This window comes from Paenibacillus terrisolis (genome assembly GCF_056171975.1).
On sequence record NZ_JBKFGG010000020.1, the window covers coordinates 1 to 57671 of the forward strand.

Genomic DNA, 57671 nt, shown 5'->3' on the forward strand with positions numbered 1-57671 from the left:
GTCACCGGTACGCTTTGAACAACTGTACTATGAAAGGGTTGCTTAAATTGAGCAGTGTCCACTTTTTTGACAGAAGAGCAAAACCTAACTGCAAACATACTTGCCGACTATAATAAGGGTATAAAATGGCGCTATTTTCGAGATTTGACGTCATATGAGGAGAATAAGGCCATAAAATGGTGTTATTTTCAGAAGATCGGGCATTTTAGTGCGAGTTGGAGCTCCTGTAGTCGAAATAGCGGTAAAAAATACCCTTATTCAGCTCGATTTTATGAAACTGGGGAGAATAGCGGTAAGGAGTGCCCTTAATGTTTTGTGATGGCGCGCTGGGTTGCTCTTATCGGCACACAATGGTCCGGTAGGCAACATCAAGTCATTAACAAGTACTTCATAGTACTTCACATAAACTATAATAACCGGAAGTGCGGCGTAACCCAACCACACATACACTCGCCAAGCTTCGAGAAGAGAGAGGGGACCAAGAGCATTGAAACACATGAAATGGGCCGGCCTGTTGCTGGCGGTATTGATGGCAGGCACTTTATTGTCGGGCTGTGGATCGTCTAAAGAGACGCTGAACATCTACAGCTGGGCGGATAACTTCGACGAGGACGTTTTGGCGGATTTCGAGCAGCAGTACGATGTGAAAATCAACTATGACGTGTTCGCCAACAATGAGGATCTCTTGGCCAAAATCAAAGCGGGCGGCGGCGGTTACGACGTAATTCAGCCTTCCGATTATATGGTTGCCACGATGATCAAGCAGGACCTGCTGGCTCCGCTGAATATGGCGAATATTCCGAACTTCGCCAATGTGGCGGATACGTTCAAGAATCCGTCTTTTGACCCGGGCAATAAATATTCCATCGTTTATACTTCCGGCGTAACCGGAATTGCGTACAACAAGAAATATATCAAAGACGATATCGACAGTTGGGACGATCTCTGGAATCCCGCCTATAAGGGCAAAGTGATCCTGCTGGACGATAATCGCGAAGTGATCGGCATGGCGTTGAAAAAAGCCGGCTATTCCAACAGTTCGACCGATGAAGGCGAAATTACCGCAGCTGTAGACGATTTGAAGAATTTGCTGCCGAACGTGCTTGCTTTCGATACGGACAACATCAAGCAAAAGATGATTCAGGAAGAAGGCTGGATCGGCACCGTATGGTCCGGGGACGCCTCGTACATCGCCAAAGACAATCCGGACGTAGCTTATGTGGTTCCGAAGGAAGGCGGCACGATCTGGGCGGACAACTACGCGATTCCTAAGGGCTCGAAACATCAGGAACTGGCCGAGAAGTTCATCAACTACATGCTGGATCCGAAAGTCAGCGCCAAAAACTACGAATCGATCGGGTACAGCGACCCGAACACGAAAGCTATGGAATTCCACAGCGATGAGTACAAAAACGACAAGATGATCAACTTGTCCCAAGACGAATTGTCCCGGACGGAATGGCTCGGCGACGTGGGCGACAAGCTGCAATTGTACGACCGTTTCTGGACGGAGCTCAAGAGCGGACGGGAGTAAATTTCAAGCGAAATGTCCCGGATGATCTATAAGATTCATTACGCAAACAGCGATGCGAGTTTACCTTGGTATAAGCCGGGGTACCGCATCGCTGTTTTTTCTGCCCGGAAATAGCATGATTTTTAGTATACAGGGTAATAATTGGGTTGGGGTAATTATAAAAGGGGTGACAACCAAGATGAAACGAAAAACATGGAAATGGGTAAGCCTATTGGCAGCGACAGCTCTGTTATTCCTGAACATAGCGGCGATCGGCCCGGCATCGGCCGGCGCAGCCGCAGATGCTGCGGTGGAGCGCACAGCGCCGGCGGCGACGGATAAGGTTAGCGTCAGCTTAAAGGGCAAGCCGCTCAGGCAGCAGGGAATCAAAGGCGAGGAAGGCGTGTTGGTGCCGCTGGACTTGATCCGCAAAGGATTGAAGCTGCCAGTCAAATATGACCGCGGGCAAGGAGTCTACACCATCAAGCGGGGCAATGTCACCGTTCAGCTGCAACCTACCAACATTGGCGCCAAAGCCATCGTCGACGGCAGTACGCAGGTGCTTCCTTACGAGTGGAAGGAGGTTGACGGGAAACCGTATGTATCGATCAAAGTCCTGACCGATCATCTGGGCTATACGATGCAGCAGGGGACAAATACGGTGAACCTGGTACCGCATAAACTGAATGATATCAAGATCACGACCCAGACGATTTCCAAATCAATCCCCGAAGCTACCATTAAGGTGGAATACCCACAGGTAAGCGGGCTTAAAAATAAAGCGGCTGAGCGGAAAATCAACACCGAGCTGAAAGCCAAGGCCGACGCGTTTGTCGCGAACTCCGAAAAAGAGGCGAAGTCCAATCAGCCTTCCCCAAGCGGAAACAAGTACGAGTTCATCGGCAATTACACGGTGACCTATAATCGCGACGGCATCCTGAGCCTTCTTGAGCAAACCTACGCCTATACCGGAGGAGCCCACGGCATCAGCGTACGCGAAGGGCTGACCTACCGCCTCAGCGACGGCAAGCTGCTGACGCTGGATGAACTGCTGCGCGCCAACCCGAACTACCGCTTAGTCGTCGACCCGGAGATCGCCAAGCAGCTTGAACAGACGGAAGGCTACTTTGGAAACTTCAAGACGATTGGTTCGAATCCGTCCTATTACGTGAAGGACGAGGGCGTCTATATTTTCTTCCAGCTGTATGACTATCTGCCGTACGCGTTTGGCTTCCCGGAATATTATTTCCCGTTTGCGAAGCTGCTGCCGCCCGGCGCGAACCCGTTCGATTTTGGGCGATAAACCGAATATAACCGCTTAACGGCAATGGCCGGCTTGAGCTTAGCATTATCGCCGCCCCGAGGAGGGTAGTTCCTGTCATGGACGCTCCCTTGGGGCGGCTTTTTGATCCGGGCGAGCCCGGCAGAAGCCGGTAGAACCCGGAATCGGCGAACGTAGGCGGCCGGGCTTACCCGATTTCGACCGGAACCAGCTTGAATCCGGTGACGTCGGCCAGCCCGCGATTGGTGATCCGAAGCTCCGGAATGACCGGCAGAGCGATCAGCGAAAACGTCATGAACGGCGCGTTCAGCATGCAGCCCAGGCTTTGCCAGGCGGCTTCCAGGCTTTTGACCTGAGCGACGACCGTATCCAGCGGCTGATCGGACATCAGTCCGGCGATCGCCATCGGCACCGCGGCCAGGACCTGACCGTTTTCCACGGCGATCATGCCACCGCCCAGCTTCGCCAGCTCGTTGGCGGCAAAAGCCATGTCTTCGGGGCTCGCGCCCATCACGAGCAGGTTGTGGCTGTCATGCGCCACGGTGGAGGCCACAGCCCCGCGCCGAAGTCCGAAGCCGCGGGCGAACGCCAGCGATATCTCGCCGGACCCCCGGTGGCGGTCGATGCAGGCGAGGCGGACGATGTCCCGATCCGGATCAGGCTGGATGCTGCCGCCGTTAACCGCCAGCTTCGCCGTCGATTTGGCGGTGCGGGCGCTGTTTTCGATCACGTCGATCACGTTGACCAGCGTCTCTGTTCCCGTGCTTCGGCTCGGCAGCAGAAAGTCGCCGGGCACAAGCGCCCGCGCCAGATTCATCGATTGGCGGGCCCGCTCGGGATACCGGTATGCCGGAAACCGGCCGATGATCTCCCCGTTTTCATAGACCACACGTCCATCCGCAATGACGGTCGAAGGCTCCATGCGCTGCAGATCGTCGATCAGCAGAATGTCCGCGCATTTTCCCGGGGCAATGCCGCCAAGATCCCCTTCCAGCTTGAAATAACGCGCCGTATTAATCGTCCCCATCTGAATGGCGGTAACCGGCGATACGCCTTCTTCGATGGCCCGGCGCACCACATGATTCATGTGGCCTTTTTCAACCAGGGTTTGCGGATAAGCGTCGTCCGTCACGAGCAGGATATTATCCGTGCCCACATGATCTTCAGTCACGACCTTGATGACTTCCTTAACATCCTGCCAGGCGGAGCCTTCGCGGATCATAAGGTACATTCCCAAGCGGAGCTTGAGAAGTCCCTGCTCTCTGGTTACCGTTTCATGGTCGGAGGTCACTCCCGAAGCGATATATGCCTGAAGCATCGGCTCGTCATCGCTGGGAAAATGGCCGGTGACGGTTTTACCGGCTTTTATCGTGGCGGCGATTTCACCGTGCATTTTGGGATCGCCGTAAACGACGCCGGGGAAGTTCATGACTTCTCCGAGACCTTCTACGCCCTCCCAGGTCATGCCGCTTTCAATGTCGTCCACATTCAGCGCCGCACCGGCGTCTTCCAGATCGTCGGTGGCCGGAACGCAGGACGGGTAGGTGGTGTACACCTTAAGCGGCAGCCCGCGCCCCTCCTCGTGCATCCAGCGCACGCCTTCGTTTCCGAATACATTGGCGATTTCATGCGGATCCATAAATACGCCGGTCGTGCCTTTGGCGAGCGCTGCTTTGGCAAACTCGGTTACCGACAGCATGGTGCTTTCCACATGCATGTGACCGTCGAGCAGCCCTGGGGCAATGTATCTGCCGGAAGCGTCGATGACGGTCGTTTCGTCGCCGATGGCCCTACCGACATCCCCGACAAAAGCAATCCGCCCCTGGGTCACGGCGACGTCCATATGCGGCAGCAGTTCGCCGGTGTACACGTTGACCAACGTACCGTTTTTGACGACCAGGTCAGCCTTTTTTGCCCCGGTTGCAACCTCGGCCAGGGCCCGGCTGACTTCGTATAGTTTTTTTCTCCCCGTATGGTTCATCTCAAACTCGCTCCTTTACATCCGAATATTAGTACTATGATAACAAAACAAGACATACTTTGGGGAGTTTTTGCGAAGATAATCCGGCTGTTGTTTCAACGGTACCTTTACAAGCCTGAATCCGTGTGCTATACACTAATTAGCCAGCTAATTAAATGGAGGTGGAATTTGCCTATGTCGAATCACGAAATTCGTGAACAACTGCTTCGGGTAGCTGCCCAGATCCGCCGAAACAACGCCGAAATGCTGCGGTCCGTAGATCTATACGTCGGGCAGGATCAACTGCTGTGCCAGCTTTGGAAAGAGGATGGGGTAACCCAGTCTCAGCTGTCTGAAAGACTTGGTTGTGAACCGCCGACGGTCACGAATATGATCAACAAACTGGAGAGCAGAGGCATCGTATCCCGCAAGCGCGATGAAGCGGATGGCCGGGTATCTAAAGTGTATGTGACTCCGGAGGGACGGAGTCTGCTTGAGCCCGTCGGGGAAATCTGGAGACGGCAGACGGAAAAACTGCTTGAGGGGCTTTCGTCCGAAGAGGTTTCCGTTATGGAAAAATTGCTGCAGCGAATGGAGAAAAACCTTTCCTGAGCTTTTTTTTCATCCTAATAGTTAGCTGGCTAATCAAATCCGTTAAGGAGTTGATAGGTGTTGAGTAACTCGAATATTCGTGTGGGCATAATCGGAGGTTCCGTCAACAACGGATGGGCGAAAGGGACGCATGTTCCGGCTGTGAAGCAGCTTCCTGGGCCGGAGCTTTCGGGAAGACAGATAAAGCGGCCTCAAGTCCATTGAATTCAGGACGGAGGCCGCTTTGTTCTTGGCATAGTTTAGAGACAGTTGTTTGTTCCGTCTCCAAAAACCCTCTATCGGATTTATGAAATTGCCCCTGTCGGACCGATTTTCTCGATGACTTTGTCGATCAGGCCGTATTCTTTTGCCTCGGCGGCGCTCATGAAATTATCGCGATCGGTATCTTTTTCGATTTGTTCAAACGATTTGCCGGTGCGTTCCGATAAAATTTGATTCAGCTTGTCGCGCATTTTCAGGATGCGGCGCGCGCGGATTTCGATATCCGTGGCTTGACCTTCGGCTCCGCCCAATGGCTGGTGAATCATAATCTCGCTATTTGGCAGCGCGTAACGCTTACCCGGTGCTCCGGCATTCAGCAGGAACGCGCCCATGGAAGCGGCCAGGCCCACGCAGATGGTGGAAACATCGGATTTGATGAACTGCATCGTATCGTAAATCGCCATGCCGGCCGTGATCGATCCGCCGGGGCTGTTGATGTATAGTGAAATGTCTTTCGTAGGGTCTTCGGCATCCAGGAACAGCATCTGAGCGATGATGGAGTTGGCGACAACGTCATTGACTTGGGAACCCAGGAAAATGATCCGGTCTTTGAGAAGTCTCGAGTAAATGTCGTAAGCCCGCTCGCCGCGGTTACTTTGTTCTACAACCATAGGAATATAACTCACTGATAAAACCTCCTTAGATTCCATAAGTATATTTTGGACCTGCTCAATCGGTTCGGTCAATTTCATAATTGACGGAAACAGGCGGGAATAACCCCATCATAAACAATTTGCGCGAGAAAGTCAAAGAAAGTCAAACTCAGGATATAAAAAAAGCCGGATCACTTGATTCCAGGCGTTTGTTCGATGCTGCAAATGAAATTATATGGCGCGCCCGCGAGGAATCGAACCTCGATCTCAGGCTCCGGAGGCCTACGTCATATCCATTGGACCACGGGCGCAAAGTAAATTAGCGTAACAAAAATGATTATATGTCATGAGGGGAAATAATGCAAGTGGAAGTTATTTACTTTGCTTCGGCATTGCGTACGGCGAATCTTTGAGGAATGTCCATGTGATAGTTTGGGAGGCAAAATGACGATCCAACTATGGTGTTCAACTGTGATGAACTAACTGTAATGAACTGAACTAACGACGATGACCCAACGATGATGAACTAACTATGATGAACTAACTATGATGAACTAACTATGATGAACCAAACATATGGTGGGTTTCGGCTCCTGACGCTGTGAACTATGGTGAGCAAAACGCTGCAACTAAATGCATTGGCAAGGGGGATGCTTCCCCTGTATGAGACTCTGCGAGACTATGCCTAGTCTTGAGCTAATTAAAAAGGCTAACGGACTGAGGATACGTTATTTTGGCGGAATCGCACCGAAAAAAATTCTAACGGACTCAAATGCGCTTATTTGCCGGAAAACCCCCACAGCGCCGACTCAGACCCCCAATTAACGTCACCTGAGTCCGTTAGCGCGAAAATAGTTAAGAAAACGAGCGAATAGCGTCTACTGGGTTCGTTAGAAGGGCAAGTTACTCTTTGAGGAACAATGCAGAGAATCGCAAAAGACATCATGCGGCTCAACGCTGCAAAGAGCATCGCAAAGAACACCATGCGATGCAGCGCGATGCCGTACCCGTAGACGCTGTACTCAAAAGCTAAGAAGCACAGGTGAACAAAGTGTATGCATCGGCGTAAACTGCTGCGAGACTCGCAGTAAACTGAAGCCTGAGTTAACCGCAAGGCCACGCTTCTGTTGGCCTTGTAAGCTTGAGTCTTTCGCAGTAAACGGCAGCCGAACCAAATGAAACTTTTACGTAAGCCACAGCGTTAGCCGCGGCGTGAGCCTTGGTCCAAACGGCGGCATGAGCATCGACGAGAATCGTGGTGTGAAATTTGATGTGACCGCGAAGTGAGTCCGGTGTAAACTGTGCAGCAATCTGCATTGTATCAGTATAGTGATTTGTATTATGATTCTAAAGTAACTTTAATCTACAGAAATTCGCAGCGCGGTTGACAGTATGAAGCGTTTGAGTATGGTAATAAACATGGGAATGAGCTGAAGGATGCGTAAAACGATGCGTTTGTAATGTACAAGCGGAGCGTGAGCGCACGAAAAAAAGCATTGCCATGAAAACGCTTCTATGGTAATTTAATAAACATAAAAACGTTTTTATCGCAAAGGACGAACTGTTATGACCAAGGTAACCATCAAAGACGTTGCCAGAGAAGCCGGAGTTTCGATTTCCACGGTTTCCAATGCGCTCAACGATGTTGACGTATTGAATCCGGAGACGAAAGCGCATGTGCTTCAGGTTGCTAGGCGTTTGAATTACACACCGAATTTGAACGGCAAGCTTCTGAAATCGGGCAAGACGAAAATGCTGGGCTTTTTTACCACAAGCGTGTCGGGGCCTTATTTCTATATTCTGGTTGAATCGATGGCAAGGGAATGCGACCGGATGGGGTACGGACTGAACGTTTTCGTGACCAAGGATAAGCAAGTCATTATGAGCAATATTTTGGGGCGCCGCGTGGACGGTGTCATTATATACGAAGAGCTGAAGATCGACGAAAACGATATCGGCGCCATGGAGAAAGATAAAATCAAGGCGGTGTTTCTCGACCGTGTTTTCCAGGGCGAATCGATGGGGAGTGTCATTTTTGATTCTCGTGTAGCGGGGTACGAAGCGGCCAAATACTTGATCAGCCTGGGCCATAAAAAAATCGCCTATATTTCCGGCGTAAGCACGATGTTCGACAGCGAGGAACGGAAGGCGGGATACCGGGCCGCACTTGAGGAGTATCAAATTCCGTTCGACGAATCGCTGGTGCTGCAGGGTTATTTTGAGGAAGAGGGCACTTACAACGCGGTGAAATCCTTTTTGAAAATGTCTCCCGAAAAAGTGCCGACCGCTTTCCTGGCGGGGAACGACCTTAGCGCGATCGGTTGTATCCGGGCTCTAAAATCGGAAGGTTTCGAGGTTCCAACCGACATCAGCGTAATGGGCTTTGACGATATCGATATCGCCAAATATTTTTCACCGCCTCTGACAACGGTGCGAAACCAGATCGCGAGGCAAGGAATTCTGGTTATCGACCATTTGGTGAACATGATCCAAAAGAAAGAAAAAGGCAAAGTTCAAAAATTGGCTGGAGAGCTGGTCGTAAGGGGCTCGAGTCAAGTAAGGATGGATAGGAATGATTCTGTCTGAACGACAGGTCATTCCCGGTCCTTAGCATATACAGATACATAAAAGGGGGATTTTTTTGCAAAAAAATAAAAACGTTTTTACGAAAATGGTCGTTTTTTCGGAAAGTTTTTAGAAAGTGCATAGAGAGGAGCGAAAACATGGCGAAATTATCCGCGCCATCCGAAAATGCGTTAACCCCAAGTATTTCAAGCACTAAGAAGCCTATGGGCCAAAGAATCAAAGAGTTTGTCATCGACTTCGGCAGACAATGGGAGCTTCAATCCATGATTTTGCCTGGAATCGTTTTTATGATTATTTTTAGCTACATACCGATTTACGGGTTAACGATCGCATTCAAAAATTACACCGTTATCGATACGCTCAGCTCTGCTCCTTGGGTAGGTCTGGATAACTTCAAAATCATCATGTCCGACAAATATTTTTGGGACTCCGTGATAAACACCCTGGGGATCAGCTTTTTGAAATTGCTTATCGGGTTCGTGATTCCGATTATTCTGGCGATCATGATCTACGAATTGAATATGGGGCGCTTCAAAAAGATCGTTCAAACCGTTTCTTATTTGCCTCACTTTTTGTCCTGGATCGTTCTCGGCGGGATGCTGATTACCTGGTTCTCTACGACCGGACTGTTCAATCAGCTGCTGCTGGATTTGGGACTGATTTCGAAGGCGCAGAACATTTTACTGGATCCGGGGAAATATTGGTGGATCGCGACTTTTGCCGATATTTGGAAAGAAGCCGGCTGGGGCACGATTTTGTATCTGGCGATCATGTCCAAAATCGATCCGACGTATTACGAAGCGGCGAAAATCGACGGCGCAAGCCGGATCAGACAAATCTGGAATATTACGCTTCCTAACATGAAGATGATTATAAGTTTAAATTTGATCCTAACTGTAAGCGGTTTACTCGGCTCCAACCTGGATCAGGCGCTGGTCTTGATGAATTCGCAAAACCGCGAAAGAGCGGAGGTCATCAACTCCTATGTGTATCGTATGGGGATGACTCAAGGGGACTTCTCTTACGCAACGGCCGTTGGTTTGGGCGTTTCTATCGTATCCGTCATTCTGCTCGTTGCGGCCAACAAAGCAACCAGCAAATTAAACGATAACCAATCGGTGCTATAGAAGGGGGCATTTAAGTGAACCGGAAGGTCGTTAAGGGAGATCTCGACAGCCGCATTTTTGATACGGTGAATGTTATCTTGCTATTGATTTGCACCATCATTATCGTGATTCCGCTTTGGAACGTCATTATTTCGTCCTTCAGCTCGGGCAAATCGCTCGCGGCGGGCGGCTCTATATTTTGGCCGGGAGAGTTTTCGCTGGAAAATTACCAGGCCGTGTTCCGGGATTCAAGCATTTGGCAGTCTTTCATTATTTCCGTAACCAAAACCGTTCTTGGTGTATTAACGCACGTCTTTTTCTGCGCGATGATCGGGTACGGCCTCAGTAAGCAGCATGTTCGGGGCCGCAAGCTGTATGTGACGATGGGCGTTATCACCATGTTTTTCTCGGGCGGGATGATTCCGACTTATTTGCTCATTAAATCGCTGGGACTTTTGAACAGCTTCTGGGTTTATATTATTCCGGCTCTATTGAGCTACTATGATGTCGTTATTCTCATGAATTTCTTCAGAAACGTACCGGATTCTCTGGAGGAGTCGGCCAAAATCGACGGCGCCGGCGACTGGAAAGTTTTCCTGAGAATCTTCATTCCGCTATCCATGCCGGCCATGGCGACCATCGCGCTGTTCAACGGCGTCGGCCAATGGAACGATTTTATGACCACCAAGCTGTATGTGACCAACCAGGCCCTGTATCCGCTGCAAATGAAGCTGTACGAAATCATCGTTCAGTCGCAAACGCAGGCGATGCAGAACATCGGGGGCTCGGTCGTCATCGAAACGACCACACGAGGGGTTCAACTCGCAACAATTGTCATTACAACCCTGCCGATTGTTGTGATGTATCCAATACTTCAAAGGTACTTTATCTCGGGCATGATGCTGGGGGCGGTGAAAGAGTAAAGAACACTTTGAAATGAAGCGTCAAGCGCAATTATGAAATCGATTTCATTTTAAAAGGGGAGGTTAACAAAATGAACAAAAGATTCGCAAAGAAAGGACTCACATTTTGTGCTGCTCTCATGGCGGCGATCCTGGCCATTACCGTAACGGGCTGCGGTGGCTCAGGGGGGAACTCCGCCAGCGGGAAAGCCGGCGACTTGCCTTCGATTTCGGACCGTTACACGCCGGATCCGGAGACGGCGGCTTGGAAGCTGGATAAGAAGGAAGAAACCACCGATCTGACCTGGTACGTGAACGCCGACTGGTGGAACGCCGATTTTGGCAATGACGTCGTAACGAAGAAAATCAAAGAGGATCTGAACATCAACATCAAGTTCATTAAAGGCGACGACACGAAGTTGAATACGTTTTTCGCCGGCGGGGATATGCCTGACCTAATCACGATTTTCGACGCGAACTCCCCAATCGTGCAAAAAGCCCCTAACTGGGCGCTGCCGCTTAATGATCTTGCCGAGAAATACGATCCCTATTTCAATAAAGTAGCCGCCAAGGACACCATGAACTGGTTCCAATTGAAGGACGGCAAGACTTACGGCTATCCGGACTACTCGAATACTCAGGCCGATTATGACAGCGGCAACATTCCGGCGAAAACGGCGTTCATCATCCGTAAAGACGTGTACGAAGCGCTCGGCAGTCCGAAAATCGGCACTCCTGACGAATTCAAAAGCGTTATGGAGCAAATCAAAACCAAGTTCCCTGAGCTGATTCCGTTTGGCTTCAACTCGATCGGAACGGGCACCGGTTCTTTGGGCGATGTGCTGCAGGATTTCCTCGGCGTACCGCTGGAAGACGAAAACGGCGGGTTCTACAACCGCAACCTGGACGATGATTATTTGACTTGGCTGAAAACACTGAACGCCGTTTACAGAAGCGGAGACATCAGCGACGACAGCTTCGCCGACGACGGTCCGGCATTTGAAGAAAAAGTGAAATCCGGCAAGTACGCTACGATGCTTCTTGACGGAACGCCGCAGCAAGGCGGCAACCTGCAAATCTTCATGAGCGGAAACCCAGGCAAAGAGTATATTGCCATCGACGGGCCGCAAAGCACGGTCGGGAACCAGCCGACCTTGAACCAATCCGGGATCACGGGCTGGATGATCAGCTACATTACGAAGAAATGCAAAGATCCGGCCAAAGCGATCCAAGCATTCACCTATTTGCTGAGTGAAGAAGGTCAAATGCTGATCAACTACGGTATTGAAGGACAAACGTATAAAGTCAACAGCGACGGCACCGTTGAATTCCTGCCTGAAGCCAAAGACTTGAAAACGAACAATCCGGATAAATTCAAAAAAGATTACCGCATGGGCGAGTTCATCTTCTTCGGGCATGACCGCGATAAAGCCAAGAGCAGCGACGCGTTCCCGGACAGCATCAAACAAATGCAGGAATGGGGCAAAGGTAAGCTGAAACCGCACTTTATCCTTGAAAATATCAACCCTGACGCAGGCACTCCGGAAGCGCGTTCCCTGACCGCCATCAACACGCAATGGAACACGTCGATGGTCAGCTTGATCCGCGCGAAGAGCGACGACGAATTCAACAGCACTTTGGAAGCCTACAAATCGTTCCTGAAAGACAACAATTGGGATGCGATCGTGAAGATCCGTACCGATAAAATGAAACAAAACAAAGAGAAATTGGGCATTCAATAAGCACCGACCAAGACGGAGTGGAGGGAGACACATGCTTAAGCTTTTCATCTATGAATCCAGCGGGGAGCAAGAACTGTTCGTCAGCAAGACGCCTCAGCAGCTCGCGCCGGCCGAGGCCGGGATGGCGGCTGCCGAGATCGTCATTGACGACAGCCAAGCTTACCAGGAAATCGACGGGTTCGGCGCGTCGTTTACCGATTCAAGCGCATACCTGATCCATCAGGTCTTGGATTCCGGGCAAAGAGCCGATCTGATGAAAAAATTGTTCGATTCGGAAAACGGCATCGGATTGTCCGTGCTGCGAAACCCGATGGGCGCTTCGGATTATGCCAGAACAATCTACAGCTATGACGATGTTCCGGAAGGGGATGCCGACCCGGAATTGGCCCGGTTTTCGATCGCTCATGACGAGCAGGATATCGTCCCGCTGCTGCAGGAGGCGCTCGGAATCAATCCCGACATCAAGCTCATGGCTTCGCCGTGGAGTGCGCCGGGCTGGATGAAGACGAGCGGATCGATGATCGGCGGGGAGCTGAAAAAGGAATACTACCCGGTTTATGCGGAGTATTTTGTCCGTTACGTTCAAGCCTTCGCGAAAAAAGGCCTGCCGATTTACGCCGTTACGCCGCAAAACGAACCGCTCTATGTACCCGGCCACTATCCGGGTATGCAGATGCTGCCGGAAGCGGCTGCGGATTTCATCAAAAACCACTTAAAGCCCAGCTTTGTACGGGCGGAAATTCCGGCGAAAATCCTGTGTTACGACCATAACTGGGACCGGCCGGACTATCCGCATACGGTGTTCGAGCAAGCGGGCGACGCCGTGGACGGAGTGGCCTGGCACTGGTACGGCGGCGAACCTTCCGCGCAAGGCGCGGTAAAAACGGCTTTCCCGGCGAAGGAAGTTCATTTCAGCGAAGGGTCGGGCGGAGAATGGATTCCCGCTTTTGAACCGGCCTTCTCCAATGTCATGCGCCAGGGCATCGAAATTATGCGGAACCATAGCAAATCGTTGGTGCTCTGGAACATGGCGCTCGATGAGAAAAACGGACCGACGGTGCCGGGTTTTGGCAAAAGCACCTGTCGCGGGATCGTGACGGTCAATCAGGAAACGGGCGAACTTACGTACACCCTGGACTACTACGCGCTGGCACATTTCAGCAAGCTCGTCCGTCCGAAAGCGGTGCGTATCGCGTCCTCTTCGAATCCCGAAGGCGTCCGTTCGGTCGCCTTCAAGAATACGGACGGCTCCATTGCGGTCGTGCTGTTCAACGACAGCGAGTCGGCGGGGAACGTGTCGCTGCGGCTCAAGGATACGGAGGAGGTCCTCAGCTTCCGGCTCGGATCGAAACACGCCGTCTCCGTTTTAATCAAAGAATAGGACTTTGTTAGTATAATATCCGATCCGGTTCATTTTTCGATATTGGCTTTGCTTTGATTAAAGACGCCGAAAGGCGTCTTTTTTAATGTTTTCTTAATTGAAATCGGTTAATAGGTCAACATGGAGGAGGACTAACCTTGACGGAGTACTGAAATGCCTGCAATGATGCAGGCTTTTCTTATCCTGGGAGCTCAAAACTTCAGAATACCTGCGAATATACAGTTATTTTTCTTTTTTTCGGCTCCGATTGGGGGAAAGCAGAAGAATAACTGTATTATTGCAGTTTCTTTGGATCAATGAGAGCGAAGTGCGAAAAAGACTGCATTTTTGCAGGCAATTTTATGCAGGTATTTTAAAGTCTGCCGCGTCTCTGAAAATCTAGCTGGAGGCAGCCGAGGTTTCATTGCCGATTCAAAGCGAGTAATCGTACATGCAAACGCACATACAATCCCACGTGCAAACGCACCTGCAATTGTCATGCTATCGCACGTTCAATCGTGCCTGTAATCATCGTGTCAAACGTGAATTTTTTCTCAATCTCTCACATGAAATGTGAAATTTAGCGGTGTGGCGCGGCTTTCTTTGATGCGAGGGTATAAGAGCCCGGAAGAATGAGAATTATACGGACGTCAGGCTTGCAACAGCCACAAAAATTGGTTAAAATATCAGTGGGACTTAAAAAGTTAACCCGGGACATTTTAAGGCCAAGGAGAAGGAGAGAGAAGACGAAGCTTGCAGGAGTGGAAAGTATGCGCAGGATTTTAGAGATTCAAAAGCAGCTTCTTCCTGATCTCATGGAAATTCTCAAAAAAAGGTACACCATACTTCATCAGATCATGTTATCTGACGTGATTGGCCGCAGAACTCTGGCAACTTCACTGGACATGACGGAACGTGTGTTGCGTGCCGAAACGGATCTCCTGAAGGCTCAAGGCCTGATTGAAATCGAGAATATAGGCATGAGAATCAGTGATGCGGGCAAAAAACTGCTGGAGACCATGGAGCCGGTGGTGAAAGAGATCTTCGGCTTGGCCAATTTGGAAGAAAAGATCCGTCAAGCTTACGGGCTGAGCAAGGTCGTAGTGGTGCCCGGAGATTGCGAAACCTCCCCGGTTGCCAAGCGGGAGCTTGGACGTGCGGGAGCGAGAGCGCTCCTCGGAGCCATGAACCCCGACGACGTGGTTGCGGTCACCGGAGGAACGACGCTGGCCGAGGTTGCGGATCAACTTAATCCGACGTCAAATGTATCGATGAAGCAGAGCTGGTTCGTGCCGGCACGGGGCGGCTTGGGTGAAAGCCTGGAAATTCAGGCGAATACCATTGCTTCCGGAATGGCGAAGAAGGTCGGAGCGGGCTACCGCCTGTTGCATGTACCCGATTTGCTGGGTAAAGAAGCTTATGAGTCGCTTGTCCATGATCCGAATATCCACGACATCGTGGATATGATCCGCCAGGCCCGAATCGTGATTCACGGGATCGGGGACGCAATGGAAATGGCGCGCCGACGCAAGCTGGAACCGACTATGGTTGCGGAATTGCAGAGAGATGGCGCACTCGCGGAGTCATTTGGTTATTATTTTAATGCCGATGGCGTCGTCGTCCACAAAATGCTCACCTTGGGTCTGCGTCTCGAAGACATCAAGAGAACCGACATCGTGATCGGGATCGCGGGCGGCAAGAGCAAAGCCAAAGCCATTCATGCGGTGCTTAGGTTCGGGCATGAGGACATCCTCGTTACCGATGAAGCCGCAGCCGAAGAAATCGTCGGCAATTTGGATTAGGCGATCGCAGCAGCAGAACATTTTTAAGATTCAGTACCGTTTACTCATGACGGGCTTACTTGGCTTGTCTTGAATAATAAAAAAACAAACACTGGGAGGATCTATCAATGAGTGTAAAAGTAGGTATTAACGGTTTTGGACGTATTGGACGCCTGGCTTTCCGTCGTATTCAAAACGTGGAAGGCATCGAAGTAGTAGCAATCAATGACCTGACAGATGCTAAAATGTTGGCTCATTTGTTGAAATATGATACGACTCAAGGCCGCTTCGACGGCGAAGTTGAAGTTCATGACGGCTTCTTCAAAGTTAACGGCAAAGAAGTTAAAGTTCTGGCTAACCGCAATCCTGAAGAATTGCCTTGGGGCGAACTTGGCGTTGACATCGTTCTGGAATGCACAGGCTTCTTCACAACGAAAGAAAAAGCCGAGCTTCACCTTAAAGGCGGCGCTAAGAAAGTTGTTATCTCCGCTCCAGCTACTGGCGACATGAAAACTGTTGTTTACAATGTTAACCATGAAATCCTTGACGGTTCCGAAACCGTAATCTCCGGCGCATCTTGCACAACGAACTGCCTGGCTCCTATGGCTAAAACTCTGCAAGACAAATTCGGCATCGTTGAAGGCTTGATGACTACAATCCATGCTTACACCGGCGACCAAAACACTTTGGATGCTCCTCATGCTAAAGGCGACTTCCGTCGTGCTCGCGCAGCAGCAGCAAACATCGTTCCTAACACTACTGGCGCAGCAAAAGCAATCGGCCTGGTTATCCCTGAACTGAAAGGCAAACTCGACGGCGCAGCTCAACGCGTTCCAGTACCAACCGGTTCCCTGACTGAGCTCGTAACTGTTCTTGAAAAAACCGTTACGGTTGACGAAGTTAACGCCGCTATGAAAGCCGCTTCCGATCCGCAAACTTTCGGTTACACCGAAGACGAAATCGTATCTTCCGATGTCGTAGGCATTACTTTCGGTTCCCTGTTCGACGCAACTCAAACCAAAGTGATGACCGTTGGCGACAAACAACTCGTTAAAACCGTTGCTTGGTACGACAACGAAATGTCCTACACTGCACAACTTGTGCGCTCTTTGGAATACTTCGCGAAAAAATCCAAGTAATCGCTTGGCCAATCAGATATAAACCCAAAGAGGAGCGACCTTCGAGGAACTCCTCTTTGGTTCTTGTATTACGACATTCACACACACCCATATAGAGATATAGATATAAACGCTTAGGAGAGAAATCAAGAATCACAGCCGTATCCGCGCCGTAATCCCGAAAGAGTCAGGGAATGCGCATGCGCATACCTTTAGGAGGAACGTTGGAGATGAACAAAAAAAGTGTACGTGATGTGGAAGTAACCGGCAAACGCGTATTTGTCCGCGTTGACTTCAATGTACCGATGCAAGACGGCAAAATTACCGATGACACCCGGATTCGCGAAACGCTGCCAACGATCAAATATTTGATCGAACATGGCGCGAAAGTGATTTTGGCGAGCCACTTGGGACGTCCAAAAGGCGAAGTCAACGAATCCATGCGTTTAACGCAAGCCGCAGAACGTCTGGGCGAACTGCTGGGCAAACCGGTAGCTAAAGCCGATGAAGCTGTGGGCGAAGCAGCAAAAGCAAAAGTAGCCGCTCTGAACAACGGCGACGTGCTCGTGCTTGAAAACGTACGTTTTTACCCTGGCGAAGAAAAGAACGATCCGGAACTCGCAAAACAATTTGCCGAACTGGCCGATCTGTTCGTGAACGACGCTTTTGGCGCAGCTCACCGTGCGCATGCTTCGACGGAAGGCATCGCTCATTATTTGCCTGCCGTATCCGGCCTTTTGATGGAAAAAGAACTGTCCGTTCTCGGCAAGGCTTTGTCGAACCCGGACCGTCCTTTCACCGCAATCATCGGCGGATCCAAAGTAAAAGACAAAATCGACGTTATCGACAACCTGTTGAACATCGCCGACAACGTTCTGATCGGCGGCGGACTGGCCTATACCTTCTTCAAAGCGCAAGGGTATGAAATCGGCAATTCGCTGCTCGACGACACGAAACTCGAAGCTTCCCTGGGCTTTATCGAAAAAGCGAAAAAACTCGGCAAAAACTTCGTGCTTCCTGTAGACATCATCGTTGCCGACGCTTTTAGCGAAGATGCAAACGTTAAAGCGGTTGACATCGACAGCATTCCGGAAGGCTGGCAAGGCCTTGATATCGGACCGAAGTCCCGCGCTCTTTATGCCGACATCATCAAAAATTCCAAACTGGTTGTTTGGAACGGACCGATGGGCGTATTTGAAATGGACAAATTCGCGGACGGTACTAAAGAAGTCGCTCAAGCTTGCGCAACTACCTCCGGTTACACAATCATCGGCGGCGGCGACTCCGCTGCGGCTGCTGAGAAGTTCAACCTGGCTTCCGAAATGAATCATATCTCCACGGGCGGCGGCGCTTCGCTGGAATTCATGGAAGGCAAGGCTCTTCCAGGCGTTGTAGCATTGAATGACAAGTAAAATTATTAAATTGAAAGTTTAAAAAGTCGGGTTTTCAGCACCGAGTTGACAGCATGATTTACATCGTGATCAAAAGATGACTTTTTGAACTACCTCTAAGAAATAAAGGAGTGTGCTCCATGAGAACACCGATCATTGCAGGGAACTGGAAGATGTTCAAAACCGTTCCCGAAGCAAAAGCTTTCTTCGAAGCGGTTAAAGGCAAAGCAGAGGTTGCAGGCGTTGAGAGCGTGATTTGCGCTCCGTTCACCAACCTTCCGGCTTTGGTCGAAGCTGCCAAAGGCACATCGATCAAAATCGGCGCGCAAAACCTGCACTTTGAAGACGAAGGAGCATTCACCGGCGAAATCAGCGGGGGGATGCTGAAAGAACTTGGCGTCGACTATGTCATCATCGGTCATTCCGAACGCCGCGCTTATTTTGGCGAAACCGACGAAATCGTAAACAAGAAAGTTCATGCCGCGTTCAAACATGGTCTGACTCCAATCCCTTGCGTAGGCGAGAAATTGGAAGAACGTGAAGCCGGTCAAACGAAAGACGTCGTCAAAGTGCAAACTGAAGCCGCTCTGAAAGGTTTGTCCGCAGAGCAAGCCGCTCAGGTCGTTATCGCTTACGAACCAATTTGGGCGATCGGCACCGGCAAGTCCTCCACTTCGCAAGATGCGAATGAAGTCATCAGCTACATCCGCAGCCTGGTAACAGGATTGTACGGCGCAGACGTAGCCGGCAAAGTCCGCATCCAATACGGCGGCAGCGTGAAACCGGAAAACGTTCAAGAATACATGGGACAAAGCGACATCGACGGCGCGCTCGTCGGAGGCGCAAGCCTTCAACCGGCTTCTTACATCCAATTGGTTGAGGGGGCAAAGTAAGATGAGTACTCCAAGACCAGTTGCTTTGATCATCATGGACGGTTTCGGACTCCGGAACACAGTGGAAGGGAATGCGGTCGCGCAAGCGAACAAACCCAACTATGACCGTTATCTGAAAGAGTATCCGAACACGACGCTGCTTGCTTCCGGTGAAGCCGTAGGTCTGCCGGACGGACAAATGGGCAACTCTGAAGTTGGGCACTTGAACATCGGCGCCGGCCGGGTCGTATACCAAGACCTTACCCGCATTACCAAATCGATTCGCGAAGGCGACTTTTTCGATAACGAAACGCTCGTAGGCGCGGTTCGCAGCGCAAAATCGAAAGGCAAAAAGCTGCATCTGTACGGCTTGTTGTCCGATGGCGGCGTACACAGCCACATCAACCACCTGTTCGCGATGCTGGATCTTGCGAAAAAAGAAGGCATGAATGACGTTTACATCCACGCATTCCTGGATGGACGCGACGTGGCTCCCGATAGCGCAAGAGGATTCCTAGAGCAGCTGATCGACAAGATCGAAGAAGTTGGCGTAGGCAAAATCGCTACGGTTCAAGGCCGCTACTATGCGATGGACCGCGACAAACGCTGGGAACGCGTAGAGAAATCCTACCGTGCGATGGTGTATGGAGAGGGACCCAAATATACCGATCCGATCCAAGCCGTATCCGAATCCTACGAAAAATCGGTATTTGACGAATTCGTCATGCCGACCGTCATCGTAGACGGACATGATCAACCGGTTGGACTTGTGGAATCCGGCGATTCCGTCGTGTTCCTGAACTTCCGTCCGGACCGCGCGATTCAGCTGTCCAACGTGTTCACGAACAAGGACTTCCAAGGCTTCGACCGCGGACCTAAATTCCCGACTGACTTGTACTTCGTTTGCTTGACGTTGTTTGCCGAATCGGTGGACGGTTATGTCGCTTACAAACCGAAAAACCTGGACAACACATTTGGCGAAGTGCTGGTTCAAAATAACAAGAAACAACTCCGTATTGCGGAAACCGAAAAATATCCGCACGTAACGTTCTTCTTCAGCGGCGGCCGCGACGTTCAGCTTCCGGGCGAAAAACGCGTGCTGATCAACTCGCCGAAGGTTGCTACTTATGATCTACAGCCTGAAATGAGCGCTTATGAAGTAGCCGAGGCTTGTGTGAAGGAAATCGAATCGGATGAATTTGACGCGATTATCCTGAACTTCGCGAACCCTGATATGGTTGGCCACTCCGGTCTGCTGGAGCCAACGATCAAAGCGGTTGAAGTTACCGACGAAGTCGTAGGCAAAGTGGTTAACGCCGTAACGGCCAAAGGCGGGGTTGTCGTGATCCTGGCCGACCACGGAAATGCGGATATGGTCTTCGACGAAGAAGGTCGTCCGATTACTTCCCATACGACGAACCCGGTTCCGTTCATCGTAACCGACGAGAATGTAGTGCTGCGCGACAGCGGTGTTCTTGCCGACGTGGCTCCAACGCTCCTCGATCTGATGGGACTGCCAAAACCGTCGGAAATGACCGGTACTTCGATGATCGCCAGCCGCAAGTAAGGAAGTTAGGCGTAAGGCACAGTAACAAGCAACACCAAACATAGGCTTCAAAACATTAAAATAGAGCTCGAAAAGGAGAATTTACCAAATGACTATTATTTCTGACGTATACGCTCGCGAAGTCCTCGACTCCCGCGGTAATCCAACAGTTGAAGTTGAAGTTTATCTGGAATCCGGCGCAATCGGCCGCGCTATCGTTCCTTCCGGCGCATCCACAGGTATTCACGAAGCCGTTGAGCTTCGTGATGACGACAAGTCCCGTTACTTGGGCAAAGGGGTTCTGAAAGCCGTTGAGAACGTCAACGAAATCATCGCTCCTGAAGTGATCGGCATGGACGCACTGGACCAACTCGGCATCGACAAAATGATGATCGCTTTGGACGGTACTCCTAACAAAGGCAAACTCGGCGCTAACGCAATTCTTGCTGTTTCGATGGCTGTAGCCCGCGCAGCGGCTGACGCTTTGGACCTGCCGCTGTACGTTTACCTCGGCGGATTCAACGCGAAACAACTTCCAGTTCCGATGATGAACATCGTTAACGGCGGCGCACATGCCGACAACAACGTTGACGTACAAGAATTCATGATCCTGCCAGTAGGCGCTCCTAGCTTCAAAGAAGCGCTCCGCACGGGCGCTGAAATTTTCCACAACCTGAAATCCGTACTGAAAGCTAAAGGCTTGAACACAGCTGTTGGCGACGAAGGCGGTTTTGCTCCTAACTTCACTTCCAACGAAGACGCATTGTCCTCGATCATGGAAGCTATTACGAAAGCCGGTTACAAACCAGGCGTTGACGTATTCCTCGGTATGGACGTAGCTTCCACTGAGTTCTACAAAGACGGCAAATACCATCTGGAAGGCGAAGGCAAATCCTTCACTTCCGCTGAATTCGTTGACCTGCTCGCTTCTTGGGTAGACAAATATCCGATCATCACGATCGAAGACGGCTGCTCCGAAGACGACTGGGAAGGTTGGAAATTGCTCACTGACAAACTGGGTAACAAGATCCAACTCGTTGGCGACGATCTGTTCGTAACCAACACCGAACGTCTGGAAAGAGGGATCAACGAAGGTATCGGTAACTCCATCTTGATCAAAGTAAACCAAATCGGTACGTTGACTGAAACTTTTGACGCTATCGAAATGGCAAAACGCGCTGGTTACACAGCTGTTGTCTCCCACCGTTCCGGTGAATCCGAAGACAGCACGATCGCCGATATCGCGGTTGCTACGAATGCCGGCCAAATCAAAACCGGTGCTCCTTCCCGTACGGACCGTATCGCGAAATACAACCAATTGCTTCGTATCGAAGACCAATTGGGTGAACTGGCTCAATACAACGGCTTGAAATCCTTCTACAACCTGAAACACTAAGATTTCACAGCTATACCGAAACAATAAGCTGCAGCTGCAAAAAGACCCGTCCGAGAAATCGGTGCGGGTCTTTTTTATGTGGCTGTGAATGTGGATAATTGGACGGCGGGTCGCGAAGGGCTTAAGTGGCGGAAGGACCGGAGATATGGTGGGGCCTGGGGGAACGCTCCTTTCAGGGCTTCTTCAAACCGGAAGTGTTCGTCGAAAACCGGGCGGTCAACGGCAACTAAATAGGGGCAAAAAGTACCGCTATTTCCGAAAATGAAGGGGGATCTGGCAAAATAGAGGTACGAAATGGCGTTATATCCGGGAGAAGGCTCCGAAACGGTCGATTATCGAAGAAGAAAACTGGAATAGCGGTAAAAAAGGTCCCTAATTTGAGATCAGGCTCGAAATTGACTCAAATCGCGGTAAAATATATCCCTATTTTTGTCGGATTGAAGCTGGGTCATCTGCAGAACCTGATGACAAAAGAAACATTAGACTGTAACCTCCCTAAATGGCGAGGAACCCTTGGTCTGTGTGTCAGGAAGGAAGTTTGTTCATGGCCTTGAGCACTTCTTGCTTCAGTTTTGCAATTGGCCCATCCTCTTCCGAGGCTTATCGTTAGCGCACATTGACAGAGGGATGCAGATTCATATATAGTGTACGTAAACGTTTACGCAAGCCATGAGTTGAAAGTGTTAATCTTGAACGTCGAACCGAAAGAGAAGGAAGAATCGCCCATGAGCTCAACCATCAAAGACGTTGCCAAGGCGGCCAAGGTATCGGTGGCTACCGTTTCGCGCGTCCTGAACAATTTGCCCGGCTATTCCGAGGATACGAAGCGGAAGGTGATGACCGCTGTTGAAGAACTTGGATACCAGCCGAATGCAATTGCGCGCGGACTTATCAACAAACGGACGCAGACGATCGGCGTGCTTTTTCCCAGCGTGTCCAGTTCTTTTTCCTCTGCGATTCTGCACGGGCTGGAGGAAGTGGCGCATGAACGGAACTACAGCGTAGTGGTCTGCAATACGGCTGAGGATGGCAAACGGACAATGAAGTATTTGCAGATGCTGCGGGAGAAGCAGGTGGACGGGATTATTTTTTCCAGCGGCGTGCTGGAGCCGGAATATTACGAAGCGCTGCAAGCGATGGAGACGCCCGTCGTGCTGGTGGCAACCCGTTCCGATTTTGAGCGGATTCCGTTCGTGAAGGTGGATGACCTGCAGGCGTCCTATGACGCGGTAAAATACTTGATCGACCGGGGGCATCGCCATATTGCGATGATCGGGGGATCGGAAAACGATCCGATTGCGGGCAAGCCGAGAATCGAAGGCTACAAGCGGGCCCTGGCCGATCACGGCCTCCCGATTAGGGAGGAGCTCGTGCTGGACGGCCGCTTCAATTTTGAAGGCGGATGCCGGGCAACGGAGCGACTGCTGGATGAAGCGCCGGAGGTCACGGCGGTTTTTGCCGCCGGAGACGAAATGGCGATTGCCGTCATTTCGGCCGCCGCCGCGCGAGGAGTCAGTGTGCCGGAGCAACTGTCCGTCATCGGCTACGACAACCTGAAGCTGGCCGAGATGAGCAATCCTCCGCTGACCACGGTCGCACAGCCGCTGGAGGACATGGGCAGGCTCGCTTTGCTGAAGCTGATCGCCATGCTGCACCAAGACGGGGCGGTCGCCGGCGAGTTGGTTCCGCACCGGATTATCGAACGGAGGACGGTCAAAAGGCTGCGCTGAAAGGCGCAGCCACGCTGACGGCAAGGAGCGAAGCTGATTGCACAAAGCCACGCTGATGGTACAAAGAGCCATGCTGACGAGAGCCACGCCGAGGGTACAAAGCCACGCTGACGGGCACAGAGCCACGTTAAGGCTGGAGGACGATGTCAGCCTCGTGTAGCAAACAATATAGCGTTCAAGCCGTCAACAAACAGTCTGGCTCTCATCATGCTGACAGCACAGCCTGTCCTCCAGGCCGCCAGCAAACGAATTCGCGTTGAAGTCGAGTCAGAGAGCCAAGCCGATGGACTTCGGCATAGATCCAACGTAAACGTTTACGCAAATCGAAAATCGGGTAAATCATTTTAAGTTCGGGCCATATTAATCATACATTCATTGACTCTAGGGGAGGAAGAAACTCGAATGGACAAAAAATGGTGGAAAGAAAGCGTCGTTTATCAAATTTATCCACGGAGTTTTATGGACAGCAACGGAGACGGGATCGGCGATTTGCGAGGGATTATCTCCAAGCTGGATTATTTGAGGACGCTGGGGGTCGATGTCGTGTGGCTGTGCCCGGTGTACGAGTCGCCTAATGACGACAACGGCTACGATATCAGTAATTATCAGAGCATCATGCAAGAGTTCGGAACTTTGGAGGATTGGGAGAATTTACTGAACGGCCTCCATGAGCGTGGGATGAAGCTCATCATGGATCTGGTCGTCAATCACAGCTCGGATGAGCACCACTGGTTCGTGGAATCCCGGAAGTCCAAGGACAATCCATACCGCGATTACTACATCTGGCGCCCGGGGAAGGACGGGGAAGCGCCGAACGATTGGGGATCTTTTTTCAGCGGATCGGTTTGGCAGTATGATGAACGGACCGATGAATATTTTCTGCACCTTTTCTCCAAAAAGCAGCCCGACATGAACTGGGAGAATCCGAAGGTCCGCCGGGAAGTATATGATATGATGACCTGGTGGCTCGACAAAGGCATCGACGGCTTCCGGATGGACGTGATCAACGTAATCTCCAAGGTGCCCGGACTTCCCGACTCGACGGACGGAAATGGGGGCGGCGGCGAGCACTACATAAACGGACCTCGCGTGCATGAGTTTTTGCAGGAAATGAACCGGGAAGTCTTGTCAAAATACGATATTATGACGGTCGGAGAAACCATCGGCGTGAGCCCGGAAGATGCGGTCGAATTTGCTGGCGCGGACCGTGGAGAGTTGAATATGGTGTTCCAATTCGAGCTGATGGGCATCGATTCCGGCCCGAGCGGCAGCAAATGGGATATTCAGCCCTGGAAGCTGACCGAGTTCAAACGGATCATGAGCAAATGGCAGACTGAGCTCCACGGCAAGGCGTGGAACAGCATTTATTTGAACAATCACGACCAGCCGCGGCTGCTGTCCAGATTCGGCCATGACGGAGAGCATCATCGCGTTTCCGGGAAAATGCTCGCCACCTTGCTCCATACACTGCAAGGCACCCCGTATATTTACCAAGGGGAAGAGATCGGGATGACAAACGTCCGCTTTGCTTCCATCGATGACTACCGGGATATCGAAACGCTGAATATGTACCGGGAATACACGGAGCAAGGGCATGGCGAAGCCGAGATCATGAACTCCATCTACATTAAGGGCAGAGACAATGCCAGAACGCCGATGCAGTGGAACGGCCATCAGCCGAACGCGGGCTTTACGACAGGCAATCCATGGCTGGCCGTTAATCCGAATTATCCGGAAATCAATGTGGAGGACGCCCTGACTGACGAGGACTCGATTTTCCATTACTATCAAAAGCTGATCCGGCTCCGCAAACAGCACGGAATCATCGTATATGGCGATTACAAGCTTCTGAACGAGAACGACGAGCAGGTATACGCGTATCTACGGACCTTGGGAGAGGAACGCCTGCTGGTTATTTTGAATTTCTATGGCGAGACTGCCCGGTTCGAGCTTGATGAAGGCGTCCGGTTCAGTGAGCATGAACTGTTGATCGGCAATTATGAGGTGCCGGTGGATGCGGATATCCGCGACATCGCCTTGCGTCCGTACGAAGCGCGGGTCTACCTCTTGCGATAAAATTAGAGGGAGGCACGGAATTTACCATCAATGGAACTGAAGAAGAGCCTGTTCTAAACCGGTTGTTATTCGGAACAGGCTGTGGTACAATGATAATGCTGTTTTTGTATCTATATGTTCTATTGCTTGGAATAGATTTAAGGATTTCCCACTTAGGAGGTGGATTGAATGGATATCTTTTTGAAAGTATTGCTCGTTATTTTCTCTATCGGTTTGATTGCGGTCGTATTGCTGCAGAAAGGGAAGAGCGCGGGTCTTTCCGGTGCCATCTCCGGGGGTGCGGAACATCTTTTCGGCAAAACCAAAGCGCGCGGCATGGAGCTTGTTCTGGAACGGGTTACCATTGGCATGGCGGTTGGATTCTTCGTACTGTCCATCATCGTCGCGGTCGTACTCGAATAGCCTAATACTTAAATGAAGCCCTCGTTTCCAATTGGAGACGGGGGCTTTTTTCATGGCTTATTTTGGCGGAAAGCCTTGAGAAACGGATGTGGAGCACCAAATTCGTGTATACTAGACTATATGATGAAGAGAGGAAGTTCATGGAAACAGGAGTGTAAAAAATTGCTAAATTGCTAAAATACGTACCGGCAAAAAGGACAAGCCGGGTCTGGGGTGAAACCATTTGAGTTTGATTACCGAAGCGGGGCTGCTGGCTTTTATGCGGGAAACCGCCTATAAACCAATGACGTACCAAGAGCTCGAGGAGCATTTCGGCATTGATGATGCCGCCGATTTCAAGGATTTTCTGAAGCTGCTGAACCGACTGGAGCAGGAAGGACAAATTATTCTGACGCGAACGCTAAGATACGGCGTACCGGAACGGATGGATCTGGTCCGCGGACGGCTTCAGGCACACGCCAAGGGATTCGCGTTCCTGATTCCGGAGGATAAGGAACATCCGGACGTTTACATTCATGCTAACGATCTCAAGAGCGCGATGAACGGGGATATCGTATTTGTCCGCGTCAGCTCCAAAAGCGCGGGAGGCGGCAAGCTGGAAGGGGAGGTCGTGCGGATCGTCAACCGGGCTGTGACCCAAGTGGTTGGCGTATTCCAGAATCATGAGACGTACGGATTTGTGGCGCCGGATGACAAACGGATTAATCGGGATATTTTTATACCGAAGGAAGCTTTTGGAGGTGCCGCCCACGGGGAGAAGGTTGTCGCTCGGATCGTGGAGTATCCGGAGGGGCGGGCCGCCGCGGTAGGCGAAGTCATTGAAATTCTGGGACATAAGGACGACCCGGGCGTCGATATTTTATCCATCATTCGCAAGCATCAGTTGCCGGAGGCTTTTCCGGAAGAGGTCATGGCAGAAGCGCTCGAAGCGCCTGAAGTTATCGAAGAGGCGGAGATTGCCCGGCAGGGGCGGCGCGATTTACGCAATAAAGTGATCGTCACGATCGACGGCGAGGACGCCAAGGATCTGGATGACGCGGTGCATGTGGAGCAAATGCCGAATGGCAATATACGGCTTGGCGTGCATATCGCCGATGTCGGGTACTATGTCCGCGAGAAGTCGAAGCTCGACCAGGAGGCTTATAACCGCGGGTGCTCCGTTTATTTGGTCGACCGGGTTATTCCGATGCTGCCGCACCGGCTGTCCAACGGGATTTGCTCGCTGAATCCGAAGGTAGACCGCTTTACGCTTTCCTGCGAAATGGAATTCAACGAACAGATGAAGGTCGTGAAGCACGATATTTTTACCAGCGTGATTCGGACCAAGGAGCGTATGACGTATACCAATGTGCGGAAAATTTTGCAGGAGGAAGATCCCGAGGTCACGGAACGTTATGCCGATTTGGTGGATACGTTTAAGCTGATGCGCGAGTTGGCTCTGAGGCTGCGTGGAAATCGGATGCGGCGCGGAGCGGTCGATTTTGATTTCCAGGAATCGAAGGTCATCGTGGACGAAAACGGCAAGCCGGTCGATATCGTGAAGCGCGAGCGGTCGATTGCCGAGCAGATCATCGAAGAGTTCATGCTGGCGGCGAATGAGACGGTGGCGGAGCATTTTCACTGGCTTAAGGTCCCGTTTATTTACCGGATTCACGAGGATCCCGATCAGGAAAAGCTGATGAATTTCATGGCTTTTGTCGCGAACTTTGGCTATGCGGTAAAGGGCGGCAAGGGCAACAAAGTACATCCGCGCGCGCTGCAGACGCTGCTTGAGGATATTCAGGGCACCAAGGAGCAGACAGTCATCAGCACAATGATGCTGCGTTCGATGAAGCAGGCGAAATACGACGCGGAGAGCACCGGGCATTTCGGACTGGCTGCGGAGTTTTACACGCATTTCACGTCGCCGATCCGGCGTTATCCCGATTTGGTCATTCACCGGGTGATCCGCGAGGTGATCGAGGGGGGCGGGGCGCTGAGTGAAGCGCGGCAGGAGTATCTGGCCAGCCGGATGCAGGAAATCGCTCAGCAGTCGTCCGAGCGGGAACGGGTCGCCGTTGAGGCGGAACGCGATACGGAGCAGCTCAAAAAAGCGGAATTCATGCTCGATAAAGTCGGCGAGGAGTTCCCCGGCATCATCAGCAGCGTAACGAGCTTTGGCATGTTCATTGAGCTCGACAATACGGTGGAGGGCCTGATCCGGCTCAGCGCGATGACGGACGATTACTACCATTTCCACGAGCAGCATATGGCGCTGATCGGCGAGCGGACGTCGAAAATCTACCGTATCGGCGACGAGGTCAAAATCCGCGTGGCCCGCGTGAACATGGACGACCATACGATCGATTTTGAGATGGTCGATATGAAGCCGCGGCAGCGTGGAGACGCCGGGTTGTTCGGCGGAGGCGGCCGCGGAGGACGCGGCGCCGGCGAGGGCGGTCGTGGCGGTGCCGGCGGCGGGCGCAAGTCCGGCGGCAAGGGCGGCTGGGCCGCGGCAGCCGGTGGTAAAGGCGCCGGCAAAGGCGTGGCCAAAGCCGGGAAGCACGGCAAGCACGCCGGCGGTAAAGGCGGTGGAAAGCCGGGCGGGCACGGCGGCAAGGGCAAGAGCAAGGGCGGCGCGGACGCCGTTGGCATTAGTATTGGAGGCGGCGTGCCTGGAGACGTCGCCGGGTATGGCGCCGGCGCGGGCGATGCCGCGAACGACGGGGCGCGCGGGCGCGAAGGTGGCGGTGCTGGCGCGCCGGCAAGCTTTGGCTTCGGCTCCGGCAAGGGAGGCTACGCCTCCGGGACGGTGGCCGTCGCCCGCGATGCCGGTGGCGGGTACCGCACCGGCGAAGGCGGGGGCTCGCGGCGGAAGAAGACGTCCGCGAGCGGGGTTTTCGTCGGCGGCCGCGGGAGCGCCGACGGGGACGCGCCGCCGCCATCCGCCCGCAAAAAGCGGGGCGGCGGCAAGGGCAAGAGCGGCGGCGGGACCGCCACCGCCGCGTTTGTCCGCAAGAAGAAAAAATAAGCGAAAAAGGTATGGTCCGCTTCTGCGGGGGCCATACCTTTTTTTCGTAATGTGACGCTTCTTTGCGGTGAGGCTCATAGCCGAAGGGCTGAAGCACGAAGGCCTGGGGCTCTAATAGCCGAAACTCCAGAACCAGGAAAGCCTGAAGCTTTGAAGCTCCAAGGGCCGGAAGCCCGGACACTGGAAGCTCGGAACCCCTCGAACCCTAAAAGCCTGATACTTCAAAGTTCCAAAAGCTCGAACCCCGGAGCCAACGCCACATCATGCCAACGACTGATGTTGTATTTCATACAACAATTGTGCGTGGATCAGAAGCTGTATAAGGAATTGTTGCACTATGTACAACATTTTTAGCTGCATCGGTGGTTTTAAGCTAATTTCGCATCAAAATGATGCACTTTGTACAACATTATGGTCAGCAACTACCCAGAATGGACAAAATTGTTGTATATTATGCAACATTTACTCGTGTGGACGTCAGGCTGATCCTAATTAGTTTGAGTGAGCGCCCAGTTAATCATATTTATGCCACGAGTGAGAGTAAGCCCCATGTTGATTGCAATTTTGCGCCAGTAAACCTCATTGATCGAATTTTGTTCGATTGGCCATCAGATTGATCCTAATTAGCTTCCAGTAAGCGCAAGGGTGATCGCATTTTTTTCGAGTGCGCCTCAGTTTGATAGCAATCTTGCTCGAGTAAGCATCAGTTCGATCCTAATTTGTTTGAGTGAAGCTAGATTGATCGCATTTTTGCACGAGTGAGCGTTAAGTCGATCCCAATTTGTTCGAGTAGCATTAGGCAGACCCCTAATTTGTTCCTGTGAGCGCCAGGCTGATCGTATTTCTGCACGAATGAGTATCAAGTCAATCCCAATTTGTTTAGGTAATTTGTTTAAGTAATAGGCGGGGTAATCCCAATTAACTCACGTACGCGAAGTTTTGGTCCACCGGATATCTCAGTTGCTCGCCGCTACTCTTTCTGAAGCCGCGCCGGGGCCTTCCAGCTGGGCCAGGCGTTTGAGCAGCTTTTTCAGCATGACCGAGGCTTTGACCCGGAGCGGGAGGGTGTCGTTTACGCGAACATCGTAGGCTCCGGCGATGATGGTCTGCTTCAGCTCCGCCACGGTGTCGCAGGGAGCGTGGAGCTCGTTGAACACGCTGCCGTATTGCAGGCATTGGTGGGTATCGCTGCCGCCGGTCACCCGCTTGCCGAGCTCGGCGGCAAAACGCTCCACGTCGGCGCGGTTGGCGTCGATGCTGTATTCGTACATGTCCTTGGCGTTAAGGTCAAAAGCGTCGAGACGCCGAAGCTGCGCCCGGTCCAAATGGTGGAGCGGGGTCGATTCGCGGAAAGGATGCGCGCCGATTTTTAGCAGCGGGTAGTTCTCGGCCAAATTCATCAACTCGGCGAAGGGGATGAAGGAGCCTTTTTCCGTGTACTCCTCCAGCTCCCGTCGGACATCCAAAATATGCTCTTTGCGTCCGATCAGCAGAATATGGCCGGTTTCGCTAACGTCCACCTCCATGCCGGGAAAAATGCGGAGACGGCCGACTTCGTAATACTCCCCATTGTATGGGAACATCCGGTCCAGGTTTTCATAGACGTCCGCAAAGTTGCGCGTATTGAAATGTTCGGTTAATGCGAGGGCATCCAGGCCGTTCGTCACGGCTTCCGCGATCATTTCTTCGTAATAGGCCGGCGAGAAATCGGTGGCCTTGGATAACTTGGCATGGGTATGCAGGTCGATTCGCATGAAAACAACTCCTTGGTTAGCGTTATAGTTAAGGCTTGCCCCGGTACCGGCAGTTGGGCCAATAGGCAGAGACCGGCGGGCAGTGAGCCATATATTCGTTTGATTCACAGCTTTCAGCAAGGCGTTACAGTCCGGTCCTATTTTCAGCCCCACCAGAACAAGGCAGCAACGTAAATGGCCGATCCGCTCAAAAAGAGAAAATCGCGCCGCTGCAGCTTAAGATGCGACAGCTTGAGCTTTTTGGAAGCGGGATGGTTCATGCCGTAGGAAAAGCCGCGCGTTTCAAGCGCCTCCACGGTGGTGCGGGAACGTTTGGCCGTAGCCAGCATCAATGGGAAAAAAGCGTACACGAGCAGCTTCAAATAATACGCGCCAAGCCGCCAATACAAAATTCCGCGCCGTTCCGGCGCTTTGCCGCGCAGCCGGTAGGACAGCAGCACGTTGCGGAATTCCTCGAACAGCACCGGTAAAATACGGTACCCGTACGACAAACTGAATGAAAACGCCGCGGGCATGCCAAGCGCCAAAAGACCGTCGCTGATTTTTTCCGGGTCCATGCCCGAGAAAACGGTGATGCTGGCCAGCGACACGACCGAGAGTTTAAGCGTGAGCTTGAGCAGGGGAAGGGCCGAGGAGATATCGCCGCCAAAAAACAGCGAGATCATAAACAGCCAACCCACCTGTCCAATCAGACCGAGGCATAGCACGAAAATGATGAAAGGTGTCACCCGGGACAGCACGGTCGTGACGATCATGAACAGGCACATGCCGGCCAAAATGACGTAGCTGCCGATAAACCAAGGCACTACGGCAAAAAAGAGGTACCAAATCAGCAGTCCCCGCGGATCCAGACGGGATAAGGAGGCGTGGCCGCTGCCGTAAGCCGTGTTCATCAGCTCCAGCTGAATCCGGTCGAGCGAGATTTTGTTAATCCAGTTGCGGACGAGCTGCATGCGGAGGATTCTCCTTTCCGGTGATTATGCAGTGCAGACGGTCTGCCAGTTCGACCGGAGAGCTGCACGGTGGATGGAGTTCAAGAGCGGCGGACAGCTCCATGCTCTGGGTAAGGGCCAGTCCGGCGCGCCGGATGATGTCCGGACTGGCGAATACCTCCGCCGCCGTGCCGTCGGCCAGGACCTCACCTTCGTGCATGACGATCACGCGCGTGGCCCATTGGTTCACGAGCTGCATGTCATGCGTGGCGATGATTACCGTGCGGACATGCCGCTCGAGCTCATCCAGCGTGCCAAGCAGCTCCTGCCGCGTGGCCAGGTCAAGGTTGGCCGTCGGCTCATCGAGCAGCATGACCGCGGGTTGAATCGCCGCCCCGATGGCCAGCGACACGCGGCGCTGCTGTCCGCCGCTGAGCAGACGGGCGTCGCGTTCCTGCAGTTCCTCCAGCCGGAAGCTGTGCAGCATGCTGGCGATGGTTTGCTCGGCGTCAGGATAGCCGCGTCTTCGTAGGCAATAGGCAATTTCTTTCCGTACGCTGTCCTCGATAAACATATCCTCCGGGTTCTGGAAGACAAAAGCAACATTCCGCGACAGCTCTTCAATAGAGGCGCTGCGCGTATCCTGTCCCAGGACGGTGACTAAACCTGACAACGGCCTAACAATTCCGGCGATGAGCTTCAGCAGGGAAGACTTCCCCGCGCCATTATTGCCGACTAACGCGATGCGCTCGCCTTCATATAGGCTGAGGCCGATGCCGTGCAGCACTGTTTGTTCCGCTTTGCGGATGGTGCGGTAGCTTAGAGAAGCGCTGCTGAATGCGATCACAGCCGTGCTGCGGTCGTGGAGCTCCGATTCGCCCTCAGCGGCGGATTGTTCCCCATCCTCAGCATGGGCTAGTTCTCGTTTGTCTGTTATCTCTATGTGTACGGTCGTATCCGTATCGGTATCCGTCGACATCTCCGAGAGGAGCCGGGAAAAGTAAGGAACTGCCGCTTCGGTCGTGATCGGATAGATTGGATAGGTGGAGTGCGCCGAAGCTTCACCGGCCTGCCCGGCGGATCGCATTACTCCGTCAACTTCGTCGACCCCATTTTCGGCGCTCCGCATCACTCCGTCATTCCGGTATCCGATGGATTCCGTCACGGAGCTGCCTCGAACGGCTTCATCCAGCCGTTTCGCCTGCTGCAGGTAAGCAGCCAACTGCGTGACTTCTGGCGGTTGGATGCCCAGCCGTTTCGCCTGCAAGTAAGCAGCCGTCTGCGTAACCTCGGGCGGCTGAATGCCCAGCCGCTCCAGATCCTCCAAGCTGTTTAGCGCGGCCGACACCGGCCGTTTCCACAGCACCCGGCCTTGATCCATTAAGCAAACCTCATGGCAATAGTCGGCGATGAATTCGGTATGATGCTCGATGACGATGATCGTTTTGCCGTGATGCTGATTGAGCTGCCGCAGCACTTCATAGACTTGGCGGGCATGGCTCGGATCGAGCTGGGACACCGGTTCGTCGACGATCAGGATGTCCGGTCCGAGCGAGAGGGCGCCGGCTAAGGCAAGCAGGTGCTTTTGACCGCCGCTGAGCTCCCAAATATAGCGATGCTGCAAAGCCGTAAGCCCGCAAAACTCCAGGGCCTGCAAGGCCCTTTCACGGTAATCGGCCAGCCCGTAGTTGAGCGGCGCAAAACAGGCCTCATCCAGTACGGTGGGCCGCACGAGCTGGTTGTCGAAGTCCTGATATACGTAGCCAACCATGCGCGACAGCTCGGCGACGGTTTTTTGCGCGGCCCAAACGCTGTTGATCCGCACTTCCCCTTCAAAATCGCCGGAGTAATAATGGGGAATAAGTCCGTTGATTAGCTTGCACAGGGTCGATTTGCCGCAGCCGTTGCCGCCGATGACGGCGGTAAAGCTCCCTTTTTCAATCGTCAGGGAAGCCTGGTTCAGCACCGGAAGCTCTGAGCCCGGATAGGTAAAAGTTACGTTCGAGATTTCAACCGCCAGGGTCTGGGATGCGGAGGGTTGGGCTGGCATTTGATCACCGTACCCGGTCTGCTTGTAGGCAACTGTCAGGCTCCCCGAAGGCTTAGGCATACGGCAGATTCTCCGATTCCCCGCTGTTTTGAACGCTGTTCGCCCGTCTCGTCCGCATGACGATCAGAACAATGATGGCGATGACCGCGGCCGCCGCAATGCTCAGCCAGATCGCGCCAGAGCCCAAACGGTCGGCGAGCCCGCTGTCCCATTCGCCGATGTTCCAGTCCGTTTCGGACAACGATTCCGCGCCAAAAGCGATCAGCGCCAGCGCGATGCCGGTCACAACCAGCTTTGGCGTAACGATGCCTGCCGACTCGTACTTGGTGCTTTTTTCACGTGGTTTGATGCCAAGGAGAGGTTCGATTTTTCCGTATAATCGAGGCACAAGATAAAGGGTAGGCAGCAGGGCGAACAGGATGCCGGAAAAGAGCACGTCGTTCAGGAAGCTGGCCCCTTCAACGATCACAACGCTTTGCGCCAGTCCGGGAACGGCTTCAAATTCTTCCACGCCGATCCAAACTTTGCCGATATCGACTAGGCTGCTGCACAGCTGATGGATGATTACGCCCGTAATGGCGGCGGTGCCGACTTGCAGGCGGTTTTGCGGGTTGCTGACCATCCGGCCGGCGACGTACATGGCGAACGAGAAGGTCAGGAATTTTTCCAGTTCGCCCAGGCCGCCGAATTGACCCAGCATGAGCTCGCCGAAAATGACTTCGCCCAGCGCCGCCCCAATCGCCGCATACAGCGGATGGAACAGCATGCAAAGCGTAAGCGGGATAAACGCGAAATACTCGACGGATAATTCGATCGGGCCGATCCGGAACTCGGGGATGAGCTCGGTAAACATGTTGGATAAGCCGTACAGGGACATGGATAACACGAAAATCATCATTTTTTGCGAAGACGTCAGGGTATAGAGGGTCTTGCGGTTCATGAAGGAAAGCCTCCTTAAAATTTGGGATGTGAGAGGTTGTGATTCATGCGCGCAGTTCAAGTGTAGTGGCCGAGTATTAAAGGAAGCGGAGTTGTATGTCAACGGATTGTAATATTTTTTACATAGTGAAAATAGTGTAATAAAATTTACATAACAAATCCCTGCTAGGATGGAGTCAGCATCGCTCAAAAAGACCGAAGGAGTCGAAAAGGATGACGTTAACCCGAAGCAAGGTTTTTTCAAATAAATCGGAGTTCTCCCCGGGCCAGCTGAAAATCGCCGATTTCATCGAGCGGCATCCGGACGAAGTGCTGTTCATGACGGAGCAGGAGGTTGCCGACCGGATCGGAACCAGCATTGCGACCGTATCGCGATTTTGGCGAGCGGCCGGGTACAAGAACGGAAAGGAATTCAGGCTGGAGCTGCGGCTGATCACCGACACCACCCCGGCAAACAAGCTGGAGACGACCATTTCCCGTTTGGATCCGTCCAGTCTGCCGCTGATAATGCTGGAGCAAGCTACCGTGCATTTGCGGGAAACGGCTCAGCAGACGAACCCGCAAGAGCTGAAGCTTGCGGCTTCGCTGATGGCCGGGGCACGCCGGATTTACCTCTATGCCCCAGGACCTTCGACTGCGCTTGGGGAGCTGCTCTTTTACCGCTTGTCCCGCTTCGGCATGTCGGTGCGCATGATGGCGGGAAGCGGTCATGAGCTGCTGGAATCGCTGGCGCATCTGCAGCGGGAGGACGCGGTGCTCGTCTTTAGTTTCACCCGCCTGCTTCCTGAAACCGAGGTGATCCTCGACTGCGTGAAGCGGATCGGCTGTTCGGCGGTCATGATTACCGACCGGGACGAATTCAGGTACGGCGCGCCGGTGGATGCTGCTTTTTACGTCAGTCGTGGCGACATGGGGGAATTTCACTCCATGGTGACGCCGCTGCTGCTGATTGAAGAGATGATTTTGAGCATCGGGCTTTTGAATAAGGATAAGGTGCTCTCCAAGCTGGAATACCTGGGGGATCTGCGGGCGAGGTATGCGGATAAGCTGCCGCGCGGGAAGGCTTGAGCATGGGGAGGCAAGCTTTTGGAAGTTGAGCCTTGGGTACGGATCTTGCGTTTGATTTCAATGGAAAATCGGAGGTATCTGCGTTAACCCGGGGCTTTCATATTGCGTAACGTGAAGCGTGTGGCGCTCGTCGATCGTTGCGAGAAATACACCCTGTAATTTCAAGTTTCGTTGTTTGAGCTGGTTCAGCACCCATTCTTCCTGCAGGCCAAGCTTGTCTAAGAGGTCCTTGTCGATTTTCCCTTCCTTAATGAGAGGATAGGACAGCGACTGCGAGGCCTGCTCCATGACGCTAAGCTTGCCGCTCCCTTCGAGAACGGCGAGATTGACGGTGCTCAGATCAAACACCTGATTTTCTCTCAGCAATTGCAGCAGACTGTCGACGGAATATTGGGCTTTTTTCAAGTTGGCGTGAACGATTTTGCCCTGATGCACAACGACGAGGGGCTCGAGGGTAATCAGCTTGCCGAATCGGCGAAACCGGATGGTGCCGTAGGAGAACAGCTTTTGCAGGACGCCGATCGCGATAATGGCAAACAAAATGGGAATGTGATGCACGTCAGGCTCGGCGATATCGGCCCCTACGACGGAACCAAGCGTCAGTACGACCAGAAAATCGAACACCGGCATTTCGCCGATCGATTTTTGGCCCATGAACAAGGTGACCGCTAGCAGGATGGGGTAGATTGTGACGATGCGAAGCGCCACCAAGCCCAGTGCCGGGAGCATTTCCAAGCAGATTCCGCCTTTCTTGGTCTCATTGGAGAGTTCCTTTTCTGGTTTTCGTTTCACCGGAGCGGGTTATTAAAGATTGCTCGTTTCTATTGTTGATGGAATCAGGAGAAATTATCCATGGCGGAAGCGCCGGATTTCGCCGTCCGCCTTGCTTTTGACCGCCCAAGTTGGTACAATAAATGTCTGGTAAACTGCCCCGTGGGGCTTCTTGAGGAGGATGAACATGGGTAAGAAAAATGATGGCAAAGTGCTTGCGCAGAACAAAAAAGCTTCCCATGATTATTTTATCGAGGATACCTACGAAGCCGGCATGATTTTGACGGGGACGGAGATTAAGTCCGTTCGCAATGCCAGAGTGAACATCGGGGATGCTTTTGCGACGATTCGAAACGGCGAGATTCACATTCACAACATGCACATCAGTCCGTTCGAGCAAGGCAACCGCAGCAATCCGCTTGATCCGACGCGGACACGCAAGCTGCTGATGCACAAGGTGCAGATCAACAAGCTGCTGGGCTTGTCCAAACAAGAAGGCTATTCTATCGTGCCGCTGAAGATCTACATCCGAAACGGCTACGCGAAGCTGCTGCTTGGCCTCGGCAAAGGGAAGAAGCAGTACGACAAGCGCGATACGGCGGCTAAAAAAGACGCTCAGCGCGACATCCAGCGCGCGCTTCGCGAGAAGCAGAAGGTAGCCAGATAAGCTTTCGCCAGAGCTTGGCTGCGGCAGAAGCCGATGGCTTTTTTTCCATCAAGTCCATAAGCATCAGGCTCTTCAAACGTGTTATACTATGTTCTGTAGCAAACGATCCGGCCGCAGCGAAGCGGCATGATGAAACATCGCGGATCGGCCCTTGCTTGACGAACCATCCATCCACAGCACCTTTTTAATTCGGGGGCGTTTATGGATTCGACGGGGGTAGATCGAGCATGGGTAGCGGGTAGTGGGGACGCGTCCGCTTTATCAACGCTAAAGCCAATTAAACGGCAAACAAAACAACAACTTAGCTTTCGCAGCTTAATAACCTGTGAGCTAGCTCTACCCTTGCATCGCCCATGTGCCAGGACTAGGGCCCAACTTTAGTGGGATACGCCGCTTGGTCTCCGCCTGGGGTCAACGGAAGAAGATAATCAGGCTGACCTGAAGGGAATCCGGTGACAGGGAGTCTCTAGGGTGACATCAAATCTGTCACTACACCCGTAGAAACCTATGTGGCGTTGCCTTCGGACAGGGGTTCGACTCCCCTCGCCTCCATATGTTAAATTCACAAAACGAAAAGGAATTTTGCCGCTTAAATAGTGGCAGGTTCCTTTTTGTGTTACCTATACAGAATGATCTTGAATTCGCATCGGATATTGGATTCAAATATACCAATATACCATCAGATGTGTTTTGAAGACGCGTTGACGGTATTTTCCGATTTAGAGAAAGACGAGCTTTATCATTCCGTGATATGGGATTTATAATTCACATGATCCTTTTTTCTCGCTCTTAAAAAATTCACCAGGGGAAGCAGGTATAAATAACATGCTGCTAGAATGCAGCTTGTCGGTGCGGAAACAGTGGCAATTGGCACCGCCCCTGCAATCGACCAAGGGATGAGCGGTGCTACCACTACTGCTGTATCCGCCAACGTGTTGGCTAGCTTCTTTTGGTCTGTAAACGTTTCCTTGCATAGTTGATGGGTTAGCATGATGGTTAGGGTCTGGTTGCAGGCAACCATGCTAGAAAGTATGGATATCACTACCGTACTGCCAAAAGGTGTAAGCCGGTGTGCCAGTCGTGCAATATGCTTTTTCAAATTAACCAGCATTCCGGTTCCGTTAAATATTCCGGAATAGGAGGACGATATACATACGATGGCAGCAACCTTAAGCATGGAGAGGATGCCGCCACCATTCATGATCGGCGCCATCTGCGGGTCTTTGGACTGGTATCCTGTAATTATCGTTTGCAGAAGCTCCGATAGGTCCATATTCTGAACTACCACAGAAATGATGCTACCGGTAACAATGCTGATGATCATCGTACGTTTTACGTTTAGTTTAAACAATGATAAGAGAATGACTAGTGCGGCAGGTAAAACGGTGATCCATCGCAATACGAAATTCTCAGCAAACAAGTGTAATAGATCCAAGCGTGGTGAAACCCCTTGCCCTGCAATCCCAATTAACAAATAGATTACACAGGTCACTGCAAAAGGAATGGCAGAGGTATGAATCATTTTCTTAATGTTCTAGAAAATATTCGTTTTTGTTAGCTCGCTGACTAGAAGCGCACTGGTGGACATGGGAGAGCATCTGTCACCAAAGTAGATACCAGACAGAATGGCCCCCCCTACATAGATGGGATTTTCCCCCATTATATTTCCTATTGTCATGCAAATCACGCCTATCGTCGCCGCTGTTCCAAAGGCTGTACCTGTAAGCACGGACACAAGACAATTAAGCAAGAATGTGATTAGGATAAAGGCAGACGGGACAATCAGTTTTGAAGAAATATAAATAATCATCGGGATCGTTCCTGCCGTGCGCCATACGGCAGTAATAATCCCGATTAGCAAAAAGACAAACAGAATATTTTTAACTGTTCGAATTCCTTCCAGAGACATCTGGACCATCTGGCGGAAGCTATGCTTCTGCAGCATCCCATAAGCGAAAAAGAGAACATACCCAAAAAGTAAAGCATACAGAATCGAACGACCCAACAAAATGCTCAGAAGCAGATCTACTGCGAAAATTCCAAAGACGACTATTTCCATTTAGTATAACCCCTTCTTGTTGATACTTTATATTCGTTGTTAATCCCGCTAGTGATGGCGTTAATGATATTTGAAATCTGTCATTCGATTCCTGAAAGGCTTTTGGTAAGACGTTCGCGTTCGCTTTGTGCATTAGTTTCATTAGCATTTTGGTAGTCACTTAGTTGTTTGGCAAGCATAGGTATAGCTTCTTTACTGAAGATCTTTTCTTTGAGTTTGGCCATTTCATAATTCTCGATATACTCCCGCGCAATTCCGGGTTTTTACATTCTTTTGTCCAATCCCACTTAGGTAGGTGACTATGCGGAATCATTTCTTCTTTTCGTTTCTCATTTACTGTACAGTTTAAACCTTCTCCGATTAATTCAAATAGATTAGGGATGTGTAACAGAACAAGCAACCTTTTTTGTAAAATTTTGTAGAGACAGGAAGGGCAAAAAAGAAGTAAGATATAGGTAAATATTCCTATTTGACCGAGGTGCTTTCATGAAGCTCTCTATATACTTACTTAATGACGATGTGATGGTTTTTAAGCAGAAAATGCAATAGAGGTTTCTGTCCGGAAAGAATCCCTTTATTGAATTGTCAAAATAGGGCAATTAAATTACTCCAACAACTCAAGAGGGTTTACTTAGTGAATGCATGTCCTTTTTTTTAGCGTGAAGATGGAAAGAGAGGTTTCCTTTCCCAGACGGTATAGCACATGTCTAAAAAATATTAGCAATTCGAGAATATCGTTTCTATTTCCGCAGATGAAGAGAAGCCGAGCTTTATGCTTTATGCAGGGGTGTTTTGATATCTTCGGTGCGGACGAAGCGCAAGGAGGATATGAATAACCGTGACAAACAAGCATGCCCTTCTCCGGCTAATGGACAAGTGCAACATATACTTTGAAGATTCGCTTATTTCAAAAGAGCGGATCGTTCAAAAGTACGCCGAGTTTTTTGCCTCATCATTCGATGAACAAACGCATTCATTGTTAGTCGCCCAGCATACAGGGTCGGTTTGTTTTGATGTCGTGTCTTTCCTTATAGCGGCTTTGGGATGTCTAGCTCTGAATGAAACCGATAAGGACGATGTCATCCGCTCTTTTGTTGACGGTCAAATTGTACTTTTATCAGGTGATAAAAGAAAAGAGCGTTACTTTTGGCGCGGATTTGCTAGGCAAGTTAACAGATCTGAATTCGAGGTGTCGGATTTCGATAATGCGGATTACGCCGTGCTTGAACAACCTTCAAGCTCCATAAAGAACTTTGTTCCAAGGAATCGCTGGAACCGTATATCTCCGTATTACGGAACTTCCATCCGTACCGACGGACGCGGAATAAGGAGTGTCAAATCCAACCGCAATGAGTTCATTTCTTTCTTATTTGAGGTTCCCGTTGCATCAATACCGAGCGTCATAGGCGTTTCCACGGTTATCGTAACCGACCGGGAGGTTTTCAAGCGTATTGCTGACGGCGTGCGTGTAGAGTACGGAGATGGCAAATCAATAGGTTTGCTTGATCTTGTCACAGCTTCGTACTATACATCCAATTTGGAAGAACACCAATATGGAGCAAACCCAGCAAAAACCGAGCCAATTCTGAAGATTACGTCCAGAATCTCCACGGCTCGGGATTTGGTGTTGGACAAAAGTGGCAGTAAGACGGTCGGATTTATGGTTGTCGGTACGGATACCGCTGCAAGCGGCAATACAGAACTATCCGATTTACTCGAACGCAAATCGCTGAAATTCTCTATGCTTACCGTATCCGTAGATTCGGATGCCGCACAGGAGATCATAGAATCGCAGGAAGATGCGTCAATATTTGTATGTACGAAGGAGTTTTTGCTACAGCATTCAGAGCTCCCTAAAGTAAAGAATCCCGTAACGACCGAACTTGATTCCCAGATTAAAAACATCGTAAACAATATGGTTTCTCCAAAAACTATAGAAGGTATATGTTCTTGGCAGGAAATCAGAACGATAAAAAATGCTCTGCTTACAATAAAACGTTCCGATATTAGAAGCGAAGAAAAAGACAATTTTATCATTACTGCATATGCACTGATAAATCTTATACATACGGCTGTATTTCCTTTAGAGCGTCTAAACAAAGCGCTAGAAAGCGGCGAATTTGTCTCAAGGGCAACCATGCCTTCAGCAAAGCTCAATGAACTTTGGGTACTCGCAAATAAACCGACAGAGTTGGTTGATCAGTTTCTTATTGTCGCCGATACCATTGACCGCCTGTACCATTCGGTATTGACAACGTGCCCCAAATATGATGTCCTTATGGACTTGCTTGGAAAATATTCCGATAAAAGAATAGCCATAGTCGTTCCGAAAGCGAACCATGCAGACATGCTGAAATCGGATGATTCGATAAACAGAAAATGTACTGTGATCGTAACTGCTAACCGTTTCAACAGCTCGGAGCAATATGATGTTATCATTGTTGCCGGAGATATTTCGGGAACGCACTTCAATCCCCTAAAGTGCCGAGCCGCATCAGATATTCTCGTTTTGCTTTATGAAGGGGAGGAGCGGATTTTCAGGCACAAAAAACGGAAAGCTGATTCTTATGAAAGAAGCATCAACGCCAGACTCAGTTTGGAAATTGACGAGGAGAATAAAGACGAATCCCTTGACGAGTTCGAAATTGATGATGTAGCATCCATCGTTGTCGAAGACACCGACTTAAATCAATATATCAATATGATAACTTCTTATGATGTTTATTCATTTGCGCAAAGAATGTCTGGTTATTCTGGTAATGCTCCTACTTCAGAGGTTTATGCCACAGGTCATTTCCTAAGTGGCGAACAAATATTATTCACCCGCTATTATCAGGCTGTTGTATTTGATGAAGTTGGCGGGACTGTTTCGGAAAAGAATGTGGAGTCTCTTCAGTCTGGCGATATTATAGTGTTTGCCAAACGTGATGATCACACTAGAAACATGGTGGATTATATATACGACCAACTGCAACATACGGGCAGATTTACCGACAAAGTTGTTGCAGCGACAGAGAAAGCCTGGTATTGGAAATTGGCATTGCGTGAATATAAAGATATGCATGGCCTTTCATATAGGGATTTGGCAATAAGGCTCAGTGGCTTAGGATTATCGATTCAAGAGGTTTCCATCAGGCAATGGCTTATTGAAGAGAGCCACATTGTTGGTCCAAGAGATGAAAATACACTGGTGCAGATTGCAAATCTCACGCAAGATCCAATTCTCCTCGAAAATACTCATGCTTACTTTGAGTCATTCGAAGTTGTACGCAAACAGCGAAAAAATATTCTGAAGCTGATTGGGAAAGCGATTGTCGATAAGCTCAGCGGTTTTGTACCGACGGATGATAAGTTACTGGAATTCATTTTTAAGAATGTGGAAAATCTATCTGAAACTCTGCAATTGGAGGATATATCCATTTTAGACAAACAGGTGACTGTTTCGGCTATCTTCACTAACAGACCGATCAATGATATGGAGGTTACTCTATGACTGCCGATGAGATCAGAGAGCAAATGATCGCTGCCCGCGACGAATATATTAATCTGGTAAAAAGGGAATTGTTTGGACCGGGGTCAGAATTTTCCGTTCCCAATGCCGAACACGAACTAATATCCAGTAGCCCCATTTCGCGCTATTCCGTGGGAATCCTTTATCCGCAGGGGAATCAGGTTAATCAGGACAACGACGAGACCGTTCCCCTAACGGGAGACGGCGAAGACGATGCCGATGAAGCGATACAGTATGAATCCAACGAGGGTGGGCAAGTGCCTCCAAGTGAAATGAAAGCTGATAGGTTTGCTGAGAATGATGAGACTGCAGACGAGAATCTCGATGAAGAAGTGAGTTTGTCTTCACAATACATGCCCTCTTCTATGGGGATAACATTTCTCGTGGAAGGTAATACCGATGTTGTCAGAGGTAAGGCTTCATTCGCAACATACAGGAGCGCAAAGATATCGGAATGCGTGATTCCGTTTTACCCAGACAATCCCGACGATTACTCTGTTCCGATACAATTGTCACATAAAATCGTCTATGACAAAGATAATCGGGTGCTTCGTCTTATTGATTCCATTAAGATCAAGGATGTATCTTCCGTTAAGCATGATATTCCCGATAACTTGGTAAACGTCGCATACCGTTTTGCCGATTTCTGCAAAAACGGATTTGTGCGTGAACCGCACGAAATCGGATTTGAGCTGGATTTTTCCGGCGCTGACTACATCGATTCTAACAGAGAACTCGACGGCACTTCTGCGAAAATTACTGCTCTACGGACAAAAGTGCGCGACGGGCTTTGGTCGGTTACGATAATGTTTGTAAATGGCTTGACGGAAATCCCTGCCAAAGACTACCATTGCCTTTTCCAGCCGAAGGTTGAGATTTCATCCGCCGACAACAGTTTTGTTTTCGTGGAGACAAGCCTGTATGCCGATCAGTCGAGTACAGATGAAGAAGAATGCTCGCTTGAATTGCTGTACCGAAACAAAAAGATATACGGAACGGGGCTTGGGGTTGCCGTTGATTGGGAAATCGACGATAGCGGGAACGGTGCTCTCTGGAGCGAATATTTTCCGCAAGCCGAGGTGCCTCAAATGAGCTTTGACTTGCCTCAAAACGATAAAGTTTCGACTGCTCAACTGTCCATGAAATACCTTTCGGATTTGGATGCTTCGGACAAATCACAAAAACTGTCCGCGCTGAAAGGTCTTGTGGGATTGTATGAGGCTTGGGTTAACAATTTGGAAGCAGTGGCAAAGACACTTGATCCGCGCTACAAGTCAGCTGCTACTGCAAATATTGCAGAATGCCGAAAGGCATATGCGAGGATGTATGAGGGCATCTGGACTCTCGAAACAAGCCAACAGGCTTACTCCGCATTTCTGCTTGCCAACCGCGCCATGTTCATGCAGAGAATTCATTTGGGTATGCAAGAGAAAACATCTGGCAAGGAAAGATACCCGGGTGACGAAGAAATTTCTTCTCTTCTGCGTGATATGGACTATTATAAATATGACGACGGTAATGCAATATGGAGACCTTTCCAGATTGCGTTCTTACTAATGGACATTAACTCTATCGTCAAAGACGATTCTCCCGATCGCAATTTGGTGGATTTGATTTGGTTTCCAACGGGTGGCGGCAAGACAGAAGCATATCTCGGATTGACGGCGTTTACAATCTTTTATCGCAGACTGGTCTATCTGTCAGATTCGGAGGGGACTGCTGTCATCATGCGTTATACTCTGCGCTTGCTCGCAGCTCAGCAATTCACAAGAGCCGCCACGCTAATTTGTGCCTGTGAGTGCATACGGAGCGATAAGTCAAAGAAATACCCCGTGTATTCGTTGGGGACAGAATCGATAACAATCGGACTCTGGATCGGCGGTACGCATATTCCAAACAAGAACACGGGGAGCAAAAACAGCGCTAAAGCCCATCTGGATGAATTGATCGGGGCTAACGCAACAAATATCCGTTATGCCTTGGAACGCCACAATAAATTTCAAGTACTCAAATGCCCTTGGTGCGGCACAAAAATGATAAAATCCGTTGTGGACAAACGGCTTGTGGGGAAATGGGGTTATGCGTTGAAAAACAACAAGCATTTTTATCTTCATTGTACACATGAGGATTGCCCCTTTGAAGCACGTCTGCCGATTCAAATCATAGATGAGGAATTGTATGAATCCCCGCCGACTTTGTTATTCGGCACAGTGGATAAGTTTGCAATGATTCCGTGGAACGGCAATGTAGGTGCTTTTTTTGCTGCTGGCCGCAATAGTCGCGCTCCGGAGCTTATCATTCAGGATGAGCTGCATCTGATTTCTGGTGCTCTTGGAACAATTGTCGGTTTATACGAAACCGCCATCGACGCTCTCTGTTCGCAGAAAGGCGTAAAAACAAAAATAATTGCTTCCACGGCAACGATCCGAAGAGCAAAAGAACAGTGTTCTGTACTGTATGACCGTGATGTGGTTCAGTTTCCTGCTCCCGGATTAAGTGCTGAAGATTCATTTTTTGCACGTGAGCGTGAGATTTCACTTGAGAATGGTGTGTTCGGACGAAGGTATGTCGGAATCATGCCATCCGGCAAAACAAAAGCAATGACCGAAATTAGAGCGCTGGCTGGTTTGTTACAAACAGCTTATACCATGAAGCTTCCCGATGCGGTCAAAGACAAATTGTGGACTCTGACGGTGTATTTTAACAGCCTGAAAGATTTGGGCAAAGCTTCAACACTTGTGGATGACGACGTTAAGGACTTTATAGTCCGTATGGCGAATAGAATGTTCCGCTCGAGAAGGCTTATTGTGCAGGCAGATGAGCTTACCAGTCGTATTACAACAACAGGACTCAACGAAACGTTGGATAAACTTGAGAAGCTTGAGTATTCAGCGCAGAACATGGAAAACCATCGTTATGCCTCAAGTGTTCTGCTTGCGACAAACATGATATCGGTTGGAATAGATGTCGCAAGGTTAAACGTGATGCTCATGGTGGGGCAACCGAAATTAACTAGCGAGTACATCCAGGCATCCAGCCGTGTTGGACGTTCTTATCCAGGAACGGTGTTTGTTCAGTATGATGCGACGAAAAGCCGTGACCGCTCGCATTATGAACGTTTCATGCCATATCACGAATCGTTTTATCGATTTGTTGAGCCGACCGGGGCGACTCCGTTTTCTAAACCCGCACGAGACCGTGCCCTTCATGCCGTTCTGACATCAATAATGCGCCATCGCGATCAAGTTGCGTTTGTTAACGATAAAGACGCAATACAGTTTGACGAAGAGTACTATGCCGCCGATGTGCAGGCAATAAAGGAGTTTGTAATAAACCGGGTCAGTAATATCAACAACCGTACAGGCAACGGACTTCGTGACGATATTTTAGAAATCGAGTCTGAGATTGAGGAATTCTTCCATACATGGCAAAGAATTGCGAGTGATTCTCAGACAAAAAAAGCCCCGTTCGGTTTTGGCTATAAGTTTATTGTCGCACCGTTTTCTGGTACTGAGCAGCGTTTATTGAAGCAATTCAACTCTTCGGGGAAAGATAACTCTTTTGAAACGCTGACATCGATGAGAAATGTAGATAACCCGGTTCGTGGGAAAGTCGTAATTTGGGAGGATAAAGAGTAATGGCAGAACAAGTCACGGAAAAAGTGAATCTTAACGAAGTCACTCATTCGGTCAGGGCTTCTCAAGCCGTACTTCAGTACGGCGTCGGGGCAATGGTTGATTTTCCGGATCAGACGCTTATGACCACCGCTCCTGAATACTGGAGCGGAAAAGCCAAAATTGATGATGAGCGGTTTGCTAAAGCTCTAGGTGTTGATTTTTTTGCCGTACCAACTGATATTTCTTACGCCAGATTCCCTGAATGGTATTTTTGCCCCAGATGTCGTAAGTTTCAACCGATTTCAAAATGGCAGGGCGAATATAAACGGAAGGCAAACCAACGCTCTCTGCAAACCGATGCATATATGGTCAAACATATGCATTGTCCGAATTGCTGTCAGGATTTAGTCGTCGCACGTATTGTGACCGTTTGCGAACACGGTCACATCAACGATTTCCCATGGGTTGAATGGGTTCATAAAATCGCCAAAAAGCCTATATGCTCCAACCCGAGGCTCAGCTTCAAAACTGGGGCTTCAGGTACCGAGGGTTTAGAAGGCTTAAGTGTTTCCTGTGAAGAATGCCATGCTTTTGCAACTCTCAAAGGAGCATTTGACAGTGGCAAGTTTGAAGACCTGGATAAGGATGCCGAAGTACCTCAGTTTCGTTGCCGGGGCGGGCATCCGCATAAACACGAAAGAGAAAAGTGCATACTTTATCCCAAAACAGTCCAACGCGGTTCGTCATCCGTGTATTTTCCCGTTGTTTACAGTTCACTAGTAATACCGCCGTATGCTGACAGAATCAATATGAAAATCGTCAACAGTCAAGCCTTTGAGAGAGCTGAAACTACTTTGTCGCAATTGCCCGATATGAAAGATGTTATTATGCAATCTAAGTTTCCAGACTGGATCAAAGAAATTGCCTTAGAAATCGGTGCAAACGAAGCAGATGTTGAAGTAATCCTGCGCAGAAAATGGCTTGAGCAAGGCTCCAACGAAATGGATGCTATGAGCATCCAGTACCGCGCAGAAGAGTATGCTGCTTTAAACGGTGAAATGGGCGCAACAAGCTCATTGGGCGAATTTTCACGTGAAGCTATGCCGATTTCGGATTATAATTTGCCTTACATTAAATCCATTTCACTAATCGATAAGGTTCGTGTGGTGAATGCTCTGATAGGATTTTCACGGCTTAATCCAGTAATCCGTAAAGACGATCCCGGATTTATTCATGTCAAAGAACCGGGGACCAGGTGGTATCCCGCATACGAGGTTCGCGGCGAAGGGATATTTATTGAGTTTGAGCAATCCGAAATTGACCGGTGGATTGAAAGAAATCCGCAAATAACTAATAGAGTAGATCGAATTAACGCCAATTATGCACAGTCTTTTATCGGTCAATCTTATCCGCGCAAGATTACTCCGAAGTTTGTCATGCTTCATACATTGTCGCACCTGCTCATAAAACAACTGAGTTTTGAGTGCGGATATAGCATCGCTTCGTTGAGTGAGCGTATATACTGTGCCGAATCATACGAGGGTAAGCAAATGGCTGGAATATTCATTTACACCGCAAGCGGAGACTCCGAGGGAACATTGGGCGGTCTCGTCAGACAAGGGCTCCCTGATGCATTTCCGCGAGTCTTTAAAAAAGCTATTGCCAGTGCAAAAACATGTTCCAATGATCCCGTATGCATACTCAGTCATGGACAGGGACTTGAATCCCTAAACTTGGCAGCTTGTCATGCTTGCGTCTTGCTTCCCGAAACCTGTTGTGAAGAAAGAAACACATTCTTGGATCGAGGTTTGATTCTCGGAACCCTTAACGAGTACGATTTGGGTTTCTATAAAGATTTTATTCAATAGAAGTAAGAGTTTATGAAGGCTGCGGAATCCTTTAGCCGCTTTTGAAGACGACGGAGGCAACAACGAATGAGATTTAATTTCGAAGCAATTGACATATTTTCAGGTTGTGGCGGGGTTTCGTGCGGCCTGACCTTGGCGGGGTTCAAGGTTAGAGCTGCCGTGGAGATTGAGGATAGTGCTGTCGAGACGTACCTTAGCTATCCACCGCTCTCAAAAGTAACCGTCTTGCGCGGTGTTTCGAACGGCAACATCTGCAATCTGAGCGGCGAAGTTATTCTGAAAGCCGCTGGGATCAAGAAGGACGATATTTACCTGTTCGCGGGTTGCCCACCCTGCCAGAATTTTTCAAGACAGAATCCCGAAAACAAAAACAAGCCTCTTGCTGAGCGAAAGAAGCTGTTGTTCGAGTTTTTGCGGGTTATCGAGGAGATATTGCCGCCGTTCATCCTAATGGAGAACGTGCCGGGTATAAAGACAGAGTACAACAAGGTCATCCTCGACGAGTTTCTTGAGCGCCTGAAAATACAGTATGTGGTCGTAGAAGGCATTCTCAACTCCGCTGATTACGGCGTTCCGCAGATACGCAAGCGGTTTGTGTTGCACGCCGTTCGAAAGGACATTTACGATGAGTTGACGGCGGACAGCTATTCATTTCAACTGCCGAAACCGACGCATGACAAAGCTGCCAAGAACGGGCTCAAGCCTTGGAAGACGGTAAGGGAAGCCATCGGCGATTTACCGTCAATCAAAGCTGGTGAAGCATATCCCGACGACGGTGAAATACACAATCATAAATGTGAAAATTTATCACAGAAAAATATCCAGCGTATGCAGATTATCCGTCAAAACGGAGGGTCTCGGACGGGCTTGCCAGATGATTTAGTTTTGGAGTGCCACAAAAAGAAAGATGAGAATGGAAAGGTGTTCTCAGGGCATAAGGACGTTTATGGAATCATGGACGCAGATAAACCCTCACCGACCATGACGGGAGGATGCCTCCGTTATTCAAAGGGACGATACGGACACTACGAACAGGATAGAGGTATTTCCGTTCGGGAAGCGGCCAGGCTACAAACATTTCCAGACGATTTTATATTTAGTGACTCGCTTACGGCGGCGGCTTTGCAAATCGGCAATGCAGTTCCAATTGATCTTGTGAAGGCAAGCGGGGCTGTAATAAAACAGGCGATGTATATTATAAAGGCGAAGAGGAGTAAGGAGAAAAAACTGGTGGAATCTCATACTAGGAGATGAAGTGTACCTTCGTCAAGCGTATATTAGGCAGATCATGGTTCACGTATCAGCAAACCTTGGAAAAGAAGCCGCTAATCGACATTCTTAAGCATCATAAAATACTCGCTTGATTATTTCATTCGCTGATCTCGCTAAAGGTCTGTCCGATTCAGACGTTCTATTTGGGAAATTGCTCACTCAAGTACTTAACGCGACGGCGAATTGTGGATTTGCTAAGCCACGGTTCGCCTCCATATGCAGCACCAAAAAAGCGACCGATTATGGTCGCTTTTTGCGTTTTCGTATGCGGGCGGTAAAACTGCGTGATTCTGGGAATATGGCGATTCTGAAGATGAGAAAGAAATATTTGATGAACACCATAAGCTAGAGGGGTGTTTTTGCATTTTATGTTTTGGGAATCGTGATGCAATGAGCTTCAATGATCGCAGCCGTTTGTTGACGGTCCAATTGATGATTAACCATATCTACTGTAAAATTCTCTGCTTTCTTTGTATCCATCTTGAAGTGCAGGCCATTATAGCTTAGAAATACAACAAGTGCCGTAAAAGCAGTTCGTTTGTTGGCGTTGTGGAAAGGATGGTTTTGGCCTAGGGATTCGAACAAAGCTGTGGCCTTTTCGAAAATAGTAGGATAAGCATCTTCGCCAAAAGCAGAAGATTGAGGTTGATGGACAGCCGATTCGAGCAATCCAGGTTCTTTAACTCCAATATGTTCACCAGGACTATATCGTTGTATCATGGCTACATTGATTGCTATTACTTCTTGGACGGATAAATAGCGGATGGACGTCATCTGTCTTTAAGTCCTCGAAGCGTTTGATCGTATTCTTCAATGACATCCGTCAAGGTATCCATGAAGTTTGCACTTATTCCTTCAGGTAAGGAGACTTTTGTTGACTTCTTAATAATGATTTCTCCTGTGGCTGTACTAACATCAATGCTAACTGTGTCGCCTTGATCCAGTCCAATTTGCTTCAAAGCATCAGTCATGGTTATACCAAGGCTGTTCCCAAATTTGGTCACTTTCCGTTCCATCTCAACCATCCTGTTCATTAGATTTCCTCCTTCTCATCTTATTCATTTATTATAACAATTATACAGTTGTTACATTGAAATATAAACTATAAAGTTGAAATTTAAACTTTCTAGTTGGTAAATATGAAAAGTGGGCGGAGATATCATTTTGATGAGTAGGATACGCAATTTGGTCTCCGCTTGTCTCTAGCTAAAGAAGAGTAGACAAAAGACCAAATATAGATGTCAGATTGTAGTAGCTCAAATTGTGTTCTTTATTATAGTCGAGATGTCCACATGTTTTTGACTTAGATAAGATCTAGTGTGATAGATAACGCTCCATTCATGTAGAGTGTTATGTGTCGCTCATTGGGCTATAGAGGATCAGAGTCACATTTACCTATCTTTCGAAGCTCAGGCGTAGTTAGCGTCTGAGCTTTTATTTGCCTTTAATACTATCCCCCCAACCCTAGCCTAAAGTCTAGTTTCAGACACCCCCTAAGACGGTTATGTCACGCAAATCAGGCAGGTTATAATGAGTTTATAACTCAGAGCGTGACTTATGAAGCCAAAGGAGTGTTTGAAATTGAAGGCAGTAGAAGCGACGAATATGGCGAGAGCGGGTAAGGTGAGTTGGGTGCTTTTTAACCCCAAAACCTATGCAACGATTCTCTATTTGCTGTTATCTCTCCCGTTGGGGATTATCTATTTAACGCTAGCGGTCACAGGGCTTGTCCTGTCCATTGTATTGACTCCGGTATTTATCGGAATCCCGCTGTTTTTTGGGGTAGCTAAGCTGTTGGCTGGGATTGTGAATTTTGAACAAGGTCTGATTCGGCATATATTGGGGTTGCCGGTCCCGCCTGTTTCGGTTCCAAACCATCCACAGACGGAAGTTGGGCAAAATTGGTTGAGACGAATGGTGAAGGGGTTTGACGGTGGACTGTTCATCAGAAATCTGATGCTTGTACTACTTCGATTTGTCACCGGCATTGTTTTCTTTGCTGTGATGGTAACGGCCATTGCACTGGGACTCGGATTTATTGCTCTTCCCGCCGTGCATATCATTCTGATGAATGAAATGCAGCTGGATATTTTAGAGAATGGCTTGTTTAGTTATTTTCATATCGATTGGACCTATAATCAGCAATATCTGCTGTACGTAGGTGTGGGTCTCGTCCTTTTTTGGATCGCGCTTCGCGTCGTGAATGGACTCATGCAAATTCAGCGTAGAATCATGTATGTGGATGAGTCTTATCAGCCGTCGTCCGCGCCGGTTGAAGCACAATTCCATGCGCCCGTTCAGTCGCAATATGATGAGTACCAAGGGGATCAGCCCATTCAAGAGAAGGCGTGGCTCGCTTAAAGAGAGCTTGGGATACACGGATGAAGAAGACCTTGAGTAGCGACCTGAGCAGGTCGCTTTTTTTGCTCGTTCATACTGAAAATAACTCTATACCGCTGCCTCCTCCCAGCTATACCTGCATTTCCAATCTGTTATATGATGGAAAGGACATTATCTTATTTGTTTATATGTAATCAAAGTTGCAATCTTATTTGTTATTACTTGTAACCTTAACTGTTGTCTTAATTATTCCGGCGGGGAGAGTCGCGATGAAATACGATTGCTTGATTGTGGATGACGAGGAAGTTTTGGCGGAGACGACGAGTGAATATTTCAATATGTTTGATATTAAATCGGACTATGTGACCGGGGCGGAGGCGTGTTTAGCGTTTTTGCGGGAGCATGAGGTTTCGCTCATTTTGCTGGACATTAATTTAGGAGTGACGTCCGGCTTTGATTTGTGTAAAAAGCTTAGGCAAACGACGCAAATTCCGATTTTGTTCATTAGCGCCCGCACGAGCAATGACGATATTTTGATTGCGCTTAATATCGGGGGCGACGATTATATTCAGAAGCCTTATACGCTTAGTGTGCTGCATGCCAAGGTGAAGGCGGTGCTTAAACGCTACAACAGCAACGCGAACGCCACTGCCGACGCGGCTTCAACGCTTGATTTTGGACATGTCTCGATTGATTCGCAATTATGCCGCGTCCGCGTGAATGGCGTGGAGGTTAAGCTGAAGTCGATGGAATTCAAGCTGTTGTCTTATTTGGCAAGCCATAAAAACCGGGTCATCCCGAAAGAGGAGCTGTTTCGTTATGTTTGGGGCGATTCTTTTGCAGGTGACGGCACGTTAAATGTTCATATTCGTCATTTGCGCGAGAAGCTTGAAGAGAAGCCCAATGAACCGCAATATATTAAGACGGTTTGGGGTAAGGGATACATATTGGAGGACGGCCGTCTATGAAGGCTAAAGGACTGCTTGTTATAGCAGCGGCTATATGCGCGGCCGGAATTGTATTCGCTTTGTTGATCAGCAGGATACAGGTAGATACCGATGTGGACGTCGTTGCGGTCAATGAAGTCGTGAAGACGGCCGAGAGCAACTGGGAAAAGATTGAACAAGCCGATTTCGGCGCGACGGAGTTGTCTTTTGCTATCCTTGATAACGCCGGAACGGTTAAGTACGAGACATCGCCGGGTTTGTTCACGACGTTGAATAATGCCGTTAAGCATAACGGTACGGTCATAGACGTCGCTAGAGACGGGCAGACCGTGGGAAAGCTGATCGTCCAAAACGATTACAAGCAGGCTTTTGATTCTATTATTAATCGCCTTGCGCTGACCGTAGGCATCGCTTTTGCCTTACTGGCCGTGCTATGCGGTCTTTATGCGATATGGCTCAATCAAACGGTGTTCAAGCCGTTCAAGCGGATGGAAGGTTTTGCGGCCAATGTAGCCAGGGGCAATCTGGACTTTCCGCTGCCCATGGACCAAAACAATCCGTTTGGCGCTTTTACCGAAAGCTTCGATTTGATGCGCGAGCAATTGGCGGCCGCCCGCCAAAGCGAATACGAGGCCAACCGCAGCAAGAAAGAGCTTGTGGCTAGCCTTAGCCACGATATTAAAACGCCGGTGGCCTCCATTAAGGCCGTCATCGAGCTTATGCTCGTTGGCGATAGGGACGACAAGACCGTAAGGCAGCTGAATAAAATGTATTCGAAAGCGGATCAGATTCATTTGCTCATTACGGATATGTTTAACGCTGCACTCGAGGAAATGACCGAGCTCAAGGTAACGGCCTGCGAGCAGTCGAGCGGCGTGCTGCAGGACATGTTCGACAAAGCCGATTATGACGAGCTTGTTCGATGCGAACCGATTCCGTCTTGTCTTGTGTTGATGGACGAAGCTCGCTTGCAACAGGTTATCGATAATGTCATAAGCAACGCGTATAAATACGCAAAAACGGCTGTCAGGGTGGTGTCTCGTATTAGAGACGGCTTTTTGGAAATCAGCGTCATGGATTACGGCCATGGAGTGAATCCGGATGAGCTGCCGCTGCTGTTCAATAAGTTTTACCGGGGAACGAATGCGGCGGGGCAGAGCGGCACGGGACTTGGACTGTTCATTTCCGGCTATTTAATGCAGAGCATGCAGGGCGAGATGGAGTGCCATAACCGGGAGGACGGTTTTACGGTCGTACTGTGCTTGAAGCTGGCTTTTTAACCGATTTAAGAAACCGTTAAGGAATGCGCAAAGCTTTGCTAAGAACTGATTTCGTATAGTGAAGGTGCGGCATGAACGACGGACGGGTTCGTTTAAGCGCGACAATTTTAAATCGGCGAGGGTGATAGGATGCAAACCGTTTTAGTCAAAACAGAAAAGCTGTGCAAAACCTTTTCCAGCGGCGGACTGCAGCAGCATGTGCTGAAAAATTTGGACATTAGCCTGATGAAGGGCGATTTTACGGTGATTATGGGCAGCTCCGGCTCGGGCAAGTCGACCTTGCTTTATGCCTTGAGCGGTATGGATAAACCCTCATTAGGTACGATTCGTTACGGCGACAATGATATTTCCAAGCTGAACAATGACCAGTTGGCGATCTTCCGAAGAAATCAATGTGGCTTTGTGTTCCAGCAAATTTACTTATTGGACAATATGAGCGTACTGGATAACGTACTTTCCAGCGGGCTGCTCGTCAGCCGCAATAAGCGGGAGATTGCAGCAAGAGCCAAGCAGCTGCTTTCTCAAGTCGGGCTAGATGAAAAGACGTGGAGGAAGTTCCCTTCCCAACTGTCCGGAGGCGAAGCGCAGCGGGCGGGAATCGTAAGAGCGCTTATCAACGATCCGAAAATATTGTTCGCAGACGAGCCGACCGGCGCCCTCAACTCAGCGGCCAGCGACAGCGTGCTTGATGTGTTGTCGGAGACGAATGCGGGCGGACAAAGCATCGTTATGGTTACGCATGATATTAAAACGGCCTTGCGGGGAAATCGGGTGTTGTTCCTGCGCGATGGCGTTATTTACGGAAATCTGCAGCTTGGAATTTACGAAAAGGGACACGGCGCGGAACGGCTTGAAAGGCTTCAAGGCTTTCTGGCCGATATGGGGTGGTAAGATGAGCATCTTTAATCTTGCAAGGGCCAACTTGAGAAAGGGCAAGGGTACAACCGTGTCCTTGTTGCTGTTAATCGCGGCTGCCGCTCTGCTGCTGAATGTCGGCATGACGATCTTTTCCGCCATGAGCACCTTCTATGAACATAAAGTTGAAGAGCTAAGCGATCCCCATGTTATCGTGATTATGAAAAGTGCGGACTACAAGCAAGAAACCGGTGACTTTTTTCAAAGTTATTCCGATGTGAAGAGCTCGGAGATCGAACCCGTTGTTATGATGGACTCGGCTTTTTTCCGGTTCGCGGACAGCGATATGAATCTCTCGCTTGCCGTACTGAATGCCGATGCAAACCGGCAGCTTGCGCCTCTTAAGCTGGTGGAGAAGCTGGATACGGTTCCTGACAGCGAAGCCGCATATTTGCCCTACAGCTTCTACAAGAGCGGGAACTACCGGTTGGGCGATAGCGTGAAGATCACCTATCGGAATACCTCGTACAGCTATCAGGTCGCAGGCTTTTTCGAATCGACAATGCTTGGCACGAGCAATATGGGAGCCATGAAATTGTTTTTGGCCGATCCGGCGTATAAGCAATTGTCCGGCAGCCTGGGTGAGTCGGCAAGCGGAACACTTATGTCTGCGACGCTTAAGGATATGAAGCACTCCACCGCGATGCTGGAGGCTTTCCAGAAGGTATTCCCGCTTTCGGACGAAGGAGAGAATACTTATACGGCAGACATTGAAATCATGAAGCAGGTTAGCGGCTTGACGATTAACATGATTGCGATGATATTGGTTGCCTTTGCCGCCGTCATTGTATTTGTCTCCCTGATCGTAATCAGGTTCCGCGTGAATAATATGATTGAAGACGGTATCGTAAATATCGGCGTACTGAAAGCTCTCGGCTATACGAGCGGACAAATCGCCACGGTTTATGTCTGGCAGTTTGCGTTCATCTCGTTAATAGCCGGCATAGCCGGGGTTGCCTTGTCGTATGTGTTCTTCCCGATGTTCGGCGGCATCATCGCAACGCTGACGGGGCTGCTTTGGGCCCAAGGCCTCAATGTCGTTCTTAATCTGGCCAGCATTCTGTTCGTAGTCATATCCGTTATGGCAGTGGCACTGCTCTCATCGCGGCGCATCCGAAAGCTTCAGCCCGTCACCGCTTTGCGCGGAGGCCTAACAACGCACTCTTTTAAAAAAAATTATTTTCCGTTCGAAGAGGCTAGAGGGGGATTGCAATTTCTCCATGCGTGCAAATCAATGATGGCGAACAACAAGCAGAATGTAATGATTACGTTCATTGTTATCTCGGTGACGTTTGCGTCCATATTTTCCATTGTGTTGTATGACAACGTCGCAAGGGACAACACGGCTTTTGTCCACCTCGTAGGCGCGGAAACTTCGAATGTAGCCGTTCAATCGAAAGACGAAGCCGTCAGCGCCAAGCTGAGAGCGGGAATCGAGCAAATGAACGGTGTACGCAAGACGGCTATTCTGGACTTTATAACGACAAACGTAGACGGTCAAAGCATTTCTACGAATATTTCGGACGATTACAGCAAGCTGGACAATCAGACCGTCTACGAAGGAAGGTTCCCGAAGTACGACAACGAAGTCGCCATTTCATGGGCGGTTGCGAAGCTGCTGGATAAAAACATTGGCGATACGGTAAGCGTTGAAACGGGTGGCGTCTCTAATACTTACTTGGTGACAGGATTAAGCCAGTCCATAAATAACATGGGTCAGGTTATATACTTAACCGTACCCGGCATAAAGCATCTCATTCCGGACTATGCGGGCCTGTTTATTCAGGTTTATTTGGATGGGACCACCAATGCGGAGTTTATGAACGAAGTCAAAAATCAATACGGCGATATGACGGGCGATGTAGTGGATATCGATGCGACGATCGCCAGTCAGAGCTCTATCTATTCTTCCGCCGTATCCGCGGTGATGGTTATCGTTATGCTCATTACCATTATGGTTGTCGTTTTAATTTTGTACATGGTTATCAAAACGGCGCTGCTGAAGCGCAAAAAGGAATTCGGCATATTAAAAGCAACGGGTTATACGACTCTTCAACTGATGAATCAGCTCGCATTCAGCTACGTTCCGATTATGCTGGTTGGAGCTGCAATCGGCGGCGTGCTGGGCTCGCTGTATACAAACTTTATACTGACACTGCTGTTCTCAGGTGCCGGTGTTCACAATGTGCAGTTCAATATCAAAATGCCATTGATCGCCGCGCTCTGCATCTGCATCGTAGTGCTGGCCTATGCCGTATCCATGACCGCAGCTTATCGCATGAAAAATATTACACCGCATGGACTGATTACGGAGTAGTCAGTCGTTAGGCGGAAGGTTGGACAAGCGAATGGTGATTTTGCATAGCCGAGACTTCCCTCCAAGCTTCGGTTCCCCTTGATTCAGGGCGCACAGGTCCGCGTGGGGGGCGGCCTTGTCGGCAG

At 50.0% G+C, this 57671-nt stretch carries 42 protein-coding genes, 1 tRNA gene and 1 other RNA gene; 31 read left to right on the top strand and 13 right to left on the bottom strand.

From position 1 onward, the window contains the following. Window positions 1–496: 496 nt before the first annotated feature. The gene (locus ACI48K_RS16440) at window positions 497–1534 is read left to right on the top strand and encodes an ABC transporter substrate-binding protein (protein ID WP_475028812.1); all 1038 of its coding nucleotides are present in this window, start codon (window positions 497–499) and stop codon (window positions 1532–1534) included. Window positions 1535–1712: 178 nt separating this feature from the next. Continuing rightward, on the top strand, window positions 1713–2816 hold the full coding sequence (locus ACI48K_RS16445) for a PdaC/SigV domain-containing protein (RefSeq protein WP_475028703.1): 1104 nt from the start codon (window positions 1713–1715) through the stop codon (window positions 2814–2816). 166 nt (window positions 2817–2982) lie between these two features. Here the strand turns inward: ACI48K_RS16445 and ade are convergent, their stop codons facing one another. Further along, entirely contained in the window at window positions 2983–4776 is a 1794-nt protein-coding gene (ade, locus tag ACI48K_RS16450; protein ID WP_475028704.1) for an adenine deaminase, read from the bottom strand. A gap of 174 nt (window positions 4777–4950) precedes the next feature. On the opposite strand from ade, the gene ACI48K_RS16455 reads away from it, so the two are divergent. After that, window positions 4951–5367 (top strand): MarR family winged helix-turn-helix transcriptional regulator, encoded by a 417-nt coding sequence (locus ACI48K_RS16455; RefSeq protein WP_475028705.1) that lies wholly within the window; start codon window positions 4951–4953, stop codon window positions 5365–5367. Window positions 5368–5651: 284 nt separating this feature from the next. Here ACI48K_RS16455 and clpP read toward each other — a convergent pair whose 3' ends face one another. Together clpP and ACI48K_RS16465 are read right to left on the bottom strand one after the other, a co-directional pair. Next, a complete protein-coding gene (gene clpP / locus ACI48K_RS16460; RefSeq protein WP_475028706.1) occupies window positions 5652–6254 on the bottom strand; it encodes an ATP-dependent Clp endopeptidase proteolytic subunit ClpP in 603 nt (200 codons plus the stop codon). A gap of 203 nt (window positions 6255–6457) precedes the next feature. Next, window positions 6458–6532, bottom strand: a tRNA-Arg gene (locus ACI48K_RS16465). A gap of 1255 nt (window positions 6533–7787) precedes the next feature. Here ACI48K_RS16465 and ACI48K_RS16470 point away from each other — a divergent pair. The 16 genes from ACI48K_RS16470 to rnr all read left to right on the top strand — a co-directional run bounded on the left by ACI48K_RS16470 (window position 7788) and on the right by rnr (window position 29239). Beyond that, window positions 7788–8807: a LacI family DNA-binding transcriptional regulator gene (locus ACI48K_RS16470; protein WP_475028707.1), complete on the top strand. Its 1020-nt coding sequence runs from the start codon at window positions 7788–7790 to the stop codon at window positions 8805–8807. 137 nt (window positions 8808–8944) lie between these two features. Continuing rightward, window positions 8945–9934, top strand: coding sequence for an ABC transporter permease (locus ACI48K_RS16475; RefSeq protein ID WP_475028708.1), 990 nt, complete (start codon window positions 8945–8947; stop codon window positions 9932–9934). A 14-nt stretch (window positions 9935–9948) separates the two neighbouring features. Beyond that, window positions 9949–10836 carry a carbohydrate ABC transporter permease gene (locus tag ACI48K_RS16480; RefSeq protein WP_475028709.1) on the top strand — a complete coding sequence of 296 codons (888 nt, stop codon included), beginning with the start codon at window positions 9949–9951 and terminating at the stop codon, window positions 10834–10836. A 71-nt stretch (window positions 10837–10907) separates the two neighbouring features. Then, a complete protein-coding gene (locus ACI48K_RS16485; protein WP_475028710.1) occupies window positions 10908–12557 on the top strand; it encodes a type 2 periplasmic-binding domain-containing protein in 1650 nt (549 codons plus the stop codon). A 31-nt stretch (window positions 12558–12588) separates the two neighbouring features. After that, window positions 12589–13938, top strand: a complete 1350-nt coding sequence (locus ACI48K_RS16490) for a glycoside hydrolase family 30 protein (RefSeq protein WP_475028711.1) — start codon at window positions 12589–12591, stop codon at window positions 13936–13938. A 749-nt stretch (window positions 13939–14687) separates the two neighbouring features. Next, window positions 14688–15719 carry a sugar-binding transcriptional regulator gene (locus ACI48K_RS16495; RefSeq protein ID WP_475028712.1) on the top strand — a complete coding sequence of 344 codons (1032 nt, stop codon included), beginning with the start codon at window positions 14688–14690 and terminating at the stop codon, window positions 15717–15719. A 107-nt stretch (window positions 15720–15826) separates the two neighbouring features. After that, window positions 15827–16837 (top strand): type I glyceraldehyde-3-phosphate dehydrogenase, encoded by a 1011-nt coding sequence (gene gap / locus ACI48K_RS16500; protein WP_475028713.1) that lies wholly within the window; start codon window positions 15827–15829, stop codon window positions 16835–16837. A 209-nt stretch (window positions 16838–17046) separates the two neighbouring features. Further along, window positions 17047–18228: a phosphoglycerate kinase gene (locus ACI48K_RS16505; RefSeq protein ID WP_475028714.1), complete on the top strand. Its 1182-nt coding sequence runs from the start codon at window positions 17047–17049 to the stop codon at window positions 18226–18228. Between the two features lie 119 nt (window positions 18229–18347). Then, the gene (gene tpiA / locus ACI48K_RS16510; RefSeq protein WP_475028715.1) at window positions 18348–19100 is read left to right on the top strand and encodes a triose-phosphate isomerase; all 753 of its coding nucleotides are present in this window, start codon (window positions 18348–18350) and stop codon (window positions 19098–19100) included. A 1-nt stretch (window position 19101) separates the two neighbouring features. Next, window positions 19102–20646, top strand: coding sequence for a 2,3-bisphosphoglycerate-independent phosphoglycerate mutase (gene gpmI / locus ACI48K_RS16515; protein ID WP_475028716.1), 1545 nt, complete (start codon window positions 19102–19104; stop codon window positions 20644–20646). Window positions 20647–20734: 88 nt separating this feature from the next. Further along, complete coding sequence (gene eno, locus ACI48K_RS16520; RefSeq protein WP_475028717.1) at window positions 20735–22021, top strand: phosphopyruvate hydratase; 1287 nt, start codon at window positions 20735–20737, stop codon at window positions 22019–22021. A gap of 725 nt (window positions 22022–22746) precedes the next feature. Continuing rightward, window positions 22747–23751, top strand: coding sequence for a LacI family DNA-binding transcriptional regulator (locus tag ACI48K_RS16525; RefSeq protein ID WP_475028718.1), 1005 nt, complete (start codon window positions 22747–22749; stop codon window positions 23749–23751). Window positions 23752–23788: 37 nt separating this feature from the next. Next, window positions 23789–23911, top strand: coding sequence for a hypothetical protein (locus tag ACI48K_RS16530; protein WP_475028719.1), 123 nt, complete (start codon window positions 23789–23791; stop codon window positions 23909–23911). A 242-nt stretch (window positions 23912–24153) separates the two neighbouring features. Beyond that, complete coding sequence (locus tag ACI48K_RS16535; protein WP_475028720.1) at window positions 24154–25827, top strand: glycoside hydrolase family 13 protein; 1674 nt, start codon at window positions 24154–24156, stop codon at window positions 25825–25827. Window positions 25828–25995: 168 nt separating this feature from the next. Continuing rightward, the gene (gene secG / locus ACI48K_RS16540) at window positions 25996–26229 is read left to right on the top strand and encodes a preprotein translocase subunit SecG (protein ID WP_475028721.1); all 234 of its coding nucleotides are present in this window, start codon (window positions 25996–25998) and stop codon (window positions 26227–26229) included. A gap of 229 nt (window positions 26230–26458) precedes the next feature. Continuing rightward, on the top strand, window positions 26459–29239 hold the full coding sequence (gene rnr / locus ACI48K_RS16545; protein WP_475028813.1) for a ribonuclease R: 2781 nt from the start codon (window positions 26459–26461) through the stop codon (window positions 29237–29239). A gap of 956 nt (window positions 29240–30195) precedes the next feature. On the opposite strand, the gene ACI48K_RS16550 is transcribed toward rnr, so the two are convergent. From ACI48K_RS16550 to ACI48K_RS16565, 4 genes are all read right to left on the bottom strand, one after another. Beyond that, window positions 30196–30993: a PHP domain-containing protein gene (locus tag ACI48K_RS16550; protein WP_475028722.1), complete on the bottom strand. Its 798-nt coding sequence runs from the start codon at window positions 30991–30993 to the stop codon at window positions 30196–30198. Window positions 30994–31136: 143 nt separating this feature from the next. Beyond that, a complete protein-coding gene (locus ACI48K_RS16555; protein ID WP_475028723.1) occupies window positions 31137–31946 on the bottom strand; it encodes an energy-coupling factor transporter transmembrane component T family protein in 810 nt (269 codons plus the stop codon). Then, window positions 31921–33975, bottom strand: a complete 2055-nt coding sequence (locus ACI48K_RS16560; RefSeq protein ID WP_475028814.1) for an ABC transporter ATP-binding protein — start codon at window positions 33973–33975, stop codon at window positions 31921–31923. The genes ACI48K_RS16555 and ACI48K_RS16560 overlap by 26 nt, the downstream gene beginning before the upstream one ends. Window positions 33976–34027: 52 nt before the next feature. Next, a complete protein-coding gene (locus ACI48K_RS16565; protein ID WP_475028724.1) occupies window positions 34028–34915 on the bottom strand; it encodes a DUF8171 family membrane protein in 888 nt (295 codons plus the stop codon). Between the two features lie 212 nt (window positions 34916–35127). Here ACI48K_RS16565 and ACI48K_RS16570 point away from each other — a divergent pair, with 212 nt between their 5' ends. Then, complete coding sequence (locus ACI48K_RS16570) at window positions 35128–35982, top strand: MurR/RpiR family transcriptional regulator (protein ID WP_475028725.1); 855 nt, start codon at window positions 35128–35130, stop codon at window positions 35980–35982. A 57-nt stretch (window positions 35983–36039) separates the two neighbouring features. Here the strand turns inward: ACI48K_RS16570 and ACI48K_RS16575 are convergent, their stop codons facing one another. Next, complete coding sequence (locus ACI48K_RS16575) at window positions 36040–36711, bottom strand: DUF421 domain-containing protein (RefSeq protein WP_475028815.1); 672 nt, start codon at window positions 36709–36711, stop codon at window positions 36040–36042. A 229-nt stretch (window positions 36712–36940) separates the two neighbouring features. Here ACI48K_RS16575 and smpB point away from each other — a divergent pair, with 229 nt between their 5' ends. Then, window positions 36941–37420, top strand: coding sequence for an SsrA-binding protein SmpB (smpB, locus tag ACI48K_RS16580; protein ID WP_475028726.1), 480 nt, complete (start codon window positions 36941–36943; stop codon window positions 37418–37420). Window positions 37421–37611: 191 nt separating this feature from the next. Next, window positions 37612–37975, top strand: a transfer-messenger RNA (tmRNA) gene (ssrA, locus tag ACI48K_RS16585). Between the two features lie 184 nt (window positions 37976–38159). Here the strand turns inward: ssrA and ACI48K_RS16590 are convergent. From ACI48K_RS16590 to ACI48K_RS16600, 3 genes are all read right to left on the bottom strand, one after another. After that, window positions 38160–38942: a Na+/H+ antiporter NhaC family protein gene (locus ACI48K_RS16590; protein ID WP_475028727.1), complete on the bottom strand. Its 783-nt coding sequence runs from the start codon at window positions 38940–38942 to the stop codon at window positions 38160–38162. Window positions 38943–38954: 12 nt separating this feature from the next. Then, window positions 38955–39479, bottom strand: coding sequence for a Na+/H+ antiporter NhaC family protein (locus tag ACI48K_RS16595; RefSeq protein WP_475028728.1), 525 nt, complete (start codon window positions 39477–39479; stop codon window positions 38955–38957). A gap of 80 nt (window positions 39480–39559) precedes the next feature. Next, complete coding sequence (locus tag ACI48K_RS16600; protein ID WP_475028729.1) at window positions 39560–39703, bottom strand: hypothetical protein; 144 nt, start codon at window positions 39701–39703, stop codon at window positions 39560–39562. 614 nt (window positions 39704–40317) lie between these two features. On the opposite strand from ACI48K_RS16600, the gene ACI48K_RS16605 reads away from it, so the two are divergent. The 4 genes from ACI48K_RS16605 to ACI48K_RS16620 all read left to right on the top strand — a co-directional run bounded on the left by ACI48K_RS16605 (window position 40318) and on the right by ACI48K_RS16620 (window position 49729). Next, window positions 40318–42972, top strand: coding sequence for a DrmE family protein (locus ACI48K_RS16605; protein WP_475028730.1), 2655 nt, complete (start codon window positions 40318–40320; stop codon window positions 42970–42972). After that, the gene (locus tag ACI48K_RS16610) at window positions 42969–46628 is read left to right on the top strand and encodes a helicase-related protein (RefSeq protein ID WP_475028731.1); all 3660 of its coding nucleotides are present in this window, start codon (window positions 42969–42971) and stop codon (window positions 46626–46628) included. The genes ACI48K_RS16605 and ACI48K_RS16610 overlap by 4 nt, the downstream gene beginning before the upstream one ends. Then, window positions 46628–48475 carry a DrmB family protein gene (gene drmB / locus ACI48K_RS16615; RefSeq protein WP_475028732.1) on the top strand — a complete coding sequence of 616 codons (1848 nt, stop codon included), beginning with the start codon at window positions 46628–46630 and terminating at the stop codon, window positions 48473–48475. Before ACI48K_RS16610 ends, drmB begins: the two co-directional genes overlap by 1 nt. Before the next feature lie 66 nt (window positions 48476–48541). After that, window positions 48542–49729: a DNA cytosine methyltransferase gene (locus tag ACI48K_RS16620; protein ID WP_475028733.1), complete on the top strand. Its 1188-nt coding sequence runs from the start codon at window positions 48542–48544 to the stop codon at window positions 49727–49729. Between the two features lie 384 nt (window positions 49730–50113). Here ACI48K_RS16620 and ACI48K_RS16625 read toward each other — a convergent pair whose 3' ends face one another. Next, window positions 50114–50521: a type II toxin-antitoxin system death-on-curing family toxin gene (locus tag ACI48K_RS16625; protein WP_475028734.1), complete on the bottom strand. Its 408-nt coding sequence runs from the start codon at window positions 50519–50521 to the stop codon at window positions 50114–50116. Next, the gene (locus tag ACI48K_RS16630; RefSeq protein WP_475028735.1) at window positions 50518–50781 is read right to left on the bottom strand and encodes an AbrB/MazE/SpoVT family DNA-binding domain-containing protein; all 264 of its coding nucleotides are present in this window, start codon (window positions 50779–50781) and stop codon (window positions 50518–50520) included. The genes ACI48K_RS16625 and ACI48K_RS16630 overlap by 4 nt, the downstream gene beginning before the upstream one ends. Window positions 50782–51328: 547 nt before the next feature. On the opposite strand from ACI48K_RS16630, the gene ACI48K_RS16635 reads away from it, so the two are divergent. The 5 genes from ACI48K_RS16635 to ACI48K_RS16655 all read left to right on the top strand — a co-directional run bounded on the left by ACI48K_RS16635 (window position 51329) and on the right by ACI48K_RS16655 (window position 57546). Next, window positions 51329–52108 carry a sensor domain-containing protein gene (locus ACI48K_RS16635; protein ID WP_475028736.1) on the top strand — a complete coding sequence of 260 codons (780 nt, stop codon included), beginning with the start codon at window positions 51329–51331 and terminating at the stop codon, window positions 52106–52108. 248 nt (window positions 52109–52356) lie between these two features. Continuing rightward, window positions 52357–53055: a response regulator transcription factor gene (locus tag ACI48K_RS16640; RefSeq protein ID WP_475028737.1), complete on the top strand. Its 699-nt coding sequence runs from the start codon at window positions 52357–52359 to the stop codon at window positions 53053–53055. Further along, window positions 53052–54314: a HAMP domain-containing sensor histidine kinase gene (locus tag ACI48K_RS16645; RefSeq protein ID WP_475028738.1), complete on the top strand. Its 1263-nt coding sequence runs from the start codon at window positions 53052–53054 to the stop codon at window positions 54312–54314. The genes ACI48K_RS16640 and ACI48K_RS16645 overlap by 4 nt, the downstream gene beginning before the upstream one ends. 129 nt (window positions 54315–54443) lie before the next feature. Continuing rightward, the gene (locus ACI48K_RS16650) at window positions 54444–55205 is read left to right on the top strand and encodes an ABC transporter ATP-binding protein (RefSeq protein WP_475028739.1); all 762 of its coding nucleotides are present in this window, start codon (window positions 54444–54446) and stop codon (window positions 55203–55205) included. A gap of 1 nt (window position 55206) precedes the next feature. After that, window positions 55207–57546 carry an ABC transporter permease gene (locus ACI48K_RS16655; RefSeq protein WP_475028740.1) on the top strand — a complete coding sequence of 780 codons (2340 nt, stop codon included), beginning with the start codon at window positions 55207–55209 and terminating at the stop codon, window positions 57544–57546. Window positions 57547–57671: the final 125 nt, after the last annotated feature.

What these genes read in the sequence shown, in the direction of transcription:
- ACI48K_RS16440 (WP_475028812.1), top strand. Translation starts at nt 497, where the DNA reads ATGAAATGGGCCGGCCTGTTGCTGGCGGTATTGATGGCAGGCACTTTA.
- ACI48K_RS16445 (WP_475028703.1), top strand. Translation starts at nt 1,713, where the DNA reads ATGAAACGAAAAACATGGAAATGGGTAAGCCTATTGGCAGCGACAGCT.
- ade (WP_475028704.1), bottom strand. Translation starts at nt 4,776, where the DNA reads ATGAACCATACGGGGAGAAAAAAACTATACGAAGTCAGCCGGGCCCTG.
- ACI48K_RS16455 (WP_475028705.1), top strand. Translation starts at nt 4,951, where the DNA reads ATGTCGAATCACGAAATTCGTGAACAACTGCTTCGGGTAGCTGCCCAG.
- ACI48K_RS16470 (WP_475028707.1), top strand. Translation starts at nt 7,788, where the DNA reads ATGACCAAGGTAACCATCAAAGACGTTGCCAGAGAAGCCGGAGTTTCG.
- ACI48K_RS16475 (WP_475028708.1), top strand. Translation starts at nt 8,945, where the DNA reads ATGGCGAAATTATCCGCGCCATCCGAAAATGCGTTAACCCCAAGTATT.
- ACI48K_RS16485 (WP_475028710.1), top strand. Translation starts at nt 10,908, where the DNA reads ATGAACAAAAGATTCGCAAAGAAAGGACTCACATTTTGTGCTGCTCTC.
- ACI48K_RS16490 (WP_475028711.1), top strand. Translation starts at nt 12,589, where the DNA reads ATGCTTAAGCTTTTCATCTATGAATCCAGCGGGGAGCAAGAACTGTTC.
- ACI48K_RS16495 (WP_475028712.1), top strand. Translation starts at nt 14,688, where the DNA reads ATGCGCAGGATTTTAGAGATTCAAAAGCAGCTTCTTCCTGATCTCATG.
- gap (WP_475028713.1), top strand. Translation starts at nt 15,827, where the DNA reads ATGAGTGTAAAAGTAGGTATTAACGGTTTTGGACGTATTGGACGCCTG.
- ACI48K_RS16505 (WP_475028714.1), top strand. Translation starts at nt 17,047, where the DNA reads ATGAACAAAAAAAGTGTACGTGATGTGGAAGTAACCGGCAAACGCGTA.
- tpiA (WP_475028715.1), top strand. Translation starts at nt 18,348, where the DNA reads ATGAGAACACCGATCATTGCAGGGAACTGGAAGATGTTCAAAACCGTT.
- gpmI (WP_475028716.1), top strand. Translation starts at nt 19,102, where the DNA reads ATGAGTACTCCAAGACCAGTTGCTTTGATCATCATGGACGGTTTCGGA.
- eno (WP_475028717.1), top strand. Translation starts at nt 20,735, where the DNA reads ATGACTATTATTTCTGACGTATACGCTCGCGAAGTCCTCGACTCCCGC.
- ACI48K_RS16525 (WP_475028718.1), top strand. Translation starts at nt 22,747, where the DNA reads ATGAGCTCAACCATCAAAGACGTTGCCAAGGCGGCCAAGGTATCGGTG.
- ACI48K_RS16535 (WP_475028720.1), top strand. Translation starts at nt 24,154, where the DNA reads ATGGACAAAAAATGGTGGAAAGAAAGCGTCGTTTATCAAATTTATCCA.
- secG (WP_475028721.1), top strand. Translation starts at nt 25,996, where the DNA reads ATGGATATCTTTTTGAAAGTATTGCTCGTTATTTTCTCTATCGGTTTG.
- ACI48K_RS16550 (WP_475028722.1), bottom strand. Translation starts at nt 30,993, where the DNA reads ATGCGAATCGACCTGCATACCCATGCCAAGTTATCCAAGGCCACCGAT.
- ACI48K_RS16555 (WP_475028723.1), bottom strand. Translation starts at nt 31,946, where the DNA reads ATGCAGCTCGTCCGCAACTGGATTAACAAAATCTCGCTCGACCGGATT.
- ACI48K_RS16560 (WP_475028814.1), bottom strand. Translation starts at nt 33,975, where the DNA reads ATGCCAGCCCAACCCTCCGCATCCCAGACCCTGGCGGTTGAAATCTCG.
- ACI48K_RS16565 (WP_475028724.1), bottom strand. Translation starts at nt 34,915, where the DNA reads ATGAACCGCAAGACCCTCTATACCCTGACGTCTTCGCAAAAAATGATG.
- ACI48K_RS16570 (WP_475028725.1), top strand. Translation starts at nt 35,128, where the DNA reads ATGACGTTAACCCGAAGCAAGGTTTTTTCAAATAAATCGGAGTTCTCC.
- ACI48K_RS16575 (WP_475028815.1), bottom strand. Translation starts at nt 36,711, where the DNA reads ATGCTCCCGGCACTGGGCTTGGTGGCGCTTCGCATCGTCACAATCTAC.
- smpB (WP_475028726.1), top strand. Translation starts at nt 36,941, where the DNA reads ATGGGTAAGAAAAATGATGGCAAAGTGCTTGCGCAGAACAAAAAAGCT.
- ACI48K_RS16590 (WP_475028727.1), bottom strand. Translation starts at nt 38,942, where the DNA reads ATGATTCATACCTCTGCCATTCCTTTTGCAGTGACCTGTGTAATCTAT.
- ACI48K_RS16595 (WP_475028728.1), bottom strand. Translation starts at nt 39,479, where the DNA reads ATGGAAATAGTCGTCTTTGGAATTTTCGCAGTAGATCTGCTTCTGAGC.
- ACI48K_RS16600 (WP_475028729.1), bottom strand. Translation starts at nt 39,703, where the DNA reads ATGGCCAAACTCAAAGAAAAGATCTTCAGTAAAGAAGCTATACCTATG.
- ACI48K_RS16610 (WP_475028731.1), top strand. Translation starts at nt 42,969, where the DNA reads ATGACTGCCGATGAGATCAGAGAGCAAATGATCGCTGCCCGCGACGAA.
- drmB (WP_475028732.1), top strand. Translation starts at nt 46,628, where the DNA reads ATGGCAGAACAAGTCACGGAAAAAGTGAATCTTAACGAAGTCACTCAT.
- ACI48K_RS16620 (WP_475028733.1), top strand. Translation starts at nt 48,542, where the DNA reads ATGAGATTTAATTTCGAAGCAATTGACATATTTTCAGGTTGTGGCGGG.
- ACI48K_RS16625 (WP_475028734.1), bottom strand. Translation starts at nt 50,521, where the DNA reads ATGACGTCCATCCGCTATTTATCCGTCCAAGAAGTAATAGCAATCAAT.
- ACI48K_RS16630 (WP_475028735.1), bottom strand. Translation starts at nt 50,781, where the DNA reads ATGAACAGGATGGTTGAGATGGAACGGAAAGTGACCAAATTTGGGAAC.
- ACI48K_RS16640 (WP_475028737.1), top strand. Translation starts at nt 52,357, where the DNA reads ATGAAATACGATTGCTTGATTGTGGATGACGAGGAAGTTTTGGCGGAG.
- ACI48K_RS16645 (WP_475028738.1), top strand. Translation starts at nt 53,052, where the DNA reads ATGAAGGCTAAAGGACTGCTTGTTATAGCAGCGGCTATATGCGCGGCC.
- ACI48K_RS16650 (WP_475028739.1), top strand. Translation starts at nt 54,444, where the DNA reads ATGCAAACCGTTTTAGTCAAAACAGAAAAGCTGTGCAAAACCTTTTCC.
- ACI48K_RS16655 (WP_475028740.1), top strand. Translation starts at nt 55,207, where the DNA reads ATGAGCATCTTTAATCTTGCAAGGGCCAACTTGAGAAAGGGCAAGGGT.